Here is a 56,506-nt window from a genome sequence, read left to right as displayed (position 1 = left end):
CCTTCTTGGCGATGCCGGACAAATAGAGGGCTTCCTCGACCGCGGTATTGCCGCCGCCGATCACGGCCACATGTTGCTGCTTGTAGAAGAAGCCGTCGCAGGTGGCGCAGGCCGATACGCCTTTGCCCATGAACGCTTCTTCCGACGGCAGGCCAAGATATTGCGCCGATGCGCCGGTCGAGATGATCAGCGAGTCGCACGTGTATTCGCCCGAGTCGCCGATCAGGCGGATCGGCTTCTCATCCAGTTTGGCCGTGTGGATGTGGTCGAAAATGATCTCGGTGTTGAAGCGCTCGGCGTGCTCCAGAAAGCGCGCCATCAGTTCCGGGCCTTGCACGCCGTTGCCGTCGGCGGGCCAGTTTTCGACGTCGGTCGTGGTCATGAGCTGGCCGCCTTGGGCCAGACCTGTGACCAGCACCGGCGCGAGATTGGCGCGCGCCGCGTAGACCGCGGCCGTGTAGCCGGCGGGACCGGAACCAAGAATCAGAACCTTGGCGTGTTTCGTGGAAGTTGCGGGCATGATCGAATCCTTTTACGGCGCCCGGCTCGCCCATGCGAGGCCGCGCGACTTGAGCTGAAACTGTAGATGGGTATCAGCGCGACATTATAAAGGGCGGGGCGCCGGGCTGCTCCATGAAGCTTTCCGATCACGCCGATAGCGTCGGCGGCGCGCCCGGCAACGCCTTTCTGTGGCCAAACGGCCAAGTTACCGTCATTTACAGCCTCGCGCGGGGCACTGCGTTTACAATAGGCCGGATCGAAGTTCCCGGAAGCCGGGATCGGGCCCGAAGCCGCGCTGGGCGAGGCTCCCCCACGGCTCAGGCCGGGAATCGGGCACACACGCAACAGGATCAATGGCAAAAGCTCCCTATTCCGCGAGCGCGCAGGCATTGCCGCACCGCATGTCGCGCCTTTTCACCGAAATCCGCTGGATCCTGCAGGTGGCGCTCGGCGTTTTCCTGCTCATGGCGCTCGTCAGCTACAGCCGGCGCGATCCGAGCTGGACCCATGCCGCGCAGGTCGACCATATCGCCAACTGGGCGGGCCGCGTCGGCGCGTGGACGTCCGACATCCTGCTGCTGCTGTTCGGCCTGTCCGCCTACTGGTGGATCGTGCTGCTCGGCCGCCATATCTCCGCAAACTACAAGCGCATTACCCGTCACGAGGAAGAGCAGGAAGACTTGCCGCGTGAGAGCTGGCTCGCCGACGCGTTCGCCTTCATGCTCGTGCTGCTGGCCTGCGACGGCATCGAGGCGCTGCGCATGTGGTCGCTGAAAGTGCAGTTGCCGCGCGCGCCGGGCGGCGTGATCGGCGAGGCGGTCGCGCGCGGTGTGTCGCACGCGCTGGGTTTCACGGGCGGTACGCTGGCGCTCCTGATCGTGCTCGGCATCGGTTTGTCGTTGTATTTCCGTTTTTCGTGGCTGTCAGTGTCGGAGAAGGTCGGCGAATCGATCATTTCCGCGGTGACGTTTGCCAAGCTGCGCCGTGAGGCCGGCCGCGACCGCAAGCTCGGTGAGGCGGCTGCAGTGAAGCGCGAGGGCAAAGTCGAGAAGGGCCGCGTGCGGATCGAGGAGCACGAGCCGGTCATGATCGTGCCGCCGGTCGTCACGCCGGCCAAGTCGGAGCGTGTCGAGAAGGAGCGGCAAGTGCCGCTCTTCACTGACCTGCCGGGCGATTCCACCTTGCCGCCCATTTCGCTGCTCGATGCCGCGCCCGTCGCGCAGGAAACCATTTCGGCGGATACGCTGGAATTCACTTCGCGTCTGATCGAGAAAAAGCTCAAGGACTTCGGCGTCGAAGTGAGCGTGGTCGCGGCGTATCCGGGTCCGGTGGTCACGCGCTATGAAATCGAGCCGGCCACGGGAGTGAAGGGCAGCCAGATCGTCGGCCTCGCCAAGGACCTCGCGCGGTCGCTGTCGCTCGTGTCGATCCGCGTGGTCGAAACGATTCCGGGCAAGAATTTCATGGCGCTGGAGTTGCCGAACCAGCGTCGTCAGACCGTGAGCCTGTCCGAGATTCTCGGCTCGGCGGTTTATGCGGATGCCGCGTCGCCGTTGACCATGGGCCTTGGCAAGGACATCGGCGGCAAGCCGGTGTGCGCCGACCTCGCGAAGATGCCGCACTTGCTGGTGGCGGGTACGACGGGTTCGGGCAAGTCGGTGGGTATCAACGCGATGATCCTGTCGCTGCTCTATAAGGCGAGCGCCGAACAGGTCCGCATGATCCTGATCGATCCGAAGATGCTCGAAATGAGCGTGTACGAAGGCATTCCGCATCTGCTGTGTCCGGTAGTCACGGACATGCGCCAGGCCGGTCACGCGCTGAACTGGGCGGTCGCCGAAATGGAGCGACGCTACAAGCTGATGAGCAAGCTCGGCGTGCGTAACCTCGCCGGCTACAACAACAAGATCGACGAAGCCGCCAAACGCGAAGAAAAGCTGCCGAATCCGTTCAGCCTCACACCGGACGATCCGGAGCCGCTCACGCGTCTGCCGAACATCGTCGTGGTGATCGACGAACTGGCCGACCTGATGATGGTGGTCGGCAAGAAGGTCGAAGAGCTCATCGCGCGGATCGCGCAGAAGGCGCGCGCGGCTGGCATTCATCTGATTCTGGCCACGCAGCGTCCGTCGGTGGACGTGATCACCGGCCTCATCAAGGCCAACGTGCCGACGCGGATGGCCTTCCAGGTGTCGTCGAAGATCGACTCGCGCACGATTCTCGACCAGCAGGGCGCGGAATCGCTGCTCGGCATGGGCGACATGCTGTATCTGCCGCCGGGCAGCGGCTTGCCGGTGCGCGTGCACGGCGCGTTCGTGTCGGACGAGGAAGTGCACCGCGTCGTCGACAAGCTCAAGGAACAGGGCGAGCCGAACTATATCGAAGGCATTCTCGAGGGCGGCGTGACGGGCGAGGGCGACGAAGGCTCCGCGGGCGCCGGGGGAACCGGCTCGGGCGACGGTGAGTCGGACCCGTTATACGACCAGGCGGTCGATGTGGTGCTGAAGAACCGTCGCGCGTCGATCTCGCTGGTGCAGCGGCATTTGCGCATCGGCTATAACCGCGCGGCGCGCCTGCTCGAGCAGATGGAGAACTCGGGCGTGGTGTCGGCGATGTCGTCGAACGGCAATCGCGAGATTCTTGCGCCGGCGCGGGAAGCGGAATAGCCCGACGGGCCTCAGTTCCGCGGCAAGACGGGCGGTGTGCCGTCGGTTGCGAAGCTGCCTGCGTTACCGCAGCGGGGAGCGGACGGCAAGCCGTGCTTCCACGACGTTCAGGCGCCGGCCGACTCTCTAAGGCTCGTTTAAGGCTGATTGCCTAAGCTGCTATAACACGTAAGCATGGCCGGCCGAGGGCAAGCCATCTGGCTTTGCGCCAGGCGCTCATCGCCGCGGGCACACAAGGATCGCCCGTGCGCCCACGACCACGGCCGCTCAACGAATTCAATCAAGGGAGAAAACTACATGCAGCTATTCGCGCAGCAGCACGCTCGAGAGAATGCTCAATCCAGCCGTTTCGGTCAGCTTGCCCGCACCCTCATGCGTAGCGTGGGCAGCGTGGCGATCGGCGCGTCGGTGCTGTTCGCGTCGCAGGCGTTCGCGAGCGGCACCGAGCAACTGAAGGCGTTCGTCGCGCAAGTGCATTCGGCGCGCGGCACTTTCGTGCAGCAGGAAGTGCGGGCACCGAGCAAGGCGCAAAGTGCGAGCGGCACGTTGTCGACCACGGGTACCGGCAAGACCGGCACGTCGAGCGGCACGTTCACGTTCGCGCGTCCCGGCAAATTCATCTGGCAATACGAGAAGCCGTATGCCCAACTGCTGCAGGCGGACGGCGACAAGCTCTACGTGTACGACAAGGATCTGAATCAGGTGACGGTGCGCAGCCTCGGCGGCGCGCTCGGCGCGAGCCCGGCGGCAATCCTGTTCGGCAGCAACGATCTGGACAAGAACTTCACGCTGCGTGATGCGGGGGTGAAGGCCGGCATCGACTGGCTCGAACTGACGCCGAAGGCGAAGGACACGCAATTCCAACGCGTCGGCATCGGCTTCAAGGACGGCAATCTCGAAGCGATGGAATTGCACGACGTGTTCGGCAACGTGACTTTGCTGACCTTCTCGAACATTCAGAAGAATCCGCCGCTGCCGGCCGATGCATTCAAGTTCACGGTGCCGAAGGGCGCGGACGTGATCAACGGATAAGCCGCCTTGGGGCGAGACGAAGTGCAGAGAAAGCCGCGCCTGAAAGCGCGGCTTTTTTATTGCACGCGTTTTCTAACTTACTCGTCCACTTCCAGAACCTGCACCGGATGCGCGGCCTTCATGTCGTCGATGAATGCTTCGACGATATCCGTGCGATGCTGCCGCGCCCGCGTGACCATGTGGAACGCGACGCGGTAACGCATCTGCGCCGGATTCAGCGCGCCGAGCAGCCCTTGCTTGACGAACGGCGCCGCGAAATGCCCGGGCAGATAGCCGAGGTGATGCCCGGAGAGCACCAGCATCGCGACCGCTTCCATATTGTCGGCGACGGCGGTGACGTTCTGCGGCGTGGTCGAACTTTCGGCTTCGGGCAGCGGATAACTGCGCCACGCCCATTCATGCTGCGCGGCCTCGGCAGGCGGCACCTCGCCGGCCTGAGCGAACAACGGATGCCCTTTCGCGCAATAAGCGAACTGATCTTCCGCGAACACCTCGGTGTATTCGAGCGACGGCACGCGATGCCAGAAATAGCCGATGCCGATCTGAATCCGCCCATTCAACAGCAACTCTTCGAGTTCGCCCGGCGAGCGCACCAGAATCGAAAACCGCACCGACTGATCGCGCGCCCGGAAGCGGCCGATCGCGTCGCTGATGCGCGCGCTCGCCGACACCGGCGTGTGGCCTATCATGCCGATATCGAGTGTGCCGACGAGCTTGCGACCGACGTTGCGCGCCTGCATGCCGAAGGTGTCGACGGCTGAGAGCAGAGCGCGGGCGGCGTCGATGAACTGCTCGCCGCGCGCGGTCAGGCTGAAGCCGCCGCGGCCGCGCTCGCACAACCGGTAGCCGAGGCGCGTTTCCAGCGTGGCAAGCTGCGTGCTGATGGTCGACTGGCCGACGTTCAGGGTCGCCTGGGCCGGCGACACGCCGCCCGCGTCGACAATGGCGAGAAATACGCGGATCAGCCGCAGGTCGAGATCGGTGAGTTGGGAGAACATAGGTCAGGATACATCGCTGAGAATCAATGTGAAGTTTATTCCGTCGGTATTTTAACTTCTCGAAAACTGCTCAAGAATCGAGATTCGCCCGGCAAGGTGCGGTTTTGATGCTTCTCCTCGGCCGGTCTGCACGATTTTGCTTGCTGCCCCCTTTTCATTGCCGAGACACGATGAATACCTCTTCCTTCATTTCCCCAGAAGCCGGCGAACGGCCGCAGCCGCTGTCCGGCAACGCCATGCCCCGCTGCGGCGGCATCGCAACGATGATGCGGCTGCCGAACGTCGGCTCGGCCGAAGGGTTCGACGCCTGCTTCGTCGGCGTGCCGTTCGACCTCGGCACCTCGAACCGCACCGGCGCGCGCTTCGGTCCGCGCCAGATCCGCAGCGAGTCCGTGTTGCTGCGTCCGTACAACATGGCGACGCGCGCGGCGCCCTTCGATTCGCTGCGCGTGGCCGATCTCGGCGACGTCGCGATCAATCCGTATAACCTGCACGATTCGATCAAGCGCATCGAAACCGCGTACGACGAAATTCTCCAGCACGATTGCAAGCCGATCACGCTCGGCGGCGATCACACCATCGCGCTGCCGATCCTGCGCGCGATTCATCGCAAGCACGGCAAGGTCGGCCTGATTCACGTGGATGCGCACGCGGACGTCAACGACACGATGATGGGCGAGAAGATCGCGCACGGCACGCCGTTCCGGCGCGCGGTGGAAGAGGGCTTGCTCGATTGCGATCGTGTCGTGCAAATCGGTTTGCGCGGCACGGGTTACGCGGCGGAAGACTTCGACTGGTGCCGCGATCAGGGCTTCGAAGTGGTGCAGGCCGAGGCGTGCTGGAACCAGTCGCTCGTGCCGTTGATGGCGCGTATTCGCGAGCGTATGGGCGACGGTCCGGTGTACATCACGTTCGACATCGACGGGATCGATCCGGCCTTTGCGCCGGGTACGGGCACGCCGGAAATCGCCGGCCTGACGGTGCCGCAGGCGCTGGAAATCATTCGCGGCTCGCGCGGGCTGAACATCGTCGGCTGCGATCTGGTCGAGGTCGCGCCGCCGTACGATCCGTTCGGCACGACCGCGCTGCTCGGCGCGAATCTGGCGTTCGAATTGCTGTGCGTGTTGCCGGGCGTCGAGTATCGGGCGTCCACGCGCTGAAGCGACTTGCGTGATAAGAAAAGGCCTGCATTTGCAGGCCTTTTCGCATTTCTGGGTTCGCGTGACGCTCGCTCAAGACTCAGGCATACGCCGTCTTGCGCGTCGACACGAACACCAGATAGCACGCCGCGCCGATCACCAGCGCGGGCAGCGTCGCGCCGAGATTCGGCAGCCATTGGTTGATCGCCTGATACGCGACGATGCCGATGGCCCACGCGAGGAACGCGCTCAGATGCCAGCCGCCCGAGAAGCCGTAACGGCCGCGCACGTCGGCGAGCGCGGCGGCTTCGATGCGGCGCTTGCGCACGATGAAGTGATCCACCAGCACCACACCGAACAGCGGCGCGAACACCGAGCCGATCAGCAGCAGGAAGTTCTGATACTTCGCCATCGGCACGGCCACGGCGATCAGCGTGCACAACGCACCGAACGCCGCCGACAACAGAGGCACGCTGCCGCGAGCCCAGACCGTGCCGGTCGACACCGCGGCCGAGTGGATATCGGCGAAGGCGTTGTCGACTTCGTCGATCAGGATCAGCAGCAAGGCGAGGCCGCCGCCGGCTTGCGCCAGCGCGCCCGTCAGCAGAGCGTCGCCGCCGCCTGCCGCGAGGCCGTAGATCGCGCCGAGCGCGTAAAACCAGACGTTGGCGATGCCGTAGCCGAGCAGCGTGCCGCGGAAGGTTTCGCCGGGGCGCCGTCCGAAGCGCGTGTAGTCGGCGATCAGCGGCAGCCACGACAGCGGCATGGCCACCACCAGATCGATCGCGCCGCCGAACGACATCTCACCCGTGCCCGGACGCTGCATCAGCGCAGCCAAATCGTGCTTGGCGAGCAGATTCCACGTGAGCCACGCCGCGCCCGCGAGCAGCAGCCAGATGCCCCACGTGCGCAGAAACCGCCGCACGAACGACAGCGGGCCGCTGATCGCCAGCAGCGTCGCGAGCAAGCCGAAGATCACGGTCCAGATGAGCGGCATGGAGAGGCCGAAGGCCTGTTTGGCGAGGGCGTCGGCGGAGTCGCGCATCACGATCACCTCGAACGAGCCCCAGCCGACCAGTTGCACCGCGTTCAGCACGGCGGGCACGGAAGCGCCGCGCACGCCGAGCGTCGGCCGCAGCGACGACATTGCCGCGAGCCCCGTATCCGTGCCGATGACGCCGGCCAGCGCCAGCAGCACCACGCCGATCACGCTGCCGATCACGATGGCCAGCAACGCATGCGGCAGCGACAATCCTGGCACCAGCAGCGCGCCCGCTTGCGCGACCAGGAGGCCGATGCCGAGCGAGAACCAGAGCGCGAACGCGTCGCCGGTGCGGAATGCGCGGCGCGCGTCGGGCACCGGCGTGAGCGGTGCGTAGGTGGAACCGGCGTCGCCGGCGAGTGGATCTTGTGCCATCTGTTCTTGTCCCTGTTGGTGTTGCTTGCAAACTTACCTGTGAAGTTGGGTCGGCGGTTGCGTTTGCTGTTATATCCGCGGTTGCTTATCGGGTTGCTTCATTCGCTGCCGGATTTCTGCCCGGCCCAGCCGCCCAAGTCCTCCCGGCGCGCCGCGCGGTCTTCGTCCGGGCGCCGTCACTGTCATAATGCAGGACGTTGCCCGCACTTTCGCGTGCTGGCGTGGCTCACCGGCAGTACGCCGCCTTCACACGGACCGCGTCCGGAAAAGCCGAGATTATCCCCAAAACGTCATGTTTGAAGAAACCCGTGCCAATGTTCCGCTCGCCGAACGCCTGCGGCCCCGCAATATCGACGAAGTGATCGGCCAGAAGCATCTGCTCGGCCCGAACAAGCCGCTGCGGGTCGCCTTCGAATCCGGCGAGGCCCATTCGATGATCCTCTGGGGCCCGCCCGGCGTTGGGAAAACCACGCTCGCCCGGCTCATGGCCGATGCGTTCCATGCCGAGTTCATCGCGCTGTCCGCGGTGCTCTCGGGCGTGAAGGACATCCGCGAAGCGGTCGAGACCGCGCAGATTCATCGCGCGAACGGGCATCAGACGCTCGTGTTCGTCGACGAAGTGCATCGCTTCAACAAGAGCCAGCAAGATGCGTTCTTGCCGCACGTCGAGTCGGGACTGTTCGTGTTCGTCGGCGCGACGACCGAGAATCCGTCGTTCGAGGTGAATAGCGCATTGCTCTCGCGTGCGGCCGTCTATGTGCTGAAAAGCCTGAACGACGAAGAGCAGCGCGAGTTGCTCGAACGCGCGCAGCAGGAACTCGGCGGCCTCACGTTCACCGACGAAGCCCGCGACGCCCTGATCGGTTCCGCCGACGGCGACGGCCGCAAGCTGCTGAACAACCTCGAAATCGTCGCCCGGGCGGCCTCGCAGCAAAAGACCACCGAGATCGACGGCGCCTTGCTTGGCAGCGCGCTCGCCGAAAATCTGCGCCGCTTCGACAAGGGCGGCGACGCATTCTACGACCAGATCAGCGCGCTGCATAAATCGGTGCGCGGCAGCAGCCCGGACGGTGCGCTGTACTGGTTCTGCCGCATGCTCGACGGCGGCGCGGACCCGCGTTATCTGGCGCGCCGCATCGTGCGCATGGCGTGGGAAGACATCGGCCTCGCCGATCCGCGCGCCGCGCGCATCGCGCTCGACGCCGCCGAAACCTATGAGCGCCTCGGCACGCCCGAGGGCGAGCTGGCGCTGGCGCAGGCGATCATCTATCTGGCGGTCGCGCCGAAATCGAACGCCGGGTACAACGCGTATAACGAGGCGCGCCGCTTCGTGAGCAAGGACCAGTCGCGCGGCGTGCCGGTGCACTTGCGCAACGCGCCGACCAAGCTGATGAAGGAACTCGGCTACGGTCACGAGTATCGCTACGCGCACGATGAACCCGATGCCTACGCGGCCGGCGAGACCTACCTGCCGGAGAACATGCGCGATCCGCATTGGTACGAGCCGACGCCGCGCGGGCTCGAAGGCAAGATCGGTGACAAGATGGCGCGTCTGGCGGAGCTCGACGCGCAGTGGCGCAGCGAGAACAAGCCGAAGAAGGGGTGAGGGTTTGCGGCGGCATCCGCACGCGTTCACCATCTAACGCACCGGCCGCCCGCGCCGGTGCGCTAAAATCCCACCTTCATATAACGAACACCCGCCCCATCCCATGCTCGACATACAGCTGCTGCGCAAAGACCTCGACGGCGTCGCCAAACGCCTCGCCGACCGCGGCTATACCCTCGACGTGGCGGCCTTCACCGCGCTCGAAGCGGAACGCCGCGATACCCAGACCCGTACCGAAGAGATGCAGGCGCGCCGCAACAGCCTGTCGAAGCAGATCGGCGCGATGAAAGGCAAGGGCGAGGACACGTCGGCGGTGATGGCCGAAGTGGGCGGCATCGGCGACGAAATGAAGGCGTCGGCGGCCAAGCTGGACGAGATCCAGAAGCGTCTGTCGGACCTGCTGCTCGGCGTGCCGAACCTGCCGCACGAAAGCGTGCCGATGGGCGATGACGAAACCGGCAACGTCGAAGTGCGCCGCTGGGGCACGCCGCGCCAGTTCGACTTCGAAGTGAAGGATCACGTCGATGTCGGCGCGCCGCTCGGGCTCGACTTCGAGACCGGCGCGAAGCTCTCGGGCGCGCGCTTCACCATGCTGCGCGGCCAGATTGCGCGGCTGCATCGCGCGCTCGCGCAGTTCATGATCGACACGCACACGCAGCAGCATGGCTATACGGAGATCTACACGCCGTACATCGTGAATCCGGAAATTCTGTACGGCACCGGCCAATTGCCTAAATTCGCCGATGACATGTTCCGCGTCGAGAAGGGCGGTGAAGAGAACACGGTTACGCAGTATCTGATCTCCACCTCAGAAATTTCGCTGACGAACACGGTGCGCGACAGCATCCTCGAAGCGGACGCGCTGCCGGTCAAGCTGACCGCGCATTCGCCGTGCTTCCGCTCGGAAGCGGGCTCGTATGGCCGCGACACGCGCGGTCTGATCCGCCAGCATCAGTTCGACAAGGTCGAGATGGTGCAGATCGTCGCGCCGGAAGCGTCTTACGACGCGCTGGAAGAGATGGTCGGCCACGCTGAGACGATTCTGCAGAAGCTGGAACTGCCGTACCGCGTGATCACGCTGTGTACGGGCGATATGGGTTTCTCGGCGGCCAAGACGTACGACCTGGAAGTGTGGGTGCCGGCGCAGAATACTTATCGCGAAATTTCGAGCTGCTCGAACACGGAGTCGTTCCAGGCTCGCCGCATGCAGGCGCGTTATCGCAATGCGCAGGGCAAGCCGGAGCTGGTGCACACGCTGAACGGTTCGGGTCTGGCCGTGGGCCGTACGCTCGTGGCGGTGCTCGAGAACTTCCAGAACGCCGATGGTTCGGTCACCGTGCCGGCGGCGTTGCGTCCGTACCTCGGCGGTGTGGAGCGGCTGGAATTGCCGGCTGCCTGATTGGAGCGTAGCGGGTCGCTGTTGTCGTTTCCAAGCCTCTTCGAAAAATTTTTGTCGAGGGGCTTGGAAATCGAATTCAGCTGTTTTATAATCTTTTTCTCCCAAGCAACGACCCGCTTGGATCTGACTCTGCAGTGACCTAAGCAACCTCGTTGCTGCGAGTAAGAAGACCCGGAAAGGTGGCAGAGTGGTCGAATGCGCTGGACTCGAAATCCAGTGTACCTTTAGGGGTACCGTGAGTTCGAATCTCACCCTTTCCGCCAATTCAGAAAACAGGCCCTTCGGGGCCTGTTTTCGTTTCTGCTGAGCGCGTTCGACGATTCTCGTGGCGATCGATCAATGGATCGAGCCGCTGACCGCATCGAGAGTACCCACAGCTACCGCATCAGCTTCGTCTCGCGGTCGCCGCGCGATCGAGCGCCACGTCAACATTCCGCGATACAACTCCACATCGATCTCCGCCCATCGCTCCAAATCGCGGCGCAACGACTCACTGTTCATTGTCGTCCGCAGACCGGCCGCCAAACTGAATCGACTCCGCAATCGCGGCTAAACGCATCCATTCCCTTCCTCGCTGCGTAAATCCCCTCAAGGACGCGCAACCCCGCCACACCCGACTGACCAACCGCGCGCCCCGACCAGGAGACGCGCCCATGCCCCATTCCGCACCGACCTCACCACTACCGCGCGGCTCGCGGGTCGCGGTCATCGGCGCCGGCATTTCGGGTCTGGCCAGCGCGTATCTGCTGGCGCGCAATCATCGGGTCACGCTATTCGAATCGGCCGGCTACCTGGGCGGCCATACCAACACGGTGGATGTCACGCTCCACGGCCACACGCACCCCGTCGACACCGGCTTCCTGGTGTTCAACGACCGCACCTATCCGAACCTGCTCGCGCTGTTCGCCGAACTGGGCGTGCAATCGCATCCGAGCGACATGACCTTTTCGGTCTCGCTCGACGAAGGCGGCCTCGAATGGGCCGGCACCAGTCTGAACACGGTGTTCGCGCAGCGCCGCAACCTGTTGTCGCCGACCTTCATCGGCATGCTGCGCGACATCATGCGTTTTAACGGCAGCGCGCAACGCAACCTCGAACTGGCGATTCAAACGCGCGCGTCGATGGGCGAACTACTGACCGAAGGCGGCTACGGCGGCGCGTTCCAGCGTCAATATCTGCTGCCGATGGCCGCCGCGATCTGGTCGAGTGCCACCGCCGACATCCTCGCGTTCCCGGCCACCACCTTCTTGCGCTTCTGCCTGAACCACGCGCTGCTGCAGGTGAATCGCCGGCCGCAGTGGAAGACCGTGGTCGGCGGCGGTCGGGAGTACGTACAGCGCCTTGCAAGCACGCTCGACGACGTCCGCATCGGAACGGCAGTCCGCGGCGTGCGGCGCGACGCGGACGGTGTCGACGTGTTCACGGACAACGGCACGGAACGCTTCGACGCGCTGGTGCTCGCCACTCACGCACCGACCACACTGCGGCTGCTGGAAGACGCCGATCAGGACGAGCGCGGCGTGCTCGCGGCGGTGCGCTATCAACCGAACGTCGCGGTGCTGCATACGGACACGAACCTGTTGCCGCGTCGTCAGCGCGTGTGGTCGGCGTGGAATTACCTGGGCAGCCGCAGTATCGACGGCATGCATCCGGTGTGCGTCAGTTATCTGGTCAATCAGTTGCAGCCGCTGCCGTTCAAGACGCCGCTCGTCGTCACGCTCAACCCAGTGACCCAGCCGGCGCCGGGCACCGAACTGCGCCGCTTCGTCTACGACCATCCGCTGTTCGATCTGGCCGCGATCGACGCGCAGCATCGTCTGCCTTCACTGCAGGGCAAGCGCCGTACGTGGTTCGCGGGCGCATGGACGGGCTATGGTTTTCACGAGGACGGTCTGAAATCGGCGCTGCGCGTTGCCGCCGATTTTGACGCATCGCCGCCATGGGCCAGGCTATGAAACCGCCGAGCGACAGCGATAGCGACATTGCCGCCTCGATTCCGGCAGCCTGGCTTCTGACCGGCAAGGTGATGCACGAGCGACTGCGGCCAAAACATCATCGCTTCACGTATCCGGTGTTTTACGTGCGCTGCGACCTGGATCGACTGGCCTCGCTCGATAGCGGCTGGTTCGGCATCGACCGATGGCGGCCGCTCAGTCTGTATCGACGCGACCACGGTCCGCGCGACGGCCGCGAACTCGCCACCTGGATGCGCGAGCAACTATCGGCCGCGGGCGTCGAAGAAGCGAACGGCCGGATCTGGTTGCAAGCTTTCCCACGCGTGTTCGGCTACGCGTTCAATCCGGTCAGTTTCTGGTTCTGTCACGACCGCGACGGCCGGTTGCGCGCGCTGCTGGCCGAAGTGCGCAACACATTCGGCGAGCGCCACAGCTATCTGCTCAGCGCAAACGGCAACGCGCCGATCGCCGCGAATACGCGGCTCATGTGCCGCAAAGTGCTGCACGTGTCGCCGTTTTGCCGTGTGGAAGGCGGCTACACCTTTCGCGTGAGGGAAGCTTCCAACAGCGCGTCGGTCTCGATCGATTATCACGACGCCGACGGTCTGTTGATCCGCACCGCACTGGGCGGCCGCCTGACGCCGCTAACACGCGCGAGCGCGCTCGCCGCGCTGCTGCGTCAGCCGCTGCTGACCGTTGGTGTCGTCGCGAGAATCCACTGGCAGGCCTTGCGCCTTGCTCTCAAGAAAGCGCCGTTTCACGGCAAGCATCCCGCGCCGGCCCGCACCGGCGACGCGCCCACCGACCACGCCGCAGCCGGCCGACCATCCGCCGCCGCGCGCCCTATTTCGTCCGATTGAGGAGATTCAGCCATGGCGCTTTCAAGAACCCTGAGCGGGCACCAAACCGCCCCCGCGTCAGGCCGTCTCTTTCTCTCGTTGCTCGAGCGGATCCAGGTGGGGCATCTGGTTCTGATCACGCCCGACGGTCAACAGCGCGTGTTCGGCGATCCGCACGCGGCGCCCGCGGCGCGCCTGGAACTGCGTGACTGGCGCGCGTGCGGCGCGATTCTGCGCAAAGGCGACATCGGTTTCGCGGACGCGTGGCGCGCCTTCTGGGTCGATACGCCCGACCTGGCCGCGCTGCTGCGCGTCGCGATCCGCAACGAGCGTGCGCTGCAACGCACGGTGTATGGCGGCTGGCTCGCGCAACTCTGGTACGGGCTGCGCCATAAGCTGAGGCCGAACACGCGTTCGGGCAGCCGGCGCAATATTCACGCGCATTACGACATCGGCAATGCGTTTTACGCGCAGTGGCTCGACGCGAGCTTCACCTATTCGAGCGCGGTGTTCGACGGCAATGTCCATCAATCACTCGAAGACGCGCAGCGTGCGAAGTATCAACGGATCGTCGATACGCTCGGTTTGCGCGAAGGCATGCGCATTCTGGAAATCGGCTGCGGGTGGGGCGGGTTTGCGATGCACGCGGCGCGTCTGGGCATCCACGTGCATGGCGTAACGATCTCGCCGGCACAACTCGAATTCGCGCAGCAGCGCGTGAACGAAGCAGGCCTGAGCGATCGCGTGCAACTCGAATTGCGCGACTACCGCAGCTTGACCGGTCAGTACGACAGCATCGTATCGATCGAAATGTTCGAGGCCGTCGGCGAAAAATTCTGGCCGGCGTACTTTCGCATTCTGCGCGAACGTCTGCGGCCGGGCGCTCGCGCGCTGGTGCAAACCATCACGATCGACGACTCGCACTTTGCCGCTTATCGCGCGACGAGCGACTTTATCCGCGAGTTCATCTTCCCAGGCGGCATGTTGCCGAGTCCGCAGCGTTTCACGGAAGCCGCAGGGCGCTGCAAGCTCGTGACGCGCACGTCGCTCGCTTTCGGCCGCGATTATGGGGAGACCTTGCGCCGCTGGCGCAGCGCGTTCGAAGCGCAACTCGACACGATCCGCACGCAAGGCTTCGACGAGATTTTCGTGCGCACGTGGCGCCTATATCTGGCGTATTGCGAAGCCGGCTTCGACGAAGGGCGCACGGACGTGATGCAGTTCGTGCTCTCGAAGGCCGACTGACGTGCGCGCGTTCACCGCTCTCGCGCTGATGTTGTGGGCAAGCGCCGCCTGCGCCGATTGGCGCGGCGACGTGCAATCCGCGCAACTCGTCGGCGAAGGCGATTTCAGCGTGTTCGGCTTCCGGCTCTATCGCGCGCAGATGTGGAGCGAGCGCGTGCCGGTCGATTACGACGAACGCTTCGCGCTGCACATCGTCTACGCGCGCGGCATCAAGCGCGAGCGCCTCGCGGACACCGGTATCAGCGAGATCAAACGCCTGGCTGCCGCGCCGGTTCCGGCCGATACACTGGAACGCTGGCGCGCGGACATGCTGCAGGCCTTCGTGGATGTCGGCCCCGGCGATCAGTTGAGCGCGGTGTATCTGCCGGACAAAGGCGTGCGTTTCTATGTCGGCGACCGCATGACCGGCGAGTTCGACGATCCCGCGTTCGCGCGCGCGTTCTTCGGCATCTGGCTCGATCCGTCGACGCGCGCGCCTACTTTACGCAAGCAATTGCTGGGCACGGCGGCGCGGTAGCTGACTTCGCGCGCTGCCGGCGCATTCGATAAACGTCGCCTTGCACATCACCCGCACCGTCACGCGAACGCCGCGCTTCACTGTTCGTCTGCTTGTGGATAAACCCGCTCGCATCGTCGAGCACGGGTGCAAAGCCGCGCAACGGCCCGGCAAACGCGCCCACCAGCAGCGCATGCCCGACGCGCGGATAGTGCTTCACTTCGACATCCGCGTCGCCCAATGCACGCAGTTTCGCCGCTAGCCTATCGGTGTTGCCCGGATCGACGGTGGTATCGCGCTGGCCTGCCGCGAGGAAGATCGGCGGCTCGTCGCCAGCGACAAAGTTGATCGGCTGACTCGCGGCGCGCAACGCGGGCGGGAAGATTTCCTCGAGCGTGGCGTCGTGCAACGGCAAAAAATCATACGGGCCGGCCAGGCCGATCACACCGCCGATATCGTTTTTGTTCATCTGCTGCGCGGCGAGATAGCGGCCGTCGGTGGCGAGCAGCATCACGATATGCGCGCCCGCCGAATGTCCCATCAGGAAGATTCGCGACGAGTCGCCGCCGAACTCGGCCGCGTGGTCGCGTGCCCAGCGCACGGCCGTGGCCGCATCGTCGACGAAGCCGGGGAAGGCGGTGTCGGGCCACGTCCGATAGTCCGGCAGCACGGCGACGAAGCCGCGCGACGCCAGCGCCGCGCCGACGAACAGGTAGCTGTTGCGCGAGCCGGTCTGCCAACTGCCGCCGTAGAAGAACACCACGACCGGGCGGCCGTGTGAAGCGGCTGGCGGCGCGTCGGTGGTGGGCACGTAGACGTCGAGTTTCTGGCGCGGCGCGTTGCCGTAAGCCAGGCCGTTCTCGGCCCGGAAATGTTTGTGCGATACGGCGGCGTTGAGCACGCCGGCGGCGCTGCAGCCGCCGAGAGCGGCGAGCGCCAACGCGGCGGTCAAGGTAAGCAGGCGTCGAGGCATGAGAGTCGGGTCCGTTCGAAGAGATGCTTTCGAACCATGTACGCGTGAATCCCGAAAGCGGATGCAGGCAGTGCTTGGCGCTGCGAGCGGATGCATCGATAAGTCATGCTGATTTGTCGCCGGACTCCGACATGGCTACGCTCCTCAAATGGTTCGCATACCCAATGTCGCGGACATCTGCTGCTCACGCGATGCGACGACCCAAAAACGCGCACCCAAGAGCCTCCATTCTTCCGAGCAAAACGTTGCGACGAAATCCCCGGCGCGGCGAGTCTGGTGCGGCTCGCCGAGGCTCGGCGGCGATCCTCTGTACAATTGGCCGATCGATTTGAACATCGACCTCCCATTCGACCCACATCGACCGAATTCATGGCCATTACCTACAAGACTCCCGACGACATCGCCAAGCTGCGCATTTCCGGCCGCCTCGCGGCCGACGTGCTGGCGATGATCGGCGAGCACGTCAAGGCCGGTGTCTCCACCGAAGAGCTGGACGCACTGTGCAACGACTACATTGTCAATACGCAAAAGTCGATTCCGGCAAATGTCGGCTATTTGGGTTTTCCGAAGACCGTGTGCACCTCGGTCAACTCGGTGGTGTGCCACGGCATTCCGAATCGCGGCGAGATCCTGAAAGACGGCGACATCATCAATATCGACGTCGCGATCATCAAGGACGGCTACTTCGGCGACACGAGCCGCATGTATTGCGTCGGCCAACCGAGCACGGTGGCGCGCCAGCTGATCGACACGACCTATGAAGCGATGCTCGCCGGCATCCGCGAAGTAAAGCCGGGCGCCACCCTCGGTGACGTGGGCCACGCGATTCAGAAGGTTGCGCAGCGCGACGGCTTCTCGATCGTGCGCGACTATTGCGGGCACGGCATCGGCAAGGTCTACCACGAAGACCCGCAAGTGCTCCACTACGGCCAGCCAGGGCAGGGCGTGCGTCTGAAGCCGGGCATGGTCTTCACGATCGAACCGATGATCAACGCCGGCCGCGCGGGCACCGCGGTGCAACGCGACGGCTGGACCGTGGTCACCAAGGACCGCTCGCTGTCTGCGCAATGGGAACACATGATCGCCGTGACCGACGACGGCTATGAACTGCTGACACCGTGGCCGGACGGCACCGGTAGCTACGAAGCGCCATGACCATGCATGGCGTGTACTGCGTCCGGCGCATGCGCCGCAGGCAGGCGCGCGGCATGCTGCTGAGTCTGGATATGCTCCATATGTAGCCTCCCAAGGGGACTTCCTGCGGCGCGCGCCACATTCCGGTAAAGAATGATTTGACTCTCGCGCCGGTTCGGTTAAAGCTACGCCTTAGGGTTTCAAGGGGTTTTCGTCTGCATGAGTCCGTCATTGACCGTTCGCCGTATCGCCGCTGATCAGGGCGCCGTTTTCCGCGAACTCCGTACTGCGTCGCTGCGGGAGGCACCCTATGCCTTCGGCGCTACGCTCGAGGACGCGTTGTCGGCCGACGCCGCCAGTTTCGACGCCACCGCCGCGGATCACGCGGTTTCCTTCATCATCACCACCTTCATCCTCTACACCGAGGGCCATCCAGCGGGACTGATCGAAGCGCACTTCGACGACACCGCGGCGCGCCGCGCGTTCGTTTGCGAACTGTGGGTGGCGCCGGCCGTGCGTCATCTGCGGGGCGGCGAGCTGCTGGTCGATTCGGCCGCCGCGTGGCTCTCGAATGAAGGCGCCACGGAAATCTACGCGTGGGTCGCCGACGCCAACCGCAATGCCATGCGCTTTTACGAGGCGCTCGGCTTCGGTCCGACCGGCGAGCACCGGCGCGTCATGCGCGCACCGGACCAGGCCGAAAGCCTGCTGGTGCGACACGTGCCGACCACGTCCCAGGTGTTTCAGCAGTGATCTCGCGAGCGGCGCAACAGTCTGCCGCTCGATTCCCTTCCGCGTCTCTTCAGCGTCTGTCGCCGGGTCATCGGCGCGATGCGCGGCCTGAATGGCCACTGCGAGGCCGTCGCGTTGCCTGTGCAGGGCCGCGTCGTCATCGTGGCGGCCCGTTCTCCCGGCAAAAAAGCTGGCCGCGCGCGTCGACGCCTGTAAAATACGCAAAATTTTTTGCCGAACGCTATGTCGCCCAAGAAATCGCCCTTTTTCGAACTTCGCAGCGGCTCTGTCGACACGCTCCTGTTCGTGGTCAAGACAACCGACCTCGACGCCATGCGTGCCGAACTGACCCGGCGCTTCGAGGCGACCCCCGAATTTTTCGCTAACGACGTCGTCGCGATCGACGTGCGCCGTCTCGCCGAGAACGAACGCGTGCCGCTCGCCGACATCGCGCAACTGCTCGACAGCGTGCGCATGCGCCCGGTCGGCGTGGTCGCCAACGCGCAGCAGACGTGGGCTGCGGAGTCGCAGTTGCCGCTTCTGGAAGCTCGTGACCGCCGCGGCGCCGCCGCGAAATCCGCGGACGAAGACAGCGCCAACGCCGCCGCAGCGGCGCCGGTCGTCACCGCCGCCACGGCCACGCCGCCGGCCGATCTGTTCGAGCTCGCCGCCGGCACGCCGGAAAACGGCACACCGGCCACGGCCGCCGCCGTCGAACCCGCTCCCGCCGCGGAGCCGGTACGTCTTGCCACGTCGTCGCAAACCATGGTGGTCGACAAGCCGCTGCGCTCCGGCCAGCGGATTTATGCCAAGGGCGACCTGGTGGTGCTCGGGCTCGTGAGCTACGGCGCCGAAGTGATCGCGGAAGGCAACATCCATATTTACGCGCCGCTGCGCGGCCGGGCTTTGGCCGGCGTGCAGGGCAATCACGACGCGCGCATTTTCTGCACGTGTCTCGAGCCGGAACTCATCTCGATCGCAGGCATCTATCGAACGACTGAGAACCCATTGCCGGCCGACGTGCTCGGCAAGCCGGTGCAGATCTGGCTCGAAGAAGAAAAGTTGATGATCGAACCGCTGCGGCTCACGTAAGCGACGTGAAGCGCGCTGCCTCGATCGATCTGAGGCACGCTGCGTTTCACGGCAAATATGGCCGCGCATAATTGACGAATTTGACGAACACAAGGTAAGGGTAATGGCAAAAATCATTGTGGTGACTTCGGGCAAGGGTGGCGTGGGCAAGACGACCACGAGCGCGAGTTTTGCATCGGCCCTCGCTCTGCGTGGCAGCAAAACCGCCGTGATCGACTTCGACGTCGGCCTGCGTAACCTCGACCTCATCATGGGTTGTGAGCGCCGCGTGGTGTATGACCTGATCAATGTGATCCAGGGCGAAGCCAATCTGAACCAGGCGCTCATCAAGGACAAGAAGTGCGAGAACCTCTTTATCCTGCCGGCCTCGCAGACGCGTGACAAAGACGCGCTGACGATGGAAGGCGTCGAGAAGGTCATCAACGATCTGATCGCGATGGACTTCGAATTCATCGTCTGCGATTCGCCGGCCGGTATCGAATCGGGCGCGCTGCTCGCCATGCATTTCGCCGACGAAGCGCTGATCGTGACGAATCCAGAAGTCTCGTCGGTGCGCGACTCGGACCGCATCCTCGGCATTCTGTCATCGAAGACCAAGCGCGCAATCGAAAGCAAGGAACCGATCAAGGAACACCTGCTGATCACTCGCTACAACCCCAAGCGCGTCAGCGAAGGCGAAATGCTGTCGCTGACCGATATCCAGGAAATCCTGCGCATCGATCTGATCGGCGTGATTCCGGAATCGGAAGCGGTGCTGCACGCATCGAACCAGGGTTTGCCGGCGGTGCATCTGGACGGCACCGATGTGGCCGAAGCCTATAAAGACGTCGTGTCGCGTTTCCTCGGCGAGCAGAAGTCGCTTCGCTTTACCGACTACCAGAAGCCCGGGCTGCTGCAGCGCCTCTTCGGCACCAAGTAAGGGGAGCGCACGTAATGTCGATTCTTTCGTTTTTGCTGGGCGAGAAGAAGAAGTCCGCGTCGGTAGCGAAGGAACGCCTGCAGTTGATCATCGCGCATGAGCGCGCCGGCGGCCATGCGCCTGCCGATTACCTGCCTGCGTTGCAACGCGAATTGGTGGCCGTGATCTCGAAGTACGTGAAGATTTCCAATGACGATATTCGCGTGAGTCTCGAACGTCAGGACGATCTCGAAGTGCTCGAGGTCAAGATCGAAATACCGCAGGCCTGATCGCTTAAAGCCTGTTTCCTCTCGCGGCCGGTTTCTTATGACGTGCTGCGCGCTTCGCTGCGTTGCGTCGAGATGACGTGACGCAGAGTGGTGCGCGAGCGCGCCGCGCTGTTGTGCCGCTTCGTTATTCCCACTTCCTCATTGTTCGTGCGCGCGTGCATGGGCTTGCTCGCGCGCGTCGGCCGCGCGTCGAAATAATCCGTTGCATTTCAGCGTGCGGCGTTACACGCCCGCAGTCCGCCGCTTCGTTCCCTCGCGCATTAAACGGGTAATGCCGCCTTCGGTGTTCACCTACAGAGGGAAAACATGAACAAGACCTTTCGTTTGCTGCTTGCCAACACCGTATTGATCGCCGCCGGCGCAGCCGCTGTGGCATCGGCTTCGGCCGCGGAAGTCGTCGTGATCGCGCCGTCCGCGCCGCCGCCGGTGCGCTACGAAGCCGTGCCGGCGCCGCGTGTCGGCTACGTGTGGGATCACGGTCATTGGCGCTGGGATCACGGCCGCTATGTGTGGGTCGGCGGTCACTGGCAAGCCGAACGTGTCGGCTATCACTGGGTGCCGGGCCACTGGGTCGCGCACGGTCCGAACTATCACTGGGTTCAAGGTCACTGGGCGTAACGCTACGGACTTACGCAGTGCGCGGCGCGGCGCGGTGAATACCGCGTGTGCCGCCCCTTCCATTTCGACAAGCGCAGACAAATGCAGGCGCCGCGCACGCACTCGGCGTAGCGCTCGCCCGCGCGCGCTTCAGGAAACCATGTGATGAAAAAGAATCTGCTTCTGATCGCCGTGCTGGCGGTCATGCTGGCTGGCTGCGTCGTCGTGCCGGCGCGGCCGGTGTATCTGCGCGCGCCGGCCGTCGTCGTTTACTGACGCGGTGTGCCGCGGTCGGTGTCTTCGGCTGGCGGCTCACCATCGGCTCGCCCAGCGGCCGGACCGGGCGCGTTGACCTGCGGAGCGCTGCCGCTGGCGTGTTCGGCAGGCGGCTCGCTATCGGCTCTCTCTACAACCGGAGCGGGCGCGTCGATTTGCGGAGCGCCACCATCGGCATCTTCGGCAGACGGCTCGCCGTCAACTTGCACCGCGGCCGGATCTGTCGGTTCGACGTCCGGCATTTCTGGCGTCGGCGCGGGCGCGGCTTGCGACAGTGGCGCCATATAGCGCGCCGCCAGCGCCTCGTACAGCGGCGGCGCGAACAGGCGCGACACGCGGCTCGAAATCAACGCGGTGGCCATCAGCGAGATCACCAACGCGTGGCCGTTGATCATCTCCATCACGATCACGAACGAGGTGATCGGCGACTGCGTGACGGCGGCCAGATAGCCGACCATGCCGAGCGCGATCAGCATCGGCAGATCCATCGAGCCGAACACCCTGTGCAGCAGATTGCCGAAGCCCGCGCCGATCGCCAGCGACGGCGCGAAGATGCCGCCCGGAATGCCCGGCAGGTAAGAGCCGACCAACGAGATCATTTTCAAGAACGGGTAGAAGACGGACGACTGCACGTGCCCGTCGAGCAAGCCGCGCGCTTCCGCGTACCCGCTGCCGAAAGTCGTGCCGCCGGAAATCAGGCCGACCACCGCGATCACCAAACCGCACAGCGCGGCGAACGCAACCGGCCGCTCGCTATGCAACTGACGCAGCGGCGCCGGAATCCAGCGCGCGGTATTCAACAGCAGCCAGTCGAACAAACCGCCCGCAAGCCCGGTGACGACGGCAGTGAGCAGCACCGCGAGCGCCAGCAGATCGGGAAAGTTCGCGCCGATCTGAATCGTGCCGAAATAGGTGTAGTTGCCATTGACGCCGAGTGCGATCACGCCGGCGATGATGATCGCGGTGATCAGCACGCCGCTCGCGCGCGCCTCGAAGCTGCGCGTCAATTCCTCGATCGCGAAGACGATGCCGGCAAGCGGCGTATTGAACGCCGCGGACAGACCCGCCGCCGCGCCGGCCAGCACCAGTTGCCGCTCGATCAGCGCATTCGAACGTGGATAGAGCCGGCGCAGATTGAACATCAGCGCGGCGCCGACCTGCACGGTCGGCCCTTCGCGGCCGATCGTCAAGCCGCCGAGAATCGCCAGGAACGACACGACGATCTTGCCGAACAGAATTCGAAACGACAGAAGCCGCGCGCCGTATTCGCTGGGTTTCGAGTGAAGAGTGGCGATGACCTGCGGAATGCCGCTGCCTTCGGCGCCGCGGAAGAATTTGCGCGTGAGCCAGACGGCGAGCGCCGTGACCGCGGGCGTGATGATCAAGGGCGCCCACCCGTGCCGTTGCTGCACGGAGTGGAACTCGCTGTAGCCCCAGTCGATCAGTCTCGCGTACAGCACCGCGACGAGCCCGACCGCAATCGCGCCGAGCCAGAAGATGCCATATTGGCGCCAGAGTCGCTTCGCGCGTCGAACGATGGCGGAAGATCGGAGCGGGATGGGCCGGGACATGAGCGAGTGTTGTCGCAAAGGGTGCAGTATAAGGCGCGCCGGGCCCGTAAACCGATATGAAAGTATTTTGAAATGGTGTAAAAGGGCTGCGTGAAAGGGGCTGGACGTAACCGCCGTATTGATGACCGATAGACGCGCTGACTCGTTCGGCAATGATTATCCTGTTGGTCGGCTAAAATGCTTGGATGTTCGAACAACTGACAGGTCTTTAATGAAGCGAGTCCTTATCGTCAAGGTCACTTCGCTCGGCGATATCGTGCAGGCCTTGCCGGTGGTCGCCGATATCAAGCGCGCGTTTCCTGGCGTTCAGGTGGATTGGGCCGCCGACGAAGCATTCGCCGAAGTGGTGCACTGGAGCGAGAACGTGGACCGCGTGCTGTGCGCGCCGCTGCGCCGCTTCAAGAAAGCGCGCCGCTGGGCCGATTTCAAATCGATCTGGGCGTCCATCGCCGAACTGCGCGCCTATCGCTACGATTTCATCATCGACATTCAAGGCGTGTACAAGAGCGCGATCATTGCGTTTCTGGCGCGCTCGTCGCGGCGCATCGGCTACCAGGCCCCGGATCTGGGGGAGCAGGGCGCCGCGTTCGCTTATACCGGGCGATTCGGCCCGCGTCCGAAATGCAATGCGTGGCATGGCATGCGCATCAGCGCGGGCGAGGCGCTGGGCTATGAAATAGAAGGCCCGGCGGTCTTCAATCTGCGGCTGCCGGAGCCGGCCGGGCTTCCCTTCGAGTCGAACGGCGCACCGGTCGCGGCGTTTTTTCACGCCACCTCGAAAGACGACAAGAAATGGCCGGTAGGCCATTGGGTGGCGATCGGCCGCGAGCTGGCGCAGCGCGGTTTTCAACTGGTGCTGCCGTGGGGCTCGGAAGGCGAGCGGCTCGAAGCGGAGCAGATCGCGTCGCAATTGCCGGGCGCGACCGTCCTGCCGAAACTGAGCGTGACGGAAATCGCGCAGATGATCGACGCGTGCTCGCTCGTGGTCGGCACCGACACCGGCTTTGTCCATCTCGCGCACGCGCTGCAGAAGCGCACCGTGATGATCTTCGTGGCGACCCCGCCGTCGCATTACGGCATCGAATCACCGTTCCGCTCCATTTCCATCGGCGACGGCCAGTCAGTGCCGCCCATCAGCGCCGCGCTCGAGGCGATCGACTACGTTCACACCGAGGCGCATGACGTCGCCGTGCAGCACGGCTCCGCTGGCGTCTGAGCGTGCCTTCTCGCGGCGCGGTCTTGCGCAATCGTTTGCTCGAAAAGAAAAGAGGCGTGACGCGCAGTCCGCTCAAGCAAATGAGCGCTGCCTCGTAACGCCTCCGAAAACGCCCGTGTCGGGGAACAGCGGGCGGAGAGGAATCGTTGCAAACAACACATCCGGGTACGCACTGAGCGGTGACCACGCACACGCGCTCAGTGCTGACGCGACGGCCGCCGCCTGGCGGTCCGCCGGGTTCATCTCTGGTTCATCTGCCGGGTATGGGTGCGAATGTCCGCACGGTTTCGTGCGGCACTTCGGCTTCCCCACAGCCGCCGATCCAAAAAGGCGTCGCGCATTACACGCCTGTTAAATCTGTCGCTTTTCGTTGAGCGCCTAATTGGCTACTTGCGCATTTTTCACGTCGCCAAAGGCGCCGGCGCGGTGCGCGCATTCGTAGGCACGCTATCCGGCATCTTTACCTTGCACCGCGTATGCGCCGCCAGCAAGGCACGCGCCGGACCGACACGTTCAAACCAGTATAGGCGGTGTTTTCCTCTGATGTGAATTCGTCGTGATCGCGCGCCGGACGCAGCGTGTCGCGCGCGTCGATCATGTAACACCTCGGTGATCTTCCCTTACAAATGGCAACGCTCGCGCAAGGCGCCGTCGTGTTCAATCGAGTCATTCGGGGTTTCGGCTCGAATGAATCTGACTCGACGGAGAACAAATATGAAACGCTTAATCTTGAGCCTGATCGCAGGCACGCTACTCGCAACGGCACTTGGCGGTTGTATCGTCGCGCCGGCACCGGGCTACTACGGCGGCGGTGGTTACTACCATCACGGCGGCTATTACTACCGTTAATGGTTCCAGCTGAAGCCGCGGCGCCTATGAGGGCGCTGCGGTGCTGACCGTCAGTCAGGCCAGCAGCATTTCAAACGCGACGACCGCGGCGATGGCAGCGGCATTCGCAGCCAGCGCTTCCACGACGATGCCTTTCCATGTCGCCGGCCGAAAGCGCAATGCAAGCAACAGGGAACAGAGCAGCGCCAGCGCAATGATCATCACGACATCCGCGTTGTGAAGATGAACGTTCATCCGTGCCTCCCTGCTACCTATAGGGTTATTTGAGTCGAGTATAGGCATGTCAAAAAGACGCGCAAGGCCGGGAATTTACTCAGGAATGCTCGGCAAGCGGAGGGCGTGAAGCGGCAGGCAGGCAGGCGGGGCGGTGGCCGAGGCCGCCGCGGCGTGAGAAGCGCGCGCCGGGCGGCATCGAGCGAAGAGTCAAGGCGCCGAGATCGGCGCCCCTCGTTACATCAACTGTGTGTCGCGCGTTTCACGCATGCACAGCACGCCGATCATGCTGACGGCAGCGGCGATCGACACATAGGCGCCAACCCAAGGCAGCCCGCCGCGCGCGGCGAGCATCTGCGCGATATACGGCGCGACGGACGCGCCGAGAATCCCACCGAGGTTGTACGCCACACCCGCGCCGGTATAGCGCACGTTGGTCGGGAACAACTCCGGCAGCAGCGCGCCCATCGGCGCAAAGGTCACGCCCATCAGGAACAGTTCGATGACGAGGAACAGCAGTACCAGCGACGTCTGTCCGCTGCCGAGGAGCGGCGCCATCGTGAAGCCCGACAGGATCGCCGCGATGATGCCGACGATCAGCACCGGCTTGCGGCCATAGCGGTCGGCGGCCCAGGCCGACAGCGGCGTGGCGAGCGCCATGAACACCACGGCGATGCACAGCAGGCCGAGGAACGTCGGCCGCGGAATATGCAGCACGGAGACGCCGTACGACAGCGAAAACGTGGTGGCGTTGTAGAACAGCGTGTAGCAGACCACCATCGCGAGCGCGCCGAGCAAAGTCGGCAGCCAGTGTTGCGACAGCAGTGTGGCGATCGGCACCTTCACGCGTTCCTGACGGTCGATCGCTGCCTGGAACGCCGGCGTCTCGGCGATTTTCAAGCGCACGTACAAGCCGAGCGCGACCAGCACGGCGCTCACCAGGAACGGCACGCGCCAGCCCCAGCTACGGAATTGTTCGTCGCTCAAGGACAGCGCCAGCGCGAAGAACAGGCCGTTGGAAGCCAGAAAGCCGATCGACGGCCCGAGTTGCGGGAACATGCCGAACCAGCCGCGTTTACCGGCCGGCGCGTTCTCGGTGGCGAGCAGCGCCGCGCCGCCCCATTCGCCGCCCAGACCGATGCCCTGGCCGAAGCGCAAGATGCACAACAGGATCGGCGCGAGGCTGCCGATCGAGTCGTAGCCGGGCACGAAACCGATCAGCGTGGTGGACAGCCCCATCACCAGCAGCGACGCCACCAGCGTCGATTTACGGCCGATCCGGTCGCCGAAGTGGCCGAACAGGAACGAGCCGATCGGCCGCGCCACGAAGGCGATGCCGAATGTGACGAAGGCCGACAAGGCCTGCGCCGTCGCCGAGCCGTGCGGGAAAAACACCGGTCCGATGACGAGCGCCGCGGCGGTCGCATAGACGTAGAAATCGTAGAACTCGATCGCGGTGCCGATAAAGCTCGCGAAGATGATCCGCGAACTCTTGTTCTGCCCGGCCGCATTGGGCTGGGTCGCGGAAATCGGCGAAGTGGACATGCAGGGTCTCCATGTGTCGTGATGCCGTTGGGCGCCCGGTTCGTGAGCCGGTGGTGCGCGTGTGTGGGCGGCATCTTTGTTCAGGTTCGTGTGCGCCTCGCGTCGGTCGCGGGCCGGTGGGCGGCCACGCACGGCGCGAGCGACTGTGCGACAGCTTACAACGGCAACTGGCGAACGCGCTCCTGCCAGGCGAAAAACCAGGCGGGACGCGTGACGTGTGCGGCGAGCAAGGTAAAGCGGCCGGTGCGGTGCGAGGCCTTGATGATTTGCGATCAGGGCAGCGGCGCACGCATCGTGCCTCAAGCAGGCGGCGCTCGCGGGTGGCGCGGCGGCGCTGCAATCGGGCTCTTGCCGCGCCCGCGGGTGAGCGGGCGGCGTGAGCCATGCCGGAAGGATCCGGCGCAGGGAATCGGAAAATTATAACGAGCGCGGCCGCGCCGCAGCAAGGCGGCGCCGGGCTCGCCGCGTGCGTTGCACGAAACGAACCGCGTTCAGTCGATGGTTTGCGCTTGTGGCGAGGCGAACTCGCGAAGCTGGAATTTGCCGTTGTCGTTGAAAAGCCAGTCTTCGAACAGTTCGAGCTGGCCACGGCCGTTCAGCAACTTGCCGGGCGGCTGCGGCAGCGGTGCGGCGCGCCGCAAGGTGGCGAGCGCGGTGCTCTCGGCTTCGTCGTCGCCGTTGGTGCGATATACGGATGACTCCACCACGTGGCCGTTGCGATCGACCGTGAACGACACCACCACCAGCGAGCGCAGCATCGCTTGCGGCGTGCCGCGCAGCACATAAGACGGATTGCGTTCGATGATGCGCCTCGCCACGGCATCGCGGTATTGATCGAGTGTGGCGCTGTTGATGGCGGCCGCGGGCGTCGGTACGGTCGCGCTTGGCGGTGGCGTGATGGTGCAGCCAGCCATGGCGACGCCCAACGCAGCAACGAGCAGCGTGCCGCGCACACGGCGTCCGGTCAGGCAGCGAAGGTGACGCGTGCGGGTGAGCATTGTCGGAGAAAAACTCGAGGCAGGATGTAATTTGATGGTAGTCAAAAACCGCCAGGAATCAATTGGCGTTCGCCCTCTGTATGTGGCCCAACCATCTGTAATAGGCTGAAATATGAGCGAATTGGTGCGCGGCGAAAACGCGCCTACACTCTGATGGCCTCTTTCGAGAGGCATCGGTGGAAGTCTTTCATTTAGCCCGCTTCGCGCGGGCTTTTTCTTTTTCGCGGCGCGGTTCACGCGGGCACGTGCGGCGTAAAAAGACAAAAGGCGAACCCGACTACGAGTTCGCCTTTCTATCCACAAGCTGCGAGCAAGAGGCAAGCAAGCAACGAGCGCGTGATCTCGCCTCAGTGCTCGCCGCTCACAGCACAACCTGTTACTTCAACGCTTCGCGTGCCGCCTTAACCGCTGCAAGCACTTGCTCCGGCGCCGTGCCGCCCGGATGATTGCGGCTCGCCACCGACCCTTCCAGCGTCAGATACGAGAACACATCTTCGCCGATCAGATGCGCGACATTCGGCAGTTCCTTGCGCATTTCGTCGAGCGTCAGATCCGCCAGATCGCAGCCGCGATCCGCGCACACGCGCACGGCCAGCGCCACCGCTTCGTGCGCATCGCGGAACGGCAGGCCGCGCTTGACCAGGTAGTCGGCCAGATCGGTAGCCGTGGAGAAGCCTTGCAGCGCGGCGTCGCGCATGGCTTGCGGCTTCACCGAAATACCGGCGACCATTTCAGCGAAAATGCGCAGCGTATCCGCAACCGTATCGACGGTGTCGAACAGCGGCTCCTTGTCTTCCTGATTGTCCTTGTTGTACGCGAGCGGCTGGCCTTTCATCAGCGTGAGCAGCGCGATCAGATGGCCGTTCACACGGCCGGTCTTGCCGCGCGCGAGTTCGGGCACGTCCGGGTTCTTCTTCTGCGGCATGATCGACGAGCCGGTGCAGAAGCGGTCCGCCAGATCGATGAAGCCGACGCGCGGGCTCATCCACAGCACGAGCTCTTCGGAGAAGCGCGAGATGTGCGTCATCACGAGTGCCGACGCCGCCGTGAATTCGATCGCGAAGTCACGGTCGGACACCGCGTCGAGCGAGTTCGCGCAGATGCCGTCGAAGCCCAGCGTCTTCGCCACCGCGTGACGGTCGATCGGATAGCTGGTGCCGGCGAGCGCGGCCGCGCCGAGCGGCAAACGGTTCACACGCTTGCGGCAATCGATCATGCGCTCGGCGTCGCGCGAAAACATTTCGACGTAAGCGAGCAGGTGATGGCCGAACGTGACCGGCTGCGCCACTTGCAGGTGCGTGAAGCCCGGCATGATGGTCGAGGCGTTCTTCTCCGCCATATCGAGCAGAGCCGTGCGCAACTCCGTCAGCAAACCGCCGATCCGGTCGATCTCGCCGCGCAACCACAAACGGATATCCGTCGCCACCTGGTCGTTACGCGAGCGGCCGGTGTGCAGGCGCTTGCCGGCGTCGCCGATCAGCGCGGTCAGGCGCGCTTCGATATTCAGGTGCACGTCTTCCAGATCGAGCTGCCACTCGAACTCGCCTCGCTCGATTTCACCCTTGATTTGCGCCATGCCGCGTTGGATCGCGGCGAGGTCGTCGGCGGCGATGATCTTCTGCGCGGCCAACATCGAGGCGTGCGCGAGCGACCCTTCGATATCGACGAGCGCCAGACGCTTGTCGAAGAAAACCGACGACGTGTAGCGTTTGACGAGCTCCGACATCGGCTCCGAGAAGCGAGCCGACCAGGCTTCGCCTTTTTTGTGCAGTTGGGACGTCATGGTGTTGGGCAGTTAAGCGGCAGTTGAGCGATCTTTGAGGAGGCTGACGACGCGAATGCACGTGCCGTGCAAAGGTGCCGCCGAAGCGAGGAAAGACAGGGATTTTAACACTGGGCGCGGGCCGGAAAGACTCGGCAGGCTTTCAAGTCTCGTACGCGACACAGCCGAAGTTCGCACGGGCAACTTGCGCGAACCCGGGCGGCGCCTCGCCGGCACGGCCCAGATTGGGCGATGCGGAAGGCGGCTGGGGCGCGCACGTCGAGTGCGTGTGACGCCAAGGCCGTCGCCCCGCCGACGCCTACTCGCGCACCAGCACTACCAACTTCAGATCCTCGCGATGCGCGGGTTTGAACGTGATCTGGTCGTACACGAGGCGGCCGTCGCGCGGATGGTTGAACTCGCGCCGTCCGCCTTCGCGGCCGCCGACGTCCTGTGAGGCCCAGAAGCGCGCGAACGCGTCGCTCGCGGCGGTCAGCGAGTCGATCAGCGCGCGGGTGGGCGCGTCATTCAAGTGGCGGATCGAGTCGGCGCGGAATTCGGCGGCGAGCCGCCGCGCGCGGGTTTCCCAATCGACGATCAGCTCGCGCGCGGCCGGTTCCGTGAAGGTGTAGCGCAGCAGATTCCGGTCGTGCGCGCCGTCCAGCCAGCCGACGAACAGGTCCGTGGCGCGCTCGTTCCAGGCGAGCGCATTCCACTGACGGTCGAGCACATAGGCCGGTGCGCTCACGAGTTGCACGGTTTCCAGCAGGGTGGCGGGCGCGTCGGCGGCGGCCGGATCGGGTTCCGCCGGGTCGCGCTGGGCGGCCAGTTCGAACAGATAAGCCCGTTCGGCGCGCGACAGTTGCAACGCGACCGCGATGCGCGCGAGCGCGTCGGCGGAAGCGGAGACCGGACGCCCCTGTTCGATCCACGTGTACCAGGTCGGGCTCACGCCGCACAGTTGCGCGACTTCTTCACGCCGCAAACCTGGCGTGCGGCGGCGCGGCCCCGGCGGCAGGCCGACCGCTTGCGGCGAGAGCCGCTCGCGGTGAGCGCGGATGAAGTCGCCGAGCGCGCGGGCCGGGGTGGCGTCGAGCGGCGGCGGGTTGTCGGCGGAAGACGGCGTGGTCATTCTGTTCGGCGGCAGGCGGCGGAGTGGAGGGAGGTAATGGAGATACCAGAATAATTGCTTAACTTGTACTGGTACATCGCGGGATCTATTGTAGCGTTTGGAACGGCACAACGCCTTCCAGCGCTACCCCGAATACATAACCGGAGCCTCCCATGAAGCATCACGATCAGGTCGCCGACGCCTTCGGCTCGACCGCCGCCGCCTATTTGACGAGCCCGACCCATGCCACCGGCGCCGATCTGCGGACGCTGGCCGAATCGATCGCGGCGACGCCGGATGCGACGGTGCTCGACATGGGTTGCGGTGCGGGCCACGCGAGTTTCGCGGTCGCGCCGCACGCGAAAGCGGTGGTCGGCTACGACATCGCGCCGCAAATGCTGGCGACGGTGGAAGGCGCAGCGAAGGAGCGCGGTCTCGCCAACATTCGCACGCAACAGGGCGCGGCCGAAGTGCTGCCGTTCGACGATCATTCGTTCGACTGGGTGATCAGCCGGATGAGCGCGCATCACTGGCACGATGTGCCGCTCGCGCTCGCCGAAGTACGGCGTGTGCTGAAGCCGGGCGGCAAGGTGTTGTTCATCGATATCGCCGGCAGCGATCATCCATTGCTCGACACGCACATTCAGGCCATCGAGTTATTGCGCGACGGCTCGCATATTCGCGATTACCGTGCCGACGAGTGGCTCGCGTTATTTGCCACGGCGGGGTTCCGGGCATCGATTCGCGAGCGTTGGCGCATCGACATCGAGTTCAGTTCGTGGGTGGCGCGCATGCGCACGCCGGAACCGCGCGTGGCGGCGATTCGCTCGATGTGGGCGAATTCGCCGGATGAAGTCCGCCAATACTTCGACGTGCAGGAAGACGGCTCATTCAAGCTCGACGCGTTGATGATCGAAGCGCAATGAAAAAAGCCGTGCGCGACGAACTACGTCGCGCACGGCTTGAGTGCTCAAATGCGTGTGATGAATTGCGTTCGCGCTTAGCCCGTATTGCGCAATCCCGCCGCAATCCCGTTGATGCTCAAATGAATCCCGCGCCGCACGCGCGCGTTGGTGTCGCCGCCGCGGTGACGCTTGAGCAACTCCACCTGCAAGTGATTCAGCGGATCGAGATACGGGAAGCGGTTCTTGATCGAACGCGCGAGTAGCGGGTTCTCTGCGAGCCGCTCACTCTTGCCCGTAATCTCCGACAACACCTTCGACGTGCGCTCCCATTCCGCGACGATCCGCTCGAACACGTGCTTGCGCAGTTTCTTGTCGGATACGAGTGCGGCGTAGCGCGAAGCGACCGCGAGGTCGGTCTTCGCCAGCACCATGTCCATGTTCGACAGCAGGTTCGAGAAGAACGGCCACGTCTTGTGCATTTTCTTCAGCAGCGCGAGACGGCGTGTGCGTTCGGCGTCGCTCGGCGCGCTGTCCAGATGCGCGGCCACCGCGCTGCCGAACCCGTACCAGCCGGTCAGCAGCAAACGGCATTGGCCCCACGAGAAGCCCCACGGAATCGCGCGCAGATCTTCGATCTTGCGCTGCTTCGGGTCCTGCAGTTTGCGCGAGGCCGGCCGGCTGCCGATGTTCAACTCCGCGATCTCCGCGATCGGCGTCGATTCGAAGAAATACTCCTTGAAGCCCGGCGTTTCGTAGACCAGCGCGCGGTAGGACGCCATTGCGGCGTCGGACAACTGCTGCATCGTTTCTTCGAACGCGGGCAGTTGCGCCGGCGCAATGCCGTGCGGCAGCAACGACGCTTCGAGCGTCGCGGCGACCACCGTCTCCAGATTGCGCCGGCCGATCTCCGGATTGCCGAACTTGCTCGCGATCACCTCGCCCTGTTCGGTCAAACGGATCTGGCCGTCGACCGTGCCGGGCGGCTGCGACAGAATCGCCTGATAGGTCGGACCGCCGCCACGGCCCACGGTGCCTCCGCGTCCATGGAACAGACGCAGCGTCACGCCGCGTTCGTTGAAGAGCGACACCAGCGCGAGTTCGGCGCGGTACAGCTCCCAGTTCGACGTGAGGAAGCCGCCGTCCTTGTTGCTGTCCGAATAGCCGAGCATCACTTCCTGCTCGTTGCCCTGATGTTCGATCAGCGCGTCGACGCCCGGCAGCGCGATCAGATCGCGCATGATGTGCGGTGCGTTGCGCAAGTCGGGGATCGTCTCAAACAACGGGATCACCATCAGGCCCGCTTGCGCCGGATCGTTCGCATCGCCCAGACGTCCGTGCAGCAGGCCGGTTTCCTTTTGCAGCAACATCACTTCGACCAGATCGCTCACGGTCTCCGTGTGCGAGATGATGTAGTTGCGCACCGCACGCGCGCCGAATTTTTCGCGCGTGATACGCGCTTCTTCGAGCACGCCGAGTTCGCTCTTCACGAGATCGGAGTACTCCGCGTACGGCAGGCGCAACGAACGCGGCTGCGCCAGTTCGGCGAGCAGCACCTTGAGCTTTTCTTCTTCCGTGAGCGCCGCGTAGTCGTCTACGACGCCCGCGCGCTTGAGCAGTTCGGCGATGACCGCTTCGTGGATATCGGAGCTCTGGCGCAAGTCGATGCTCGCCAGATGGAAGCCGAACACTTCGGCGGCGCGCGCGAGCGGCGACAGACGCGGTGCGGCAAGTGGCGCGCCGTGATGCTCGGCGAGCGAATCGATCAGCACGTGCAGGTCGCGCTCGAATTCGGACGAATCGCCGTACGGCTTGGCGCGAATCGGCGCCGCGCCGCGGCCCGCGCTGCGTACCGGCACGCTGCCTTCGCCGAGGCGCACGCGCGCACTGGCGGCGAGCCGCGTGTACATGCCGATCAATGCGCGGCGATACGGCTCGTCGGTGCGATGCGGCGACTGGTCGGGCGAGGCGGCGGCGAGTTCCTTCAGGGCGTCGCTGGCGCCGGCCAGCAGGTTCGACACCGACAACTCGGCGCCGAGCTTGTGCACCTGCTCCATGTAGTGCTCGAAGATCACCGCGGCCTGGCGGGTGATCGCGTTTTCGAGCGTTTCGGCCGTGACGTTCGGATTGCCGTCGCGGTCGCCGCCGATCCAGCTGCCCATCTGGAAGAACGGCGGCAGGCGCGCGTCGATGCCGTGCTCGGTGAGCGCTTCTTCGATATCGGCGTAGAGCGCCGGGATTTCTTCGAGGAAGGTGGCACGGTAGTACGACAGCGCGTTCTCGATTTCGTCGGCCACGGAAAGGCGCGAATCACGCAGCATGCGCGTTTGCCACAGCGACGTGACGCGGGCGCGCAGCATCGCTTCGTTGTGTGCGCGTTCGCGGTCGGTCAACTGCTGGTCGCGTTCGGCGAGCAGACGCGCGACGTCGTGCTGCGCGTCGAGAATGCTCTTGCGCTGCACCTCGGTCGGGTGCGCGGTCAGCACCGGCACGATCAACGCGTCGTTGAAGAACTGCTGCAGCACCGGCGTGGCGGCCGCGTTGGCTTCGACGAGCCGCTCGAGCGCATGGGCGATCGTGCCCGGTTGCGAGGTCGAGCCGGCCAGCGCGTGAATCCGGTGGCGGCGATTGCGGTGGCGGTCTTCGGCAATGTTCGCGAGATGCGAAAAGTAGCTGAACGCGCGCACCACGCTGACCGTTTGCTCCGGGCTCAGCGAGCGTAGTTTCTTGTCGAGCGTTTGCGCGGCGGCGCTGTCGTCTTCGCGGCGAAAGCGCACGGCGGTCTGACGGATCGTTTCGACGACGTCGAACACCGCGTCGCCTTCCTGCTCGCGCAGCACGTCGCCGAGCAGGCGTCCGAGATAGCGGATGTCCTGGAACAGCGGATGGTCCTTGTCCTCGCGCGTGCGGCCGTTGTTCTTCGGCGCGGACGCGGAAGAAGGCGCGGCGCTGGACGATTCATCCGGCACAGCCTGCAGCGCGGGCGCTTGCGGCGCGTCGGCGACGACCTTGATCTTCGTGGCGCCGCCCTTGGCGGGCTTTTGCGCCTTGGCGGCCGATGCGGCTTGCGTCGTCTTATCCGTTTTGACTGCCTTCACGGCCTTGTCCGTCTTGACGGGCGTGGAGGTTTTGGCGGCCTTGCCGGCTTTGGCAGCGTGAGCAGCCTGAGCGGGTTTGCCGGCGCGTTTGGCCGATGTCGGCCCGGCAGCGGGGGCGGCAGAGGCGGCGGGCTTGGCGGCGTCGGCCGCGCGAGCGTTGGGCGATGCAGTGTTGCGGCGGGCAGGGCGCGCCGATCCGGAAGACGTCACGATGGGTTTCCTCAGGGAAGCCAGGGTCTGTTGAGTGATGAACTGCTACTGCGGAACTGCACTATGAACTGCAACGTGAACTGCAAAGGGAACCGCGCGAAACGGTATGCGCCGATGGCGATACGCCTGAGAGGAGACTGTGCGCCTGAACGGTGCCGCGCATCCGCACGACACTTGTTCGAGGCACCTGCGGCACCTGAGCCACGTCAGGCCGCATTGCATCATCCCGCATGCGACGGCCCGGTGCGCGAACGACCGTGCGTGAACAGGCTGGGATGGGGCAGGCGCGCGCCGCGCGAAGCCCGTCTCCTCCATCGATACCGCTTCAGCACGGCGCTCCGCCGCGTCTTGAGACACAAGGGCGCGTGCTAACATTGTTCGTTATTACATCCCGTCATTCGATCAGCAAGCTAATGAACACCGAGACGTTTTCCACGCCACCCCACACGCTTGTGATTGCGTCGCGAGAAAGCCGCCTGGCCATGTGGCAAGCGGAGCATGTGCGATGTGCGCTGCACAAATTATATCCATCTTGTGACGTAAAAATCCTCGGAATGACAACACGTGGCGATCAAATTCTCGATCGCACTTTGTCGAAGGTTGGTGGTAAGGGCCTCTTCGTGAAGGAACTGGAAGCCGCGCTCGCCGACGGCCGCGCCGACCTCGCCGTGCACTCGCTCAAAGACGTGCCGATGGAATTGCCCGAAGGCTTTGCGCTGTCCACCATCATGGAGCGCGAAGATCCGCGCGACGCGCTGGTCTCCAACGACTACGACTCGCTCGCCGCACTGCCGGCCGGCGCCGTGGTCGGCACCTCCAGCCTGCGCCGCGAGGCCATGCTGCGCATGCGTTATCCGCACCTCGAAGTGCGGCCGTTGCGCGGCAACCTTGATACGCGTCTGTCGAAACTCGATCGCGGCGATTACGCGGCGATCATTCTGGCCGCAGCCGGTCTGAAGCGGCTGGGTCTGGGCGAGCGCATCCGCGCGCTGCTCGATCCCGAAGACAGCCTGCCCGCGGCGGGCCAGGGCGCGCTCGGCATCGAGATTCGCGCCGACCGCGCAGACCTCGCGGCATGGCTCGCACCGTTGCATCACGACCACACGGCAGCCGCCGTCGAAGCGGAGCGCATGGTCTCGCGCGCGCTCGGCGGCAGCTGCGAAGTGCCGCTCGCCGCGTATGCCATGTGGCGCGACGGCGCGCTGCATCTGCGCGGCATCGTCGCCACGCCCGACGGGCGGCGTGTGCTGAGCGCGCAGGCGTCGGCGCCCGCGCCCAGCGTCGAACGCGCCGTCGCGCTCGGCCAGGAAGTGGCGAGCGCGCTCGAACAGCAAGGCGCGATGGACATCGTTCGCGCGCTCAGCACCGCCAGCGGTCCCGCCGCTGCGAAGCAGGGCACGGCGCAAGACGGCGCGCCGGACAGCGCGGCGACCGGCGAGTGATGGCGGCCGATATCCCCGGCAACACATCCCCATCCGTCGACAAGGCGGCGTTCACGGTCGTGATTACGCGACCGGCCGGTCAGTCGAACGAACTGATCGCGCGACTCGCCGCGGCCGGCATCGCCACGCTCGACTTTCCGCTGATCGACATCGCGCCCGTCACCGACGAGGCGCCGTTGCGCGCCGCGTTGGCCTCGCTCGAACGCTATGCGCTCGTCGTGTTCGTGTCGCCGAATGCCGTCGATCACGCGTTTGCCCGCAGCGATGCGATCTGGCCGCATGCGCTGCCGATCGGCGTCGTCGGGCCGGGCAGCGTGCAGGCGCTGGCGCGCCACGGCGTGGCCGCGCCTGCCTACAACGTGATCAGTCCGCCGTCCGGCGCGGATGAAGACACCGCGCGCTTCGATTCCGAAGGCCTCTTCGCGGCGCTCGACAGCGCGCTCGACGCGACCAGCCTCGAAGGCAAGCGTGTGCTGATCGTACGCGGCGACGGTGGCCGCGAGTGGCTGGCCGACCGTCTGCGCGAAGCCGGCGCCGAAGTCGACACCGTCGCGGCGTACCGGCGCCTCGTGCCGGAGCCGTCGATCGGCGGCTGGGCGCGCGTGCACGAGTTGCTCGCGGGCGTGCCGCACGTATGGCTGCTCACCAGTTCCGAAGGCGTGCGCAATCTGCACGAGCTGGCGCAAGACCACCTCACCGCCGACGAAATCGCGCAGCTCAAACGCGCCGCGCTCGTCACGCCGCATCCCCGCATCGCGCAGACCGCGCGGGCATTGGGTTTTGATAGCATTACGGTGTGCGGCGCGGGCGATGAGCGCATTGCCCGCGCGCTGATTGCCGCCGTCCCGACCGTAGTTCAACCGGTACCGTCCAACCCGGCTCATTCACCGGCTAAATCACGCATGACTGAAACGAACGCATCCACGAACGCTTCACCCCAGCCGGCCGCGACCACTGCGTTGCCGCCGAATCAACCCTTCACGCCCTACGAAGCGCAAAAGCGCCATAGCGCGAGCGGACCGCTGCTGTGGTTTGTCGTCGTGATCATTGCTTGTGCCGCGGGCGTGGGCGGCTATGCGCTCAATCGCAAGGTGGAGCGCACGGAGCAGCAGCTCGTGCAGCGCCAGCAAGCCAACGACACGCAGACCAACGAGCTGCGCATCAAGACGGAACAGGCGCTCGCCACCGTGCATCAGTCGGACTCGCAGGTCGCGCAACTCGAAGGCAAGCTCGCCGATGCGCAAGCCGGGCAGCAGGCGCTGCAGCAGCAATACGCGGATCTTGCGCGCAATCGCGACGACTGGACCCTTGCCGAAGTCGGCCAGATGCTCTCCGCCGCCAGCCAGCAGTTGCAGCTCACCGGCAACACGCAGCTCGCGCTGTTCGCGCTGCAAAGCGCCGACACGCGTCTCGCCGCGTCGGACAGCCCGCAGGCGGTCACCGTGCGCAAGGCGATCGCGCAAGACATCGACAAGCTGAAGGCCGCGCCTTCCACCGATCTCACGGGCTTGGCCATCAAGCTCGACAACGCGATCGACCAGGTCGACAGCCTGCCGCTCTCGGGCGAAGCACCGATCGCCCATGCCACGCCGCAAGCCGCGACATGGGCCGATACGGCCAAGGTGGCCGCGGCCACCGGCGAGCCGCGCTGGAAGGTGTGGTGGCGTGAAGTGACCACCGGCATCGGCCAGCAGTTGACGAGCCTCGTGCAGGTGCGCCGCATCGACAACGCCGACGCGATGCTGGTCACGCCCGACGAGGGCTACTTCGTGCGCGAGAATCTCAAGCTGCGACTGCTGTCGGCGCGTCTCGCCTTGCTCTCGCGCAACGAGACCACGCTGAAGTCCGACTTGCAGGCGGCGGAGAATGCGCTCACGCGTTACTTCGACAACTCGTCGAAGAAAACCCAAACCGTGACCGATCTCGTCAAGCAGGTGGAGTCGGGCTCGGCTGCGGTTGAACTGCCGAATCTGAACACGAGCCTGCAGGCCGTCAATCAATACCGGAGCCGAGGTTAATCATGGCGATCCGGGGACTTCTATGGCTTGCGTTGCTGTTCGCCATCGCGGTGGTGCTGGCGGTGGTCGGACGCTTCGACATGGGGCAGGTGCTGCTGATCTATCCGCCGTACCGCGTCGACATGTCGTTGAATCTGTTCGTGGTCGGGCTGGTGGTGCTATTCATCCTGATGTATGCACTGCTGCGCATCTTCCGCAATATCTGGCGCATGCCGCAACGTGTGGCCGCTTATCGCGCGCGCTCGCGTGTCGCGAAAGCGCATGCCGCGCTGCGTGACGCGATCGGCAATCTGTACGCCGGGCGTTTTTCGCGTGCTGAGAAAGCCGCCAAAGACGCGCTCGCGAATGGCGACAACAAGGGCGCGGCCGGCTTGATCGCGGCCACCGCGGCGCATCGCATGCATGAATATGCGCGGCGCGACGAGTGGCTCGCGCAGATCAACGAGGCTGACTGGCAGGACGCACGGCTGATGGCCACCGCCGACATGCGCGCCGATGGCCGTGACGCGGACGGCGCGCTGACGGCGCTGACCGAAATGCAGTCACAAGGCGCGCGGCGCATTCACGCGCAGCAGATCATGTTGCGCGCGCAACAGCAATTGAAGAACTGGAGTGAAGTGCTCAAGCTCGTCAAGATGCTGGAAAAACGCGAAGCGATTCATCCGGCTGTGGCGGTGCGCTTGCGCCAACTCGCGGCGGAAAACCTGCTGCGTGACCGGCGTCACAATGCCGATGCGTTGCTGGAGTTGTGGAATTCGCTGTCGCCCACCGAGCGTCATTCGCCGCGTCTCGCGGATCTCGCGGCCGAACTGCTGGTGGCGTTGAACCGTCCGCAGGAAGCGCGCAAGATCGTCGAGGAAGCGCTGGCGCAAAACTGGGACGCGCGCTTGCTGCGCCGCTATCCGGACACGACCGCGGGCGACGCGTTGCCGCTGATCCAGAAGGCCGAAGCGTGGCAGAAGGATCGTCCGGAAGATGCCGACCTGATGTTCGCGCTAGGCCGCTTGTGCCTGCATCAGCAACTGTGGGGCAAGGCGCAATCGTTCCTTGAGCGCGCATTGAAGCTCGCGGACAACGAGACGCTGAGGATTCGCTCGCATCGTGCATTGGCGCGTTTGCACGAGCAGCTCGGCGACGCGGATAAGGCGAGCCAGCATTATCGTGAGAGTGCGTTGGCGATGAATATCGTTTGAGGGTTTTTGAGCGGCGCGTGTGTGATTGTTGGTGCGCTGCTTTGATAGCTTGAAAATGCTGGTTGATGAGTTGATGGCCGCAGCGGATGCTGTGGCCATTTTTTATTCGTGCTTCCTGCTGTGCCTGTTCGGTGACGCTTGATTTGGTCGCCTAGTGCGGTGCAGTGGACGGTTGTCGCATGGTAGTGGAGGACAACCTGATCATCGCGCTTTTCGTGGATCGGTGATCTGCATCCATCTCCGCTTCGCATGTGGATATTCGTTCTCGACGGGGAAATGGAATTCGAGGCCTCTGACGGAGAGCGCCAACCTGCCCGGCCGGGCGATGCGCTGCTTCTTGAAGATACGATCGGACGAGGACATCGAAGCCGCGTCATCGGCGACACCGCGGCAAAACTTGCAGTCGTTGAACTTGAACCGGCTGATGACAAGTGACGGTTTCTGCGCGCCCCGGACTGATGGGACCGTTTGCCTTGTATGGAACTCAGCCGTTCGACGCGATGCGCCGACTGTCTCTTGCTGGCCGACTACCGCCTCACGCCCTCAGCAGCAGTCCGCCAACATTTGTCGAAACCACCATATTCGGCGATGAAGTGGTCGCTCCTTCGCACACCAACGCAAAGCCTCAGCAGTAGATCACTGCCAAGGCCCGCGCCTCCCTCTCACTTATTAACCATCTTCGCCGGCACGCTGATCGCCAGCAGACCGCCAAGCACCAGGAACGCCGCCAGCATATACATGCCGGAGTCATTCGCGGCCGTCACCTGCTTGAGCCAGCCCACCGCATACGGGCTCAGAAAACCCGCCAGATTGCCGATCGAATTGATCATGGCGATGCCGGCAGCGGCGCCCGTGCCCGCCAGAATCGCTGTCGGCAAACTCCAGAACAGTGGCAGCGTGGTCAGAATGCCCATGGTCGCAAGCGTGAGCGACGCCATCGCCAGCACGGTGTTGTGTGCCCACACCACCGACAGCACCAGACCGATCGCCCCCGCGAACGCCGGCAACGCAATATGCCAGCGCCGCTCCCGCTTGCGGTCCGCGCTGCGCGACACGAACACCATCGCCACCACGGCCGCCGCGAACGGCACCGCCGAGAGCAGGCCGATCATGAACGCATCTGTCACGCCGGTCGCCTTGATGATGGTCGGCAGCCAGAAGCTCACGCCATACAGACCCATCACGAACGAGAAATACGTGAGGCTCAGCATCAGCACGCGGCCACTCGTGAGCACCTGGCGAATCGGCATGTCGTGCTTGGTGGCTTCTTCGGCGGAGACGTGGCGTTCGAGCAATTGCTGCTCTTCCTTGGTGAGCCACTTCGCCTTCGAGATACGATCGTCCAGCATGACGAACACCATGATGCCGACGATCACCGAAGGAATCCCTTCGAGCAGAAACAGCCACTGCCAGCCATGCCAGCCGTTCACGCCGTTGAAGCTCTTCAGGATATAACCCGACACCGGGCCGCCGATCACGCCCGACAGCGCGATAGCCGTCATGAACCAGGTGGTCATGCGGCCGCGCCGGTGCGACGGATACCAGTAGGTGAGGTACAGAATGATGCCGGGGAAAAATCCCGCTTCTGCGAGACCGAGCAGGAAGCGCATCACGTAGAACATGGTCGGCGTAGTGACGAACATGGTCAGCATGGAGATCACGCCCCACGACACCATGATCCGCGCGATCCACACGCGTGCGCCGACTTTATGCAGGATCACATTGCTCGGAATTTCGAAGATGAAATAGCCGAGAAAGAAAATCCCCGCGCCGAAACCGTAGACCGCGTCGCTCAGACCGAGATCGCTGGTCATTTGCAGCTTGGCGAAACCGACGTTGACGCGATCCAGATACGCGACCACGTAACAGAGCATCAACAGCGGCGCGAGCCGCCAGGTGACCTTGCGGTAGGTTGCCTCTTCGAAGGTGGAAGGCGGCGCACCCGCGCCGGGATGGTGGAGCGGATTTGCGGGACTAGCCATGGTGTCTCCTCTTTTCTTGTGGAATTGAAGTACCGCTGTCGATCGATTCTATCCGCGCTCAGTGGTTTGCACGACGAATCGATACCGGGGGAAAACACTGACTGCGGCGAGGGCCGCAGCACGCGAAACCCTCGCAGACCGGATGCGGCGCGGCGCTACACGCAGCGCCCGCCGTCTACTTCAAGACACACGCCGGTGATGAACTCCGCCTCGTCCGAAGCCAGATAAAGCGCGGCGTTGGCGATGTCCTGCGGCGTCGAGAAACGCCCGAGCGGAATGCCGGCGAGAAAGCGCTGACGATTCTCCGGCGTATCCTCAACGCCCATGAATTCGGACAGCAGCGCCGTCTCGCCGATCACCGGATTCACGCAGTTCACCCGAATGCGGTCCGGACCCAGTTCGACCGCCAGCGACTTGCTCGCGATAATCACCGCGCCTTTGCTGCCGTTGTACCAGACAAGCCCAGGGCGCGGCCGCACACCCGCCGTGGACGCGATATTGATGAAGCAGCCGCCGCCTTGCTCGCGGAAATACGGCACGAATTCCTGCACGCTCCAGTAGATGCTTTTCACGTTCACCGCGTAGACGCGGTCGAATTCGGCTTCCGTCACTTCCAGCACGGGCTTGTTGCGATGCGTGGTGCCGGCGTTGTTGACGACGATCTGCACGCTGCCGAAGTCTTCGAGCGCGGCTTCGCGCAGTTTTTGCCAGTCGTCGCGCTGGGCGACGTTGCCTGCCACCGCGATGGCCTTGCCGCCGGCCAGCGCGATTTCACTCGCCACGCGCTCGGCGGCCGGGCCGTTCAGATCGTTGACCACGACGTTCGCGCCTTCGCGCGCGTAGGTCTTCGCAATGCCTTCGCCGAAACCCGAGCCGCCACCCGTGACGATGGCTGTTTTACCTGTCAACCGCATGATGTCTCCGCTGTTTGTTGTGGATGGTGATACGTATGCTCGACTAACCGTGCCGGATCGCGATGGTTTTCAGCACCGTGAAGCCATACAGCGCCTCGAAGCCCTTTTCGCGGCCGTGGCCCGAATGCTTGACGCCGCCGAACGGCAATTCGACGCCGCCGCCCGCGCCATAGTTGTTGATGAACACCTGGCCGGAGCGCAGGCGGCGCGCGAGCCGCATCTGCCGCCCGCCATCTCGCGTCCAGATGCCGGCGACGAGGCCGAACGGCGTGCCGTTGGCCAGCGCCAGCGCTTCGTCTTCGTCGCTGAAGGACATGGCGGCGAGGACGGGGCCGAACACTTCGTCACGGGCGAGGCGGTGGCTGGCGGGCACATCGCGCAGCAGCGTCGGCGCCTGATAGAAGCCGCTTTCCGGCGCTTCGGGAATCACCTCGCCGTGCGCCGCCATGGCGATACCGTCGTGTTGCGCGTCGGAGAGGAAATCCCACACGCGCCGCTGCTGTTTCGCGCTGATCAGCGGCCCGCAGTCGAGATCGGCCTGCGAGGGGCCCACGCGCAATGCTTGAAACGCGCCGCTCAGCCGGTCTAGCAAGGGTTCGTATATAGCGCGGTCGATCAGCACGCGGCTGCCCGCCGAGCAGGTTTGTCCCGCGTTCTGCACGATCGCCGACACCAGCACGGGCAGCGCCGCGTCGAGGTCCGCGTCGGCGAAGACGATTTGCGGCGACTTGCCGCCCAGTTCCAGCGTGACCGGTACGTGATTCTCGGCGGCCATCTGCGTGACGAGCTTGCCGGTTTCCGGCGACCCGGTGAACGAAATGTGATCGATGCCGGCGTGCTGTGCGAGCGCCGCGCCCGCTTCATGCCCGTAGCCGGTGACGATATTCAGCGCGCCGGCAGGCAAACCCGCCTCGGCGGCCAGTTCGGCGACACGCAACACGGACAGGCAGGCATCTTCGGCCGGTTTGACGACGCATGCGTTGCCGGTGGCGAGCGCCGCGCCCACGCTGCGGCCGAAAATCTGCATGGGGTAATTCCACGGCACGATATGGCCGGTCACGCCGTGCGGCTCGCGGATCGTGAGCACCGTGTAGCCGGTCTGGTAAGGCAGCGTTTCGCCGTGCAGTTTGTCCGCCGCGCCGGCGTAGAACTCGAAATAGCGGACGAGGGCGGCCGAATCGGCGCGCGCCTGCTTGAGCGGCTTGCCGGTGTCGCGGGCTTCGAGCAGGGCGAGTTCTTCCTGGCGCGCGGCGACCAGCATGGACAGCCGGTACAGCACGCGGCCGCGTTCGGCGGCGCTCGCCTGGCCCCACGCGCCTTCGAAGGCGCGGCGCGCGGCGTGTACGGCGGCGTCGATATCCGCCGCGGTGCCGCGTGCCAACTGGGTGAAGGGCTGACCGTCCGAGGGATCGAGCACGGCGATCGTCTCGCCGCCTGAGGCGGCGGACCACTCGCCGCCGATGAAGTGTCGGGCTTCTTCCATGCATGCTCCTTGAGGTGTCACGCGGCCGCGTTGCGGTTGCGTGGTGTTCACAAACGAGAGGCACAATCGAGAGACGCCAGATGATTATCGCGCCGATCCAACGCGGGATGCCATCGGCCGATTGGCTATAATGGCGTATTCCGCACTGTCCGGCCGCAGCGCCGGCGCTCGAGGCGAGTTTCACGATGCATGCCGTTCGAGTGGCCGCACCGCGCGCCGTGTTCCGAATTCCATCCTGATCAGAGAGCGCTCATGAGCTTCAATCACGTCCCCGCAGGCAAAGACCTTCCGCAAGATTTCAACGTCATCATCGAAATCCCGGCGCAAAGCGATCCGGTGAAGTACGAAGCGGATAAGGAAACGGGCCTGCTCCACGTCGACCGTTTCATCAGCACGGGCATGCGCTATCCGGCGAATTACGGCTACATTCCGCAAACGCTGTCGGGCGACGGCGATCCGGTCGACGTGCTGGTCATCACGCCGTTCCCGCTGCTGGCTGGCTCGGTGGTGCGTGCCCGCGCACTCGGCATGCTGCAAATGACCGACGAATCCGGCGTCGACGCGAAGCTGGTCGCCGTCGCGCACGACAAGGTCTGCCCGATGACCGCCGACCTGAAGTCGATCGACGACGTCCCGGCGTACCTGAAAGACCAGATCAAGCACTTCTTCGAGCAATACAAGGCGCTTGAGAAGGGCAAGTGGGTGAAGGTCGACGGCTGGGCGGGCATCGACGCCGCGCACAAGGAAATCACCGAAGGCGCGGCGAACTACAAGAAGTAGAGCAGGGTAATCGCAAAGTGAAAGATTGAGTTTGCTTTGCGAGCACTCGGTAGGTCTTTAAGGGGCAAGCCACAACGGTTTGCCTCTTTGCGTTTGTTCGCCTGACTTTCGGCGGTGACGCCTGTGCGCCTGTGGTTTTGAAGATAGAGAAAATTTCGCAGAGATTTTCCGAGGCGCCCAGCAGGGCGCTGAGGCCAATCACGCATGCCGCACAAGTTTTCGGTGCAAGATTGCGTAGTTCTTTGAATTTGTTGAATTTTGTGTTTTTCGTATAGAATTCTCCGGGTAATGGGTTTTCGACCGGAGAATGCCTGTGGACTTCTCGGCTCTGATTGCAGTTGGCATCATCGTCGACTCCGAACGTGACCGACGCGCGTTGGAGTTTCTGGTCACTGTCTGTGGTACCGAAGTTGTCCTGCGCGGGTGCGCGGAACTGCCCGGGCGGACTCGTCCGTATGTTTCCAACATTGCTAAAGCGCTCGGTGTCGTGATTCCCGATGAAGTGGCTGTCACGCCGCGAGAGGAGGGCCGACGGCAGCTCGCTGAAATCAAGAAACTGCTTGGCCAAACGGTAAAGCGGTCGCGCTAACGATTGCTGCCGGCTATGCGCTTTGCTGAAATCGCACGGATAAACACCTCGCGTTAGACGAGGTATGACATCAGCCCCAGATTGCCCTTCCTACCACTACCTTGACGCCAGCGAGCTTGCCGACATCCTTGGCCTCTCCGTGCGCACAAGCATCCTGCGAGCAAGACACCGCCCTTGGCTGCTGCCACCCCGTGCGGTTCTATCTGACCGCGAGCTTCTTCGTTGGCGTCAAGATGTCGTCAACTCATGGCTCGTCGAAAACTCGAGCAAGCCGCTGAAATTTTAGGCGCCGGGCGCCGGGCGCCGGGCTTTTTTGGCGGCCCGGCTCTCAGCAGCAACAGGCTCGTCCTCTCCCTCAATTTTTGCCAGCAATTCCGCTGGGTCCACCTGAAGTGCACCCGCTAGCAGCACAATGTTGTCGAGGGAAATATTCGTAATCATCCGCTCAACTTGGCTAACGTAGGTGCGATGCAATCCCGCCAAGTCGGCCAACGCCTCCTGCGAGATTTTTTGCGTGGCCCGTAGTCGCTTTAGATTCTTCGAAAGCCGACTCCGTAGTTGGGCCTGTATGGGCTTCAGCTCTTCTTTCATATGGCTGAAGCATCGCCCAACGCATCGAATGTATCTACAGCTTAAGCGTCGACGTAGTTTGAATCTACAGAGTTTACATCTACACGTTTTGCCTCTACACTGCATCGACAAGTGACGTTCCTCCTAAGGGAACACGGGTCACCGTCGTCGAAAATTTGAGCTGGCCTTCTCGGGCATCTGCAGCCTCTTTGCAAAAACCGCGGGAGAAGTAACTTGGAAATCGTTCATGTGCACTACGTGCCGGCGACCATTCGTGCCGCTCTTACCCGCATCGGCGCTCCGGTCACCATAGAGATTGAGGGCGAAAGCATTGAACTGCCACCTCAAGTGTTACCGGGCGAGGTCGAATGGCGGGCCGACTTACTTAAGTGGCTTGTTCGCAAATGTGTGAGCGACTACCTCGGAACGCCTGTACAGCAGCGAGATGAATTTGATGGCGCCATCGAGCTGCAGTTAATAGTGCACACGGGCCTGCATCCGTTGGAAGCGCGAACCGTTGTCCAAGAGATGTATGCACTGCTCGGCGGATTGACAGCCGACGAGTATGAGGACATGACCAATGGCAACCCTCTTTTCGCGGGGCATGTTCGGGTCGAATGGGATGGACTTAAAGCGCGGTACGCCAAGATTCTTCGCAGCAGCGCCAAGTCACCACGCAGTAGCACGCCTAGCTGATGACCGTTCGAATTTGGCAACGCGCCCGCGGCGGAAGCTTCCATGGTTCGACTGTTCATGGTGAGGGCCCATGAGGCGGAGCAGCAAAAACCCTCGACGAATGGGCACTGAGACCGACCGCGCGCTTGAGTTTGCACTTGCGGAGGTTTCAAAGGAATTCAGCCGCCGGTTGCCGAGACATTGCAGGCGATATAGGCGCGATTTCAAACACCCAACCACTGACCATTTCAAGCAACGCGTCCGAACGTTCCGCCGTGCTGGACACATGGAATGGCAACGGTTACCTGGCCGTTCTGCATCTGCCGGATGATTTCGCGATGCGTATGCCGCAGGCAAAGGCGTGGCAAGGCAAAATTGCAGAGCAGTTCGGAAGCTCAACGCCAGTGCAGTATCTGGAGGGTGGAGGCGAGCAAGTCGTGATTGACCTCGGCAAACTGGCGGAAGAGATAACAAAGGTAGGTGAAAAAATCAAAGCTGGCGAATTAGCCACCAATGGGCCAATGATTGTCGACGGTATTCGAGTTGACTTCTTCGAAACGAAGTGGGAAAACGTCGAAAAAGTTTACGGATATAGTCGGTTTGAGGACGATATTGGCTACGCGGCAAAAACACGCCGGCTTGCGACCGACGAAGTGCAGAGCAAGGTCACGCCGACGAACAGTATAAAGGCGGCCGCAGTGCGAACTGGCGCCAATCTCGAGACGCAACGGTGACATATACGATGAAGCAGTACGACATGCAGGACAACCTAACTCGCCGTCAAGTTTTCTGGTTGCTTCAGAGGCTGACAAGCTATGCGCTCTGGAAAAAGAAGCGTGACGCGTTCGCCATCTTTGCAGACGAGTACGAAATCGCTGTCAAGACGTGGCCAGAGGGCGACCCGGAGTACATGCCGGCCGACAACCTGTCGACCATCTACGAGATTCTGGGTCTATACGACAAGGGCCTGGAGCAGCTAGCGCGTGGATATCGTTTCATATGGAAAGATGGTCAACCATTGAAGCTCGCGGTCAATCGCTACTATCACCTTTGCCAGTACTTCTTTCCCCACCCGTCGTATTGGGAGCGAGGCGCTCAGTTGGCTCCATATCCAACCAAGGTGGATAGACTTGCTCGATTGATGCGTGCATCCGAGTTCCAGATGGAGCAAGCGCCTTTCGAGGTTGCGGCCTCAAACGACAATTTTGCTCAGTTGCAGTCGGCGACATTACTTCTGGACCCGGACCGCTATAAGTACCAGTTCTACGAATTGGATTACCCCTTTTTCCCACCGTCACTTCCGGAAATCCCTGCCTCCCTCGGTCCGGTAGTCGAGTCCGGTGACGAGGTCACCGCCGACGGCATCTGGGAGCCTGTAAAAATTAGTCGCGGTAAGGTGCTAGGACTGCTATCGGTCGGTGAGAAAACGGAAGAAAACAATGGCTGCTTCAACTATTTGGTCAAAGGGACTCACGCGCCGAATATCAAAGGGCGGCCTGACCCACTCACTTTGCGGTCTGCCGTCACGAGTACTCACTGGCGTCTATTGTGGGAAGACACGCGATACAAGGATGGGGTGATTGCGGACGAGTCACAGTATTTCCTCGCTGCGAAGCGCGAAGATGCGCCCGCTGAGCTTGCTGACGTTCCAGACGTCAAGACTGGGGACATGTGTCCGGTTTCTGGGGTGTGGCGTGCAGAAAAATACGCGGACTCGTCTATTCACATAGTCGCAGGAGCGGTGATGCCGGACCTGATGGTCACAGATAACCTGGGCGAGAGGAAAGTGCATTGGGTGACCTGGCACCTAGTCAAGAGAACGTGACAATCTTCCGGGGGGTAAGTCGACTGCCGGGGACGCGAGAACTTGTGGGCAATTAAGGTCGAGCTCAACGCTGTCACCTTTGGATTGCAATATGGACGAGCCGCCGCCGGAGGTCGCAGCCACTGTCACGACCGGTGCATCATCCCTATAAGCCGGAAAATATAGACGCTTGGCTCAACCCGGATACATCGGACTTGGCGGCGATGTAACCGATACTTGATGACAGGGACCGGCCGTACTACGAGCACCGGTTGGCTGCGTGACCACCGATTGTTGCAGGCTCACGATGGTGGATTGAAGCAGAGGTCAATCCACCAAATTGCGGGTTGCTCAAAGGAGGGCATTTAAGAGCCACGAGTCATCTAACTTAATGAACTCGTATGTGAGACCTTGGCTCTCACCGCTCCCCGGGCTGTAGTACACGGCCCTGAAGGTGAAGGCATTCAGAGACTTTTTGCGTCCACGCTGTTTGTCTCGCATGAGTTGAACATGATGGTCGCAATCGAAGGCGGTTCACGCGAGAGTCTGACATTCTGTTGAATGGATGTCGATGAATCAGCGTCGATTGCCGCCCCACCGCTGCGGCGATGACTAGCGGATGGACTGCACTGCAGTGCGAAGGCAACAGTTACGCGTCCCATTCCGGCGCGAACGGCGGAGTGACGAAACGGTGGTTCTTCGGCAACGCCGCAATAGAGTGCCGGTCATCATCGTCGAGTTTCACCGCCAGCGCGTCGAGATTGGATTTTTGACTTTCGCGACGTTGAGCCTTAGGAATCACGGCGACCCCGTCCTGTTCCAGAAGCCAGGCGAGTGCAACCTGGGCAGCAGTCGCGCCATGCTTGGTGCCGATTGCCTGAAGTACGGGGTCGCTTGCTGCCCTGCCTTGCGCAAGCGGGGCATAGGCGACAAGTGGAATGCCTTTCTCGCGCAAGTAGTTCAGCATCTTCGACTGGTCTAGAAACGCGTGGTATTCAATCTGGTGGCAGGCGATGGGTGCACCGATTTCCTCGATGGCTTTTCGTAGCATCGTCACGTTGAAATTGCACACACCGATTGAGCGAACGGTGCCGTTCTGCAGAAAGCCTTGCATTGTTTCCATGACGGCGCCGAGGTCCATGTCACGCGACGGCCAATGCACCATGTACAGGTCAACGTAGTCGACACCGAGCTTTGCGAGGCTGGCGTCAAGGGCGCGACGCAGGGCATCCGGGGCGAGGTTCTCGTGCCATACCTTGGTGGTCAGATGCAGTTGCTTTCGCGCGAGACCCGAGCCCGCAATTGCGGCGCCTACGGCTTCTTCGTTCTGGTACATCTCGGCGGTGTCGATGTGTCGGTATCCAAGCTCCAGCGCACTTTCAACTACTGGCTGGCAACCTCCGCCCGGCATACGAAATGTGCCAAATCCGAGGCGGGGCAGGTCAATTCCCTGTGTCTTCAAAGCTTCCATGGTTGCTCTCCCAAGCTGGTCCTGGTTTGCGGCGCAAGCCGCCGTAGCGTTCAGGAGCACAATCTCCCATTTTTTGATTGTTGAATAAAGTACGTGCCGTTCAAATCACTCGTGATTAAACTAGCGAAATGACATTAGCCTCGGAGAGGGCATGACATTTGATGGTCGGCTGTTTTCTGGCATCACCGTACTTGCCGCAGTCGCCGAGAGCGGCAGTTTCGTGCGCGCAGCAGATGCTCTCGGCTTGTCGCCATCGGGCGTTAGCCGTGCTGTTTCACGTCTCGAAAAGCGGGTGGGGGTGCGGCTGCTTGACCGAACGACGCGCTCGCAAACACTGACCGACGAAGGGAGGCGTCTATATGAAGCGGTTGGCCCGCACCTGACCGGCATCGAAGAGGCGGCTTCAGCGGCATCGGGTTCGGCGAACGTCGTGCAGGGAAAGCTTCGCGTCAACGTTGACCCGTTCTTTTCAAGGACGGTGCTGGCGTCAAGATTGCCAGATTTTCTGGCACATCATCCTGACCTCTCGCTCGAACTCATCATGCGCGACGACGTCGGCGACCTCGTGGCAGATGGATTTGACCTTGCGGTGCGTTTTGGACCCCCGCCACTGGGAACACTGATTGCACGCAAGCTGCTCGATACGCGCATCATTACGGTCGCGTCTCCGCGGTATGTGGCTGAGCACGGAAAGCCAGGAAAACCGGAGGAGGTGAGCAGGCATCAGCGAATCATGTTTTATAACCCCGTGACGGCCAAGCCCTTTGAGTGGGAGTTTCATCGGGGTAAGAAGGTCACGGAGATACCGGCAGAGGGGCGTCTCCTCGTGTCGGACGTGGAAACCATGCTCGGCGCGTGTATCGCCGGCGCTGGCATCGCCCAGGTGATGGAGATTGGCGTCGAGCAGGTAATGCGTGATGGCTTGCTTGTGGACCTCTTCCCGCACTGGCCGGACGAAAGATTTCCGCTGTATGCGCTCTTTCCGTCCCGGCGCCATCGTGCTGCGAAAGTCGACGCGTTCATTAATTTCTGCCTCGAGTCATTATCCGCAGCCGCACCCGTTACGCACCGTCAGATAGGTCTCCGGGGGAACCGCGGCAGCGCAAAAGCTAAAGCGCGCACGTCATCGCGTCCATGACAATTGATATCAAGCCGAGTACGGAGTAACTGGTAATGCCGCAAGTCTCGTCCCGGCGCTATGGCACGACTTCCACTTCTGACTCGCTCTTCGTGCAGCTCAAGGCACGTGGTCTCCTTCTGGCCGCCTTCGTTGGCTCCATCTGGTTGGTTTTTTTCCTGTCTGTTGCGCTGCCATTCCTGCATCTGAACCGGCACGGCGTGGTGCCGCGCACGTTTGGGGGGCTGCAGGGCATCCTGTTCGCCCCGTGGTTGCACGCAAGTATGATGCACCTGGTAGCCAACACTGGTGGACTGCTCATCTTGGGCTGGCTGTGCACCTGGCCGCGCATCGCGAACTTCTGGCAGGCGACAATCGGTGCGATGCTTGGTGCTGGATTGTGCGCCTGGCTGCTCGGCGCGCCCTACACGTTGCATATCGGCGCGAGCGGCCTCGTGTTCGGTTACGCGGGCTACCTGGTCGCGCGGGGCTATTACACGCGGCACGTTCTGGCGATGCTAGCTGCACTTTTCGTAGCGGCGAGCTACGGGCTGACCATGCTCTTTGGCGTGATGCCAATATATCCAGGCGTGTCGTGGCAAAGCCATCTGGGTGGCGCGCTGGGAGGCATCCTAGCCGCGCGCGCAGCCGCCCGCAGTGCACGACTTTTATGACGCCGCAAATGCGGGCACATTGAGCACGCCCTGATGCCCGGCGGTATCGCCCAGCTCATCTTGAGTAGCCAGATGAAATAAAGGCCTGTGCGTCCTGGGCAGAGAAGCAAAAAAGCCCCTCAGATTTTCGACGCGAGGGGCTCCCTTTCCGGTGGTCAGGTTTAGACCGCGGCATCCTTCAGCTTCTTCAGCGGGCGCACTTTCAGACGCACCGAAGCGGGCTTTGCGGCAAACCATTTTTCTTCGCCCGTGAACGGGTCCTTGCCGAAGCGCTTCTTCTTTGCCGGCACGTCCTGAGCAACAACCTTCAGCAGACCCGGCAGCGTGAACTCCTTCGCACCCTTCTTGTGGACCGATGCGAGCACTGTTTCTTCCAGAGCGGCCATCAATGCCTTCGCCGCTTTCGGCTCGACACCTGCGCGCTCGGCAAGATGGGTAGCAAGCGAAGCCTTCGTGAACGAATCCTTGATGGGCTTCAGCGGCGTGGCAGCGACCGCCTTCTTGGTGGCAGGAGTCGCCGCCTTCTTCACCGTCGGCGCCTTCGCCTTTTTCTCGACCGGAGTCGTCACCTTCTTCGGAGCCGGCTTTGCTGCAGCTTTCGTTGCCATAGATTCCTCGTCATTGGTCAAAGGTTGGCCCGGGGTCCTTGCCTTTGCGTAGTCACCGACAATGCGCAAAGGTCCAAATCCTCAGGCTGGCGCTAGCGTAGCAATTCGCTTTTGAATCCGCAACGGGCGAGGCCCTAAAACAAGGGGTTTTGTGCAAAAGGAACGCAAAAACGGCGACCTGTACCCCTCCAGAGGAGGCTGCGTTCACGAAAACGGCTACGCGACAGGGTTTGACGCAGGGGCAAGAGAGGTAAACCACTCGCGCGAGTCCAGCGTCGGGTGCCGGAATCGGCAATGATGCATGCGAGCGCTTAAGGTGATTGGTGTTTGCTGAAGGATGTTTATTTTCCTATGGCTTAAGCGCAGGGTCACCTTCCGGCAACCCTGAAGCACACCTCGAATTTACTCAGCAGGGTCAAACAGCGCTGTAACTCCGACGTAGGTGGTCACGTCGAATTCGGCATTGCCTAGCTTCCGGAGAGCATTATGGTGACGGTCTGTGAGCCACCGGTCGCCGGCAGCCTCTCGCAAGACATGGCGGAAAGCGCGCACATCTTCCTTGCCTGCAAAAATCTGCTCGATGTATTTGTCTGCATCCAGTCGGCCGGCTTCAGCCGCGGCAGCGAGGCTATCCATCACCCATGACAGACCCGGGTTATGAGGTCTTGCCAGCAGTTCCGCAAGCTTGATTGGCGTCAGCGTTTTGTTCATGTGGTCCCAACCGCCGTACTCGATGCAAGCGCTGGCCATCCGCTGCCCTTCTTCGGTTTCAAACATAAGCGGGGTGACTTGCGGGATATATCCGTTAATCGTTGCCATCAGAGTCCTCTATTTCGATTGTTGTTTTCTACCGGACAGCGTGACCGGCTAGCGTTGATTACGGCATCAACGTAGCGGTGCTTGAGCGACAAACGTGAATGGCGGTTTCTACGACTGGAATGCGCCGTGCAAAGCATCGACTTGGATGCATCACAACTCATAGAGACTGCGAAACTATCTCATCCAGTTGGGGACGTTGTATGCGTCGACCATCGAAAGCGACTCAACGATTTTTAACTCGCTGGGTGCATGTTGGCCGCATGCCATGATGGCAATCGACCGAGTGCAGGCGGAGTGTGGCGCGAAGCGCCTTTATTGCTTACGACCAAGACGCTGCCGCGCTGCGCAGGGTCGTTCGCACTGTCGCGGCATCAGGACCAGGTGCGTCCGTGCGGCTCGCAAATCTTGTGACATCAGACCGACGTTTTGCGTTGCCGGACGGTGGATGCGGCGAGAGTCGCCGCGAGGCGATTTTTTGGTTTGAGCGAGAAATCGAAATCGCTTTTCTGCAGGAAGGAACGGCGAAAGCTTGAGAGTGGTTTTCCGGACGTACAAGCATCACTTGTACGTCCATGACGGATTACTGAGCAGGGTCGAAGAAGCTCGCGGCCGCAGCATAGGTCACTGCATCGAGTTCAGCGCAGCCCAATTTCCTTAAGGCACTTAAATGGCGGTCGTTCAGCCACTTCTCGCCGCCGGCGTCACGCAGAATCAGGCGGAAGGACCGCACATCCGCTTTGCTCGCAAACAGTTGCTCAATGTATTGGTCCCCGTCAAGTATGCCGGCTTCGGCGACCGCCGCGAGGCTGTCCATCGCCCAGGCTAGGCCGGGGTTGCCTGGCATTGTCAGGAGGGCCGACAGCTTGATTGGCGTCAGTGTCTTGTCGCGATGAATCCAGCCTCCGAACTCGACGCAAGCGGCGGCCACCTTTTGTCAGCCTTCGGTCTCGAACATCAGCGGGGACGGTTGCGATACACACGCGTTGACTACCGCCATCTGATTCCTCGAATCTGTAGTTTGATTTCTGCGACCCGCACGACCCGCTGAGGGCAATTACGGCAAACGCTCGCGGTTCTTTAGTTGATGAAGTCTGTCCATGCAACAGATTGGGGACTGAGAGTCGCCACGGGAACGCTGCTTGCGTCGGTGCCCGTTGCAGCGCTTGCTGACAATGACCGCTAGAGCGGTTGAACCCAAGGAGAAACGAATATGGACCCGGTCTCGCACGGAATCATTTTCTGGCTAATTATTGGCGGCATCGCCGGCGCCTTGGCCGGTCGTATCGTCGACGGTGGTGGCTTCGGCATTCTTGTCGACATCATTGTGGGAATCGTTGGCGCATTCATCGGAGGATGGCTTGGCGGAGTTCTCGGGTTGCACTTGGGAAGCGGCATAATCGGCTCACTTATTACGGCGCTGATTGGCGCGGTCATCCTGCTTGCAATCCTGCGCCTTTTCAGTGGAGGTCGCGCGCGTTCACTCTGACGCGGGTATTTGATTGACCCTTAGCGGCAAGGCCCTGCCCATTTGGCGATTTTTCTGGAGATTGAAATGGATATGCCAGTTACCGAGGACCAGATTCGTACGCTCGCGTTCTATCTTTGGGAGAAGGACGGAAGTCCTGACATGCGTTCCGAAGAGTATTGGGAGAAGGCGAGACAGCAGCTAGGCGTGGACGGTCCGACGGCGGAGCCGAACTCGGACGGCAGCCCGACTTGAGTAGTAAATCTGTCGATGGTTCAGAGCGAGTGTTCGCGGCTCAGTTCGCTGACACTCGCCTGCCGGAGCCGAAACGCCCCGGTTCACATGAACCGGGAGCCTATCTCTTTTCGGTTGCTCTGATAACTTCATCGATAGAAACCGGCTTGGTCAGATGCAAATCAAAGCCTGCACTTTTCGACCTCTGAACATCGGCGTCTTGATTAAAGCCGCTCAACGCAACCAGAGTCATTCCAATCAGCGCGGGATTTCCGCGAGAGACTTCCGCAAGCTCGCGCCCGCTCATCTGCGGAATCCTTTCGTCAATGAGCGCGACGTCCGGCAAGAACATCTGGACGGCTCTTAGAGGGCCGTCCGACACACGTTGTCAGGGCGCCCTGAGCGGCAAGGAAAAAACTCTTCAACTGCAGCTCGGCCTCAACTTCAATCTCCGGGCGCCCGCGTCAACGTCGTTTTGCATGGACTAAGAGCTGAGGGGCCCCCACGTCACCCGAAGTAAGAGCTGCATGTCCGACGGCGGCGTCGCCGGGGCACGGGAATTGCGCGAAGTAGGACGCGGGCGCACACCTTCCGGTGCCAGCGAACGCTTCGGCCTCGAGGAGATTTGCCATGAGAGTGATGAAAGGACTTTTGATTGCAGCACTATTTGTCGGTATATCTGGGAGTATCTACGCACAAGGCGCGGGTGGCGGGGCCGCCGGGGGGCAAGGAGGCACGGGGATGAGCAAACCGAACGCAGGTGGTTCGACTGACACGGTGTCGGGTGCGTCGGGGGCGAATAGCATGACACCCTCGGGTGCTACTTCGCACAAGAAGATGCATAAGAAGTCCGGCGCCGCCATGCCGGCATCGGCCACCAATCCGGGTTCAGGGGGCAGCGGTTAAAGAATTATTGGAGGTGCGGCTGGCCCTGGCCTCAAGCGCGCTCGCCATTCCTGGACAAATCGAACGAAGAGCGCTACGGCCAACGGCGCGGATTGACAGGCCGCCACCGGGAAGCCGCCCGGCCCTCGGCGCCAGGCCGCGCAGAGACCGCCGCCAGGCGCCCGGCTACAAACGTGTCGACCGTGCGCAGTAGCATGGCGAGGTCTGCGGGCTTGCGAAAAAACGCCGACCAGCAGGGCGGACCGTCGCGGGGTTCGGGCATGGCTGACAGCATGACTATCGGCAGATGAGCAAATGCGGGCTGGCACCTCCCGCGCCGGCACAATTCATCTCCGTCCATTTCAGGCATCTGCCAATCAGTGACGATGAGCCGTGGCATTTCGCGCAGAACTTTGTGCAACGCTTCCGCGCCGTTTTGCGCGAGTACGACGTGATGGCCGCCGCTTTCCAGGGCCAACTGAAGCGCCCAGAGGTTATCGAGGTCGTCGTCGACGAGCAGGACTGTGGACATGGCTTGTAAGCGCGCGTAGGTATACCCTTGGCCGCCGCAACAGCCGTGCCTCAACGATGCACGTCAGTCGGCGGCGCACGGCGCGACTGATGTACGCCACAACGTGGACGGCGCCCGGGAAAGCCGCTAGCAATTCCGGACAAACGATGACTCTGAACGTTGGCCCCGGCAGCCTCCGAGACCCATTCGGAACCGGAGAAGGATTGACCCCGCGTCGCTTGCAACCCGCCATAAAAGGCGGACCACGCCGAGCCCCGTCCGCCGCTCCCCCGATTGTGCAGCGACGCGCAGCCAGCTGACCGTTTTGGCGCAGCGCCTATCTCTCTCGCCTCTTATTCGGGTGCGTCTTCATCGCACATTTCGTCGTGCTGTTCGTCGTCCTCGGACTGTAGGATAGGGGCAGCATTGTCCGGCGTCGCTGGGTCACGGTCGCTGTCTGCGATATCATCCGCGAGCTTGTCCTGGTCATCTTTGCGGCTGACACCGCGTGT

The 56,506-nt window shown here is 63.0% G+C and carries 52 protein-coding genes, 1 tRNA gene and 2 pseudogenes (1 of these 55 cut by a window edge); 34 read left to right on the top strand and 21 right to left on the bottom strand.

Translation table 11 applies throughout. From position 1 onward, the window contains the following. Positions 1-520, bottom strand: the 5' portion of a protein-coding gene (gene trxB / locus P0D80_RS35920) for a thioredoxin-disulfide reductase (protein ID WP_132375654.1). It extends 482 nt beyond the left edge of the window; only the first 520 of its 1,002 coding nucleotides appear in the window; its start codon is at positions 518-520; its stop codon lies beyond the left edge, outside the window. 334 nt (positions 521-854) lie between these two features. Between trxB and P0D80_RS35915 the strand changes: the two genes are divergently transcribed. Together P0D80_RS35915 and lolA are read left to right on the top strand one after the other, a co-directional pair. Then, complete coding sequence (locus P0D80_RS35915) at positions 855-3,167, top strand: DNA translocase FtsK (protein ID WP_408180678.1); 2,313 nt, start codon at positions 855-857, stop codon at positions 3,165-3,167. A 297-nt stretch (positions 3,168-3,464) separates the two neighbouring features. After that, complete coding sequence (gene lolA / locus P0D80_RS35910; protein WP_408290926.1) at positions 3,465-4,199, top strand: outer membrane lipoprotein chaperone LolA; 735 nt, start codon at positions 3,465-3,467, stop codon at positions 4,197-4,199. Between the two features lie 77 nt (positions 4,200-4,276). Here the strand turns inward: lolA and P0D80_RS35905 are convergent, their stop codons facing one another. Next, positions 4,277-5,197 (bottom strand): LysR family transcriptional regulator, encoded by a 921-nt coding sequence (locus P0D80_RS35905; protein WP_132375648.1) that lies wholly within the window; start codon positions 5,195-5,197, stop codon positions 4,277-4,279. 170 nt (positions 5,198-5,367) lie between these two features. On the opposite strand from P0D80_RS35905, the gene speB reads away from it, so the two are divergent. Continuing rightward, positions 5,368-6,357 carry an agmatinase gene (gene speB / locus P0D80_RS35900; RefSeq protein ID WP_012432090.1) on the top strand — a complete coding sequence of 330 codons (990 nt, stop codon included), beginning with the start codon at positions 5,368-5,370 and terminating at the stop codon, positions 6,355-6,357. Positions 6,358-6,436: 79 nt separating this feature from the next. Here speB and cytX read toward each other — a convergent pair whose 3' ends face one another. Next, the gene (cytX, locus tag P0D80_RS35895) at positions 6,437-7,753 is read right to left on the bottom strand and encodes a putative hydroxymethylpyrimidine transporter CytX (RefSeq protein ID WP_408290923.1); all 1,317 of its coding nucleotides are present in this window, start codon (positions 7,751-7,753) and stop codon (positions 6,437-6,439) included. 292 nt (positions 7,754-8,045) lie between these two features. Here cytX and P0D80_RS35890 point away from each other — a divergent pair, with 292 nt between their 5' ends. The 7 genes from P0D80_RS35890 to P0D80_RS35860 all read left to right on the top strand — a co-directional run bounded on the left by P0D80_RS35890 (position 8,046) and on the right by P0D80_RS35860 (position 15,314). Beyond that, a complete protein-coding gene (locus tag P0D80_RS35890; protein WP_408180675.1) occupies positions 8,046-9,359 on the top strand; it encodes a replication-associated recombination protein A in 1,314 nt (437 codons plus the stop codon). 103 nt (positions 9,360-9,462) lie between these two features. Next, entirely contained in the window at positions 9,463-10,758 is a 1,296-nt protein-coding gene (serS, locus tag P0D80_RS35885) for a serine--tRNA ligase (protein ID WP_408290921.1), read from the top strand. A 173-nt stretch (positions 10,759-10,931) separates the two neighbouring features. After that, positions 10,932-11,021, top strand: a tRNA-Ser gene (locus P0D80_RS35880). Between the two features lie 390 nt (positions 11,022-11,411). Further along, the gene (locus P0D80_RS35875; RefSeq protein WP_408290919.1) at positions 11,412-12,713 is read left to right on the top strand and encodes an NAD(P)/FAD-dependent oxidoreductase; all 1,302 of its coding nucleotides are present in this window, start codon (positions 11,412-11,414) and stop codon (positions 12,711-12,713) included. After that, entirely contained in the window at positions 12,710-13,573 is an 864-nt protein-coding gene (locus P0D80_RS35870) for a DUF1365 domain-containing protein (protein WP_408180672.1), read from the top strand. Before P0D80_RS35875 ends, P0D80_RS35870 begins: the two co-directional genes overlap by 4 nt. 12 nt (positions 13,574-13,585) lie before the next feature. Beyond that, positions 13,586-14,797 (top strand): class I SAM-dependent methyltransferase, encoded by a 1,212-nt coding sequence (locus P0D80_RS35865; protein ID WP_408290916.1) that lies wholly within the window; start codon positions 13,586-13,588, stop codon positions 14,795-14,797. Position 14,798: 1 nt separating this feature from the next. Further along, a complete protein-coding gene (locus P0D80_RS35860; RefSeq protein WP_408290914.1) occupies positions 14,799-15,314 on the top strand; it encodes a chalcone isomerase family protein in 516 nt (171 codons plus the stop codon). On the opposite strand, the gene P0D80_RS35855 is transcribed toward P0D80_RS35860, so the two are convergent. Further along, on the bottom strand, positions 15,274-16,266 hold the full coding sequence (locus P0D80_RS35855; protein ID WP_408290912.1) for an alpha/beta hydrolase: 993 nt from the start codon (positions 16,264-16,266) through the stop codon (positions 15,274-15,276). The genes P0D80_RS35860 and P0D80_RS35855 overlap by 41 nt on opposite strands. 369 nt (positions 16,267-16,635) lie before the next feature. On the opposite strand from P0D80_RS35855, the gene map reads away from it, so the two are divergent. The 6 genes from map to P0D80_RS35825 all read left to right on the top strand — a co-directional run bounded on the left by map (position 16,636) and on the right by P0D80_RS35825 (position 21,030). Continuing rightward, positions 16,636-17,421, top strand: a complete 786-nt coding sequence (gene map / locus P0D80_RS35850; RefSeq protein WP_408180668.1) for a type I methionyl aminopeptidase — start codon at positions 16,636-16,638, stop codon at positions 17,419-17,421. A gap of 198 nt (positions 17,422-17,619) precedes the next feature. Further along, positions 17,620-18,153: a GNAT family N-acetyltransferase gene (locus P0D80_RS35845; RefSeq protein ID WP_408180667.1), complete on the top strand. Its 534-nt coding sequence runs from the start codon at positions 17,620-17,622 to the stop codon at positions 18,151-18,153. Between the two features lie 222 nt (positions 18,154-18,375). Continuing rightward, positions 18,376-19,224 carry a septum site-determining protein MinC gene (gene minC, locus P0D80_RS35840; RefSeq protein WP_132375628.1) on the top strand — a complete coding sequence of 283 codons (849 nt, stop codon included), beginning with the start codon at positions 18,376-18,378 and terminating at the stop codon, positions 19,222-19,224. 103 nt (positions 19,225-19,327) lie between these two features. After that, positions 19,328-20,143, top strand: coding sequence for a septum site-determining protein MinD (gene minD / locus P0D80_RS35835; RefSeq protein ID WP_063495093.1), 816 nt, complete (start codon positions 19,328-19,330; stop codon positions 20,141-20,143). Between the two features lie 14 nt (positions 20,144-20,157). Then, positions 20,158-20,412 (top strand): cell division topological specificity factor MinE, encoded by a 255-nt coding sequence (minE, locus tag P0D80_RS35830; RefSeq protein ID WP_091796304.1) that lies wholly within the window; start codon positions 20,158-20,160, stop codon positions 20,410-20,412. 306 nt (positions 20,413-20,718) lie between these two features. Beyond that, positions 20,719-21,030 carry a hypothetical protein gene (locus P0D80_RS35825; RefSeq protein ID WP_408236262.1) on the top strand — a complete coding sequence of 104 codons (312 nt, stop codon included), beginning with the start codon at positions 20,719-20,721 and terminating at the stop codon, positions 21,028-21,030. 248 nt (positions 21,031-21,278) lie between these two features. Here the strand turns inward: P0D80_RS35825 and P0D80_RS35820 are convergent, their stop codons facing one another. Next, positions 21,279-22,856: a chloride channel protein gene (locus P0D80_RS35820; RefSeq protein ID WP_408290908.1), complete on the bottom strand. Its 1,578-nt coding sequence runs from the start codon at positions 22,854-22,856 to the stop codon at positions 21,279-21,281. A gap of 211 nt (positions 22,857-23,067) precedes the next feature. Here P0D80_RS35820 and waaC point away from each other — a divergent pair, with 211 nt between their 5' ends. After that, complete coding sequence (waaC, locus tag P0D80_RS35815) at positions 23,068-24,072, top strand: lipopolysaccharide heptosyltransferase I (RefSeq protein WP_408290906.1); 1,005 nt, start codon at positions 23,068-23,070, stop codon at positions 24,070-24,072. Positions 24,073-24,786: 714 nt separating this feature from the next. After that, entirely contained in the window at positions 24,787-24,921 is a 135-nt protein-coding gene (locus P0D80_RS35810; RefSeq protein ID WP_012432108.1) for a hypothetical protein, read from the top strand. A 54-nt stretch (positions 24,922-24,975) separates the two neighbouring features. On the opposite strand, the gene P0D80_RS35805 is transcribed toward P0D80_RS35810, so the two are convergent. The 5 genes from P0D80_RS35805 to P0D80_RS35785 all read right to left on the bottom strand — a co-directional run bounded on the left by P0D80_RS35805 (position 24,976) and on the right by P0D80_RS35785 (position 30,571). Continuing rightward, positions 24,976-25,155, bottom strand: coding sequence for a hypothetical protein (locus tag P0D80_RS35805; RefSeq protein ID WP_132375620.1), 180 nt, complete (start codon positions 25,153-25,155; stop codon positions 24,976-24,978). A gap of 216 nt (positions 25,156-25,371) precedes the next feature. Then, positions 25,372-26,679: an MFS transporter gene (locus P0D80_RS35800; RefSeq protein ID WP_132375618.1), complete on the bottom strand. Its 1,308-nt coding sequence runs from the start codon at positions 26,677-26,679 to the stop codon at positions 25,372-25,374. 491 nt (positions 26,680-27,170) lie between these two features. Next, a complete protein-coding gene (locus tag P0D80_RS35795; RefSeq protein ID WP_408290903.1) occupies positions 27,171-27,677 on the bottom strand; it encodes an energy transducer TonB family protein in 507 nt (168 codons plus the stop codon). A 376-nt stretch (positions 27,678-28,053) separates the two neighbouring features. Further along, complete coding sequence (gene argH, locus P0D80_RS35790) at positions 28,054-29,460, bottom strand: argininosuccinate lyase (RefSeq protein WP_408180662.1); 1,407 nt, start codon at positions 29,458-29,460, stop codon at positions 28,054-28,056. Positions 29,461-29,758: 298 nt separating this feature from the next. Continuing rightward, a complete protein-coding gene (locus P0D80_RS35785) occupies positions 29,759-30,571 on the bottom strand; it encodes a helix-turn-helix transcriptional regulator (RefSeq protein WP_408290900.1) in 813 nt (270 codons plus the stop codon). A 152-nt stretch (positions 30,572-30,723) separates the two neighbouring features. Between P0D80_RS35785 and P0D80_RS35780 the strand changes: the two genes are divergently transcribed. Then, positions 30,724-31,476 (top strand): class I SAM-dependent methyltransferase, encoded by a 753-nt coding sequence (locus tag P0D80_RS35780; protein WP_408290898.1) that lies wholly within the window; start codon positions 30,724-30,726, stop codon positions 31,474-31,476. 74 nt (positions 31,477-31,550) lie between these two features. Here P0D80_RS35780 and ppc read toward each other — a convergent pair whose 3' ends face one another. Further along, the gene (gene ppc / locus P0D80_RS35775) at positions 31,551-34,760 is read right to left on the bottom strand and encodes a phosphoenolpyruvate carboxylase (protein WP_408290896.1); all 3,210 of its coding nucleotides are present in this window, start codon (positions 34,758-34,760) and stop codon (positions 31,551-31,553) included. A gap of 413 nt (positions 34,761-35,173) precedes the next feature. Between ppc and hemC the strand changes: the two genes are divergently transcribed. From hemC to P0D80_RS35755, 4 genes and pseudogenes are all read left to right on the top strand, one after another. Further along, positions 35,174-36,202: a hydroxymethylbilane synthase gene (gene hemC / locus P0D80_RS35770; RefSeq protein WP_408183254.1), complete on the top strand. Its 1,029-nt coding sequence runs from the start codon at positions 35,174-35,176 to the stop codon at positions 36,200-36,202. After that, positions 36,202-38,220 (top strand): fused uroporphyrinogen-III synthase HemD/membrane protein HemX, encoded by a 2,019-nt coding sequence (gene hemDX / locus P0D80_RS35765; RefSeq protein WP_408290893.1) that lies wholly within the window; start codon positions 36,202-36,204, stop codon positions 38,218-38,220. The genes hemC and hemDX overlap by 1 nt, the downstream gene beginning before the upstream one ends. Positions 38,221-38,222: 2 nt before the next feature. After that, positions 38,223-39,413 carry a heme biosynthesis protein HemY gene (locus P0D80_RS35760; protein ID WP_408183257.1) on the top strand — a complete coding sequence of 397 codons (1,191 nt, stop codon included), beginning with the start codon at positions 38,223-38,225 and terminating at the stop codon, positions 39,411-39,413. 216 nt (positions 39,414-39,629) lie between these two features. Further along, positions 39,630-39,848 (top strand): annotated as a pseudogene (locus P0D80_RS35755) (cupin domain-containing protein); the annotation flags it as partial. A gap of 227 nt (positions 39,849-40,075) precedes the next feature. Here the strand turns inward: P0D80_RS35755 and P0D80_RS35750 are convergent. The 3 genes from P0D80_RS35750 to P0D80_RS35740 form a co-directional block, all read right to left on the bottom strand. Further along, positions 40,076-41,395 (bottom strand): MFS transporter, encoded by a 1,320-nt coding sequence (locus P0D80_RS35750; RefSeq protein WP_408183259.1) that lies wholly within the window; start codon positions 41,393-41,395, stop codon positions 40,076-40,078. A 155-nt stretch (positions 41,396-41,550) separates the two neighbouring features. Next, complete coding sequence (locus P0D80_RS35745) at positions 41,551-42,309, bottom strand: SDR family oxidoreductase (protein ID WP_132375598.1); 759 nt, start codon at positions 42,307-42,309, stop codon at positions 41,551-41,553. 43 nt (positions 42,310-42,352) lie between these two features. Next, positions 42,353-43,792, bottom strand: a complete 1,440-nt coding sequence (locus P0D80_RS35740; protein WP_408290890.1) for an aldehyde dehydrogenase family protein — start codon at positions 43,790-43,792, stop codon at positions 42,353-42,355. Between the two features lie 252 nt (positions 43,793-44,044). On the opposite strand from P0D80_RS35740, the gene ppa reads away from it, so the two are divergent. Then, entirely contained in the window at positions 44,045-44,572 is a 528-nt protein-coding gene (ppa, locus tag P0D80_RS35735) for an inorganic diphosphatase (RefSeq protein WP_132375596.1), read from the top strand. Between the two features lie 313 nt (positions 44,573-44,885). Then, positions 44,886-45,161, top strand: a complete 276-nt coding sequence (locus P0D80_RS35730; RefSeq protein ID WP_408183262.1) for a CppA family protein — start codon at positions 44,886-44,888, stop codon at positions 45,159-45,161. A 282-nt stretch (positions 45,162-45,443) separates the two neighbouring features. On the opposite strand, the gene P0D80_RS35725 is transcribed toward P0D80_RS35730, so the two are convergent. Further along, the gene (locus P0D80_RS35725; RefSeq protein WP_408183264.1) at positions 45,444-45,752 is read right to left on the bottom strand and encodes a helix-turn-helix domain-containing protein; all 309 of its coding nucleotides are present in this window, start codon (positions 45,750-45,752) and stop codon (positions 45,444-45,446) included. Between the two features lie 213 nt (positions 45,753-45,965). On the opposite strand from P0D80_RS35725, the gene P0D80_RS35720 reads away from it, so the two are divergent. The 4 genes and pseudogenes from P0D80_RS35720 to P0D80_RS51935 form a co-directional block, all read left to right on the top strand. Continuing rightward, positions 45,966-46,427: a hypothetical protein gene (locus P0D80_RS35720; protein WP_408183265.1), complete on the top strand. Its 462-nt coding sequence runs from the start codon at positions 45,966-45,968 to the stop codon at positions 46,425-46,427. A gap of 125 nt (positions 46,428-46,552) precedes the next feature. Next, positions 46,553-47,140, top strand: coding sequence for a hypothetical protein (locus tag P0D80_RS35715; RefSeq protein ID WP_408290886.1), 588 nt, complete (start codon positions 46,553-46,555; stop codon positions 47,138-47,140). Then, positions 47,137-48,231 (top strand): Imm72 family immunity protein, encoded by a 1,095-nt coding sequence (locus tag P0D80_RS35710; RefSeq protein WP_408290884.1) that lies wholly within the window; start codon positions 47,137-47,139, stop codon positions 48,229-48,231. The genes P0D80_RS35715 and P0D80_RS35710 overlap by 4 nt, the downstream gene beginning before the upstream one ends. A 94-nt stretch (positions 48,232-48,325) precedes the next feature. Further along, a pseudogene (locus P0D80_RS51935) lies at positions 48,326-48,440 on the top strand (SOS response-associated peptidase family protein); the annotation flags it as partial. Between the two features lie 419 nt (positions 48,441-48,859). Here P0D80_RS51935 and P0D80_RS35705 read toward each other — a convergent pair. Continuing rightward, on the bottom strand, positions 48,860-49,681 hold the full coding sequence (locus tag P0D80_RS35705) for an aldo/keto reductase (protein ID WP_408290881.1): 822 nt from the start codon (positions 49,679-49,681) through the stop codon (positions 48,860-48,862). Positions 49,682-49,832: 151 nt separating this feature from the next. Between P0D80_RS35705 and P0D80_RS35700 the strand changes: the two genes are divergently transcribed. Both P0D80_RS35700 and P0D80_RS35695 read left to right on the top strand, forming a co-directional pair. Next, complete coding sequence (locus P0D80_RS35700) at positions 49,833-50,819, top strand: LysR family transcriptional regulator (protein ID WP_408290879.1); 987 nt, start codon at positions 49,833-49,835, stop codon at positions 50,817-50,819. A 35-nt stretch (positions 50,820-50,854) separates the two neighbouring features. Next, positions 50,855-51,472: a rhomboid family intramembrane serine protease gene (locus P0D80_RS35695; RefSeq protein WP_408290877.1), complete on the top strand. Its 618-nt coding sequence runs from the start codon at positions 50,855-50,857 to the stop codon at positions 51,470-51,472. Between the two features lie 161 nt (positions 51,473-51,633). Here the strand turns inward: P0D80_RS35695 and P0D80_RS35690 are convergent, their stop codons facing one another. From P0D80_RS35690 to P0D80_RS35680, 3 genes are all read right to left on the bottom strand, one after another. After that, positions 51,634-52,080 (bottom strand): HU family DNA-binding protein, encoded by a 447-nt coding sequence (locus P0D80_RS35690; protein WP_367840578.1) that lies wholly within the window; start codon positions 52,078-52,080, stop codon positions 51,634-51,636. Positions 52,081-52,482: 402 nt separating this feature from the next. Beyond that, the gene (locus P0D80_RS35685; protein WP_408183576.1) at positions 52,483-52,899 is read right to left on the bottom strand and encodes a hypothetical protein; all 417 of its coding nucleotides are present in this window, start codon (positions 52,897-52,899) and stop codon (positions 52,483-52,485) included. Between the two features lie 580 nt (positions 52,900-53,479). After that, positions 53,480-53,827 carry a hypothetical protein gene (locus P0D80_RS35680; RefSeq protein WP_408290874.1) on the bottom strand — a complete coding sequence of 116 codons (348 nt, stop codon included), beginning with the start codon at positions 53,825-53,827 and terminating at the stop codon, positions 53,480-53,482. Positions 53,828-54,109: 282 nt separating this feature from the next. Between P0D80_RS35680 and P0D80_RS35675 the strand changes: the two genes are divergently transcribed. Continuing rightward, on the top strand, positions 54,110-54,385 hold the full coding sequence (locus P0D80_RS35675) for a GlsB/YeaQ/YmgE family stress response membrane protein (RefSeq protein ID WP_132382006.1): 276 nt from the start codon (positions 54,110-54,112) through the stop codon (positions 54,383-54,385). 66 nt (positions 54,386-54,451) lie between these two features. Further along, a complete protein-coding gene (locus tag P0D80_RS35670) occupies positions 54,452-54,619 on the top strand; it encodes a DUF2934 domain-containing protein (protein ID WP_408290872.1) in 168 nt (55 codons plus the stop codon). 100 nt (positions 54,620-54,719) lie between these two features. Here P0D80_RS35670 and P0D80_RS35665 read toward each other — a convergent pair whose 3' ends face one another. After that, positions 54,720-54,980 carry a response regulator gene (locus P0D80_RS35665; protein WP_408290870.1) on the bottom strand — a complete coding sequence of 87 codons (261 nt, stop codon included), beginning with the start codon at positions 54,978-54,980 and terminating at the stop codon, positions 54,720-54,722. Positions 54,981-55,339: 359 nt separating this feature from the next. On the opposite strand from P0D80_RS35665, the gene P0D80_RS35660 reads away from it, so the two are divergent. Then, complete coding sequence (locus P0D80_RS35660) at positions 55,340-55,504, top strand: hypothetical protein (protein ID WP_408183583.1); 165 nt, start codon at positions 55,340-55,342, stop codon at positions 55,502-55,504. Positions 55,505-55,577: 73 nt separating this feature from the next. On the opposite strand, the gene P0D80_RS35655 is transcribed toward P0D80_RS35660, so the two are convergent. Continuing rightward, on the bottom strand, positions 55,578-56,015 hold the full coding sequence (locus tag P0D80_RS35655) for a response regulator (protein ID WP_408290868.1): 438 nt from the start codon (positions 56,013-56,015) through the stop codon (positions 55,578-55,580). Positions 56,016-56,506 lie beyond the last annotated feature (491 nt).

It is taken from the genome of Paraburkholderia sp. RL17-373-BIF-A (assembly GCF_046030175.1).
GTDB lineage: Bacteria > Pseudomonadota > Gammaproteobacteria > Burkholderiales > Burkholderiaceae > Paraburkholderia.
Note: the sequence above shows the minus strand (reverse complement) of the source record. Positions and strands in the feature narration are given on the sequence as shown.

What these genes read in the sequence shown, in the direction of transcription:
- serS (WP_408290921.1), top strand. Translation starts at nt 9,463, where the DNA reads ATGCTCGACATACAGCTGCTGCGCAAAGACCTCGACGGCGTCGCCAAA.
- P0D80_RS35845 (WP_408180667.1), top strand. Translation starts at nt 17,620, where the DNA reads ATGAGTCCGTCATTGACCGTTCGCCGTATCGCCGCTGATCAGGGCGCC.
- P0D80_RS35670 (WP_408290872.1), top strand. Translation starts at nt 54,452, where the DNA reads ATGGATATGCCAGTTACCGAGGACCAGATTCGTACGCTCGCGTTCTAT.
- P0D80_RS35675 (WP_132382006.1), top strand. Translation starts at nt 54,110, where the DNA reads ATGGACCCGGTCTCGCACGGAATCATTTTCTGGCTAATTATTGGCGGC.
- P0D80_RS35855 (WP_408290912.1), bottom strand. Translation starts at nt 16,266, where the DNA reads ATGCCTCGACGCCTGCTTACCTTGACCGCCGCGTTGGCGCTCGCCGCT.
- P0D80_RS35800 (WP_132375618.1), bottom strand. Translation starts at nt 26,679, where the DNA reads ATGTCCACTTCGCCGATTTCCGCGACCCAGCCCAATGCGGCCGGGCAG.
- P0D80_RS35870 (WP_408180672.1), top strand. Translation starts at nt 12,710, where the DNA reads ATGAAACCGCCGAGCGACAGCGATAGCGACATTGCCGCCTCGATTCCG.
- hemC (WP_408183254.1), top strand. Translation starts at nt 35,174, where the DNA reads ATGAACACCGAGACGTTTTCCACGCCACCCCACACGCTTGTGATTGCG.
- P0D80_RS35820 (WP_408290908.1), bottom strand. Translation starts at nt 22,856, where the DNA reads ATGTCCCGGCCCATCCCGCTCCGATCTTCCGCCATCGTTCGACGCGCG.
- speB (WP_012432090.1), top strand. Translation starts at nt 5,368, where the DNA reads ATGAATACCTCTTCCTTCATTTCCCCAGAAGCCGGCGAACGGCCGCAG.
- P0D80_RS35805 (WP_132375620.1), bottom strand. Translation starts at nt 25,155, where the DNA reads ATGAACGTTCATCTTCACAACGCGGATGTCGTGATGATCATTGCGCTG.
- P0D80_RS35875 (WP_408290919.1), top strand. Translation starts at nt 11,412, where the DNA reads ATGCCCCATTCCGCACCGACCTCACCACTACCGCGCGGCTCGCGGGTC.
- P0D80_RS35740 (WP_408290890.1), bottom strand. Translation starts at nt 43,792, where the DNA reads ATGGAAGAAGCCCGACACTTCATCGGCGGCGAGTGGTCCGCCGCCTCA.
- P0D80_RS35705 (WP_408290881.1), bottom strand. Translation starts at nt 49,681, where the DNA reads ATGGAAGCTTTGAAGACACAGGGAATTGACCTGCCCCGCCTCGGATTT.
- P0D80_RS35780 (WP_408290898.1), top strand. Translation starts at nt 30,724, where the DNA reads ATGAAGCATCACGATCAGGTCGCCGACGCCTTCGGCTCGACCGCCGCC.
- minD (WP_063495093.1), top strand. Translation starts at nt 19,328, where the DNA reads ATGGCAAAAATCATTGTGGTGACTTCGGGCAAGGGTGGCGTGGGCAAG.
- map (WP_408180668.1), top strand. Translation starts at nt 16,636, where the DNA reads ATGGCCATTACCTACAAGACTCCCGACGACATCGCCAAGCTGCGCATT.
- P0D80_RS35915 (WP_408180678.1), top strand. Translation starts at nt 855, where the DNA reads ATGGCAAAAGCTCCCTATTCCGCGAGCGCGCAGGCATTGCCGCACCGC.
- P0D80_RS35725 (WP_408183264.1), bottom strand. Translation starts at nt 45,752, where the DNA reads ATGAAAGAAGAGCTGAAGCCCATACAGGCCCAACTACGGAGTCGGCTT.
- P0D80_RS35890 (WP_408180675.1), top strand. Translation starts at nt 8,046, where the DNA reads ATGTTTGAAGAAACCCGTGCCAATGTTCCGCTCGCCGAACGCCTGCGG.
- P0D80_RS35785 (WP_408290900.1), bottom strand. Translation starts at nt 30,571, where the DNA reads ATGACCACGCCGTCTTCCGCCGACAACCCGCCGCCGCTCGACGCCACC.
- minE (WP_091796304.1), top strand. Translation starts at nt 20,158, where the DNA reads ATGTCGATTCTTTCGTTTTTGCTGGGCGAGAAGAAGAAGTCCGCGTCG.
- P0D80_RS35700 (WP_408290879.1), top strand. Translation starts at nt 49,833, where the DNA reads ATGACATTTGATGGTCGGCTGTTTTCTGGCATCACCGTACTTGCCGCA.
- minC (WP_132375628.1), top strand. Translation starts at nt 18,376, where the DNA reads ATGTCGCCCAAGAAATCGCCCTTTTTCGAACTTCGCAGCGGCTCTGTC.
- argH (WP_408180662.1), bottom strand. Translation starts at nt 29,460, where the DNA reads ATGACGTCCCAACTGCACAAAAAAGGCGAAGCCTGGTCGGCTCGCTTC.
- P0D80_RS35685 (WP_408183576.1), bottom strand. Translation starts at nt 52,899, where the DNA reads ATGGCAACGATTAACGGATATATCCCGCAAGTCACCCCGCTTATGTTT.
- cytX (WP_408290923.1), bottom strand. Translation starts at nt 7,753, where the DNA reads ATGGCACAAGATCCACTCGCCGGCGACGCCGGTTCCACCTACGCACCG.
- P0D80_RS35695 (WP_408290877.1), top strand. Translation starts at nt 50,855, where the DNA reads ATGCCGCAAGTCTCGTCCCGGCGCTATGGCACGACTTCCACTTCTGAC.
- lolA (WP_408290926.1), top strand. Translation starts at nt 3,465, where the DNA reads ATGCAGCTATTCGCGCAGCAGCACGCTCGAGAGAATGCTCAATCCAGC.
- P0D80_RS35760 (WP_408183257.1), top strand. Translation starts at nt 38,223, where the DNA reads ATGGCGATCCGGGGACTTCTATGGCTTGCGTTGCTGTTCGCCATCGCG.
- P0D80_RS35905 (WP_132375648.1), bottom strand. Translation starts at nt 5,197, where the DNA reads ATGTTCTCCCAACTCACCGATCTCGACCTGCGGCTGATCCGCGTATTT.
- P0D80_RS35795 (WP_408290903.1), bottom strand. Translation starts at nt 27,677, where the DNA reads ATGCTCACCCGCACGCGTCACCTTCGCTGCCTGACCGGACGCCGTGTG.
- P0D80_RS35865 (WP_408290916.1), top strand. Translation starts at nt 13,586, where the DNA reads ATGGCGCTTTCAAGAACCCTGAGCGGGCACCAAACCGCCCCCGCGTCA.
- P0D80_RS35660 (WP_408183583.1), top strand. Translation starts at nt 55,340, where the DNA reads ATGAGCAAACCGAACGCAGGTGGTTCGACTGACACGGTGTCGGGTGCG.
- P0D80_RS35690 (WP_367840578.1), bottom strand. Translation starts at nt 52,080, where the DNA reads ATGGCAACGAAAGCTGCAGCAAAGCCGGCTCCGAAGAAGGTGACGACT.
- hemDX (WP_408290893.1), top strand. Translation starts at nt 36,202, where the DNA reads ATGGCGGCCGATATCCCCGGCAACACATCCCCATCCGTCGACAAGGCG.
- waaC (WP_408290906.1), top strand. Translation starts at nt 23,068, where the DNA reads ATGAAGCGAGTCCTTATCGTCAAGGTCACTTCGCTCGGCGATATCGTG.
- P0D80_RS35745 (WP_132375598.1), bottom strand. Translation starts at nt 42,309, where the DNA reads ATGCGGTTGACAGGTAAAACAGCCATCGTCACGGGTGGCGGCTCGGGT.
- P0D80_RS35810 (WP_012432108.1), top strand. Translation starts at nt 24,787, where the DNA reads ATGAAACGCTTAATCTTGAGCCTGATCGCAGGCACGCTACTCGCAACG.
- P0D80_RS35655 (WP_408290868.1), bottom strand. Translation starts at nt 56,015, where the DNA reads ATGTCCACAGTCCTGCTCGTCGACGACGACCTCGATAACCTCTGGGCG.
- P0D80_RS35825 (WP_408236262.1), top strand. Translation starts at nt 20,719, where the DNA reads ATGAACAAGACCTTTCGTTTGCTGCTTGCCAACACCGTATTGATCGCC.
- ppa (WP_132375596.1), top strand. Translation starts at nt 44,045, where the DNA reads ATGAGCTTCAATCACGTCCCCGCAGGCAAAGACCTTCCGCAAGATTTC.
- P0D80_RS35750 (WP_408183259.1), bottom strand. Translation starts at nt 41,395, where the DNA reads ATGGCTAGTCCCGCAAATCCGCTCCACCATCCCGGCGCGGGTGCGCCG.